General features: G+C 66.2%; 55 protein-coding genes, 2 tRNA genes and 1 pseudogene (2 of these 58 cut by a window edge). 52 read left to right on the top strand and 6 right to left on the bottom strand.

Annotation, left to right across the window (positions count from 1 at the left end):
- The 5 genes in view from ruvX to KF785_09580 are tightly spaced (at most 37 nt apart) and all read left to right on the top strand, a layout consistent with a single transcriptional unit that may run on beyond the window.
- On the top strand, positions 1-213 hold the end of the coding sequence (gene ruvX, locus KF785_09560) for a Holliday junction resolvase RuvX (protein ID MBX3147003.1). The gene continues 282 nt to the left of window position 1, outside the view; 213 of the gene's 495 nt are visible here — the last part of the coding sequence; its start codon lies off the left edge, out of view; it ends in the stop codon at positions 211-213.
- A complete protein-coding gene (gene mltG, locus KF785_09565; protein ID MBX3147004.1) occupies positions 210-1,211 on the top strand; it encodes an endolytic transglycosylase MltG in 1,002 nt (333 codons plus the stop codon). Before ruvX ends, mltG begins: the two co-directional genes overlap by 4 nt.
- Positions 1,208-2,038, top strand: a complete 831-nt coding sequence (locus KF785_09570) for a hydroxymethylglutaryl-CoA lyase (protein MBX3147005.1) — start codon at positions 1,208-1,210, stop codon at positions 2,036-2,038. The genes mltG and KF785_09570 overlap by 4 nt, the downstream gene beginning before the upstream one ends.
- A gap of 37 nt (positions 2,039-2,075) precedes the next feature.
- A complete protein-coding gene (locus tag KF785_09575) occupies positions 2,076-2,771 on the top strand; it encodes a CoA transferase subunit A (GenBank protein MBX3147006.1) in 696 nt (231 codons plus the stop codon).
- Positions 2,768-3,412, top strand: a complete 645-nt coding sequence (locus tag KF785_09580) for a CoA transferase subunit B (GenBank protein ID MBX3147007.1) — start codon at positions 2,768-2,770, stop codon at positions 3,410-3,412. The genes KF785_09575 and KF785_09580 overlap by 4 nt, the downstream gene beginning before the upstream one ends.
- On the opposite strand, the gene KF785_09585 is transcribed toward KF785_09580, so the two are convergent.
- The 4 genes and pseudogenes from KF785_09585 to KF785_09600 all read right to left on the bottom strand — a co-directional run bounded on the left by KF785_09585 (position 3,378) and on the right by KF785_09600 (position 6,327).
- Positions 3,378-3,746 (bottom strand): transposase, encoded by a 369-nt coding sequence (locus KF785_09585; protein MBX3147008.1) that lies wholly within the window; start codon positions 3,744-3,746, stop codon positions 3,378-3,380. The two genes, KF785_09580 and KF785_09585, sit on opposite strands and share 35 nt — an antisense overlap.
- Positions 3,743-4,096 (bottom strand): transposase, encoded by a 354-nt coding sequence (locus KF785_09590; GenBank protein ID MBX3147009.1) that lies wholly within the window; start codon positions 4,094-4,096, stop codon positions 3,743-3,745. Before KF785_09590 ends, KF785_09585 begins: the two co-directional genes overlap by 4 nt.
- A gap of 606 nt (positions 4,097-4,702) precedes the next feature.
- Positions 4,703-5,796, bottom strand: a pseudogene (locus KF785_09595) (IS3 family transposase).
- A 27-nt stretch (positions 5,797-5,823) separates the two neighbouring features.
- A complete protein-coding gene (locus KF785_09600) occupies positions 5,824-6,327 on the bottom strand; it encodes a hypothetical protein (GenBank protein ID MBX3147010.1) in 504 nt (167 codons plus the stop codon).
- A gap of 1,111 nt (positions 6,328-7,438) precedes the next feature.
- On the opposite strand from KF785_09600, the gene KF785_09605 reads away from it, so the two are divergent.
- From KF785_09605 to KF785_09770, 34 genes are all read left to right on the top strand, one after another.
- Positions 7,439-7,795: a hypothetical protein gene (locus tag KF785_09605; protein ID MBX3147011.1), complete on the top strand. Its 357-nt coding sequence runs from the start codon at positions 7,439-7,441 to the stop codon at positions 7,793-7,795.
- Positions 7,792-9,429: an arginine--tRNA ligase gene (locus KF785_09610; protein ID MBX3147012.1), complete on the top strand. Its 1,638-nt coding sequence runs from the start codon at positions 7,792-7,794 to the stop codon at positions 9,427-9,429. The genes KF785_09605 and KF785_09610 overlap by 4 nt, the downstream gene beginning before the upstream one ends.
- A gap of 6 nt (positions 9,430-9,435) precedes the next feature.
- Entirely contained in the window at positions 9,436-10,356 is a 921-nt protein-coding gene (locus KF785_09615) for a sugar kinase (GenBank protein ID MBX3147013.1), read from the top strand.
- Positions 10,353-11,375 (top strand): phosphoribosylformylglycinamidine cyclo-ligase, encoded by a 1,023-nt coding sequence (gene purM / locus KF785_09620; protein ID MBX3147014.1) that lies wholly within the window; start codon positions 10,353-10,355, stop codon positions 11,373-11,375. Before KF785_09615 ends, purM begins: the two co-directional genes overlap by 4 nt.
- 24 nt (positions 11,376-11,399) lie before the next feature.
- Positions 11,400-12,386: a hypothetical protein gene (locus KF785_09625; GenBank protein MBX3147015.1), complete on the top strand. Its 987-nt coding sequence runs from the start codon at positions 11,400-11,402 to the stop codon at positions 12,384-12,386.
- A gap of 20 nt (positions 12,387-12,406) precedes the next feature.
- Positions 12,407-13,459: a bifunctional diaminohydroxyphosphoribosylaminopyrimidine deaminase/5-amino-6-(5-phosphoribosylamino)uracil reductase RibD gene (ribD, locus tag KF785_09630; protein MBX3147016.1), complete on the top strand. Its 1,053-nt coding sequence runs from the start codon at positions 12,407-12,409 to the stop codon at positions 13,457-13,459.
- Positions 13,460-13,461: 2 nt separating this feature from the next.
- Complete coding sequence (locus KF785_09635) at positions 13,462-14,058, top strand: riboflavin synthase (protein ID MBX3147017.1); 597 nt, start codon at positions 13,462-13,464, stop codon at positions 14,056-14,058.
- Between the two features lie 16 nt (positions 14,059-14,074).
- Positions 14,075-15,280, top strand: a complete 1,206-nt coding sequence (locus tag KF785_09640) for a bifunctional 3,4-dihydroxy-2-butanone-4-phosphate synthase/GTP cyclohydrolase II (protein ID MBX3147018.1) — start codon at positions 14,075-14,077, stop codon at positions 15,278-15,280.
- A gap of 7 nt (positions 15,281-15,287) precedes the next feature.
- Entirely contained in the window at positions 15,288-15,755 is a 468-nt protein-coding gene (locus tag KF785_09645) for a 6,7-dimethyl-8-ribityllumazine synthase (protein ID MBX3147019.1), read from the top strand.
- Positions 15,752-16,165 (top strand): transcription antitermination factor NusB, encoded by a 414-nt coding sequence (nusB, locus tag KF785_09650; GenBank protein ID MBX3147020.1) that lies wholly within the window; start codon positions 15,752-15,754, stop codon positions 16,163-16,165. The genes KF785_09645 and nusB overlap by 4 nt, the downstream gene beginning before the upstream one ends.
- Entirely contained in the window at positions 16,162-17,292 is a 1,131-nt protein-coding gene (locus tag KF785_09655; GenBank protein ID MBX3147021.1) for a glycosyltransferase family 4 protein, read from the top strand. Before nusB ends, KF785_09655 begins: the two co-directional genes overlap by 4 nt.
- Positions 17,289-17,603: a ribosome-associated translation inhibitor RaiA gene (locus tag KF785_09660; GenBank protein ID MBX3147022.1), complete on the top strand. Its 315-nt coding sequence runs from the start codon at positions 17,289-17,291 to the stop codon at positions 17,601-17,603. The genes KF785_09655 and KF785_09660 overlap by 4 nt, the downstream gene beginning before the upstream one ends.
- On the top strand, positions 17,600-18,565 hold the full coding sequence (gene hprK / locus KF785_09665) for an HPr(Ser) kinase/phosphatase (protein ID MBX3147023.1): 966 nt from the start codon (positions 17,600-17,602) through the stop codon (positions 18,563-18,565). The genes KF785_09660 and hprK overlap by 4 nt, the downstream gene beginning before the upstream one ends.
- Entirely contained in the window at positions 18,562-18,936 is a 375-nt protein-coding gene (locus tag KF785_09670; protein MBX3147024.1) for a hypothetical protein, read from the top strand. The genes hprK and KF785_09670 overlap by 4 nt, the downstream gene beginning before the upstream one ends.
- Positions 18,937-19,413 carry a PTS sugar transporter subunit IIB gene (locus KF785_09675; GenBank protein ID MBX3147025.1) on the top strand — a complete coding sequence of 159 codons (477 nt, stop codon included), beginning with the start codon at positions 18,937-18,939 and terminating at the stop codon, positions 19,411-19,413.
- Entirely contained in the window at positions 19,410-20,075 is a 666-nt protein-coding gene (locus tag KF785_09680) for a PTS sugar transporter subunit IIC (protein MBX3147026.1), read from the top strand. Before KF785_09675 ends, KF785_09680 begins: the two co-directional genes overlap by 4 nt.
- The gene (locus tag KF785_09685) at positions 20,072-20,803 is read left to right on the top strand and encodes a PTS system mannose/fructose/sorbose family transporter subunit IID (protein MBX3147027.1); all 732 of its coding nucleotides are present in this window, start codon (positions 20,072-20,074) and stop codon (positions 20,801-20,803) included. Before KF785_09680 ends, KF785_09685 begins: the two co-directional genes overlap by 4 nt.
- A complete protein-coding gene (locus KF785_09690) occupies positions 20,800-21,063 on the top strand; it encodes an HPr family phosphocarrier protein (GenBank protein ID MBX3147028.1) in 264 nt (87 codons plus the stop codon). Before KF785_09685 ends, KF785_09690 begins: the two co-directional genes overlap by 4 nt.
- Complete coding sequence (ptsP, locus tag KF785_09695) at positions 21,060-22,823, top strand: phosphoenolpyruvate--protein phosphotransferase (protein ID MBX3147029.1); 1,764 nt, start codon at positions 21,060-21,062, stop codon at positions 22,821-22,823. The genes KF785_09690 and ptsP overlap by 4 nt, the downstream gene beginning before the upstream one ends.
- A gap of 87 nt (positions 22,824-22,910) precedes the next feature.
- A complete protein-coding gene (metK, locus tag KF785_09700) occupies positions 22,911-24,137 on the top strand; it encodes a methionine adenosyltransferase (GenBank protein MBX3147030.1) in 1,227 nt (408 codons plus the stop codon).
- 14 nt (positions 24,138-24,151) lie between these two features.
- Entirely contained in the window at positions 24,152-24,649 is a 498-nt protein-coding gene (locus KF785_09705; GenBank protein MBX3147031.1) for a bifunctional nuclease family protein, read from the top strand.
- Entirely contained in the window at positions 24,646-25,761 is a 1,116-nt protein-coding gene (locus KF785_09710; GenBank protein ID MBX3147032.1) for a hypothetical protein, read from the top strand. The genes KF785_09705 and KF785_09710 overlap by 4 nt, the downstream gene beginning before the upstream one ends.
- A complete protein-coding gene (locus tag KF785_09715; GenBank protein MBX3147033.1) occupies positions 25,727-26,638 on the top strand; it encodes an ABC transporter substrate-binding protein in 912 nt (303 codons plus the stop codon). Before KF785_09710 ends, KF785_09715 begins: the two co-directional genes overlap by 35 nt.
- A complete protein-coding gene (locus tag KF785_09720; protein ID MBX3147034.1) occupies positions 26,635-27,600 on the top strand; it encodes an iron ABC transporter permease in 966 nt (321 codons plus the stop codon). The genes KF785_09715 and KF785_09720 overlap by 4 nt, the downstream gene beginning before the upstream one ends.
- Positions 27,600-28,382, top strand: a complete 783-nt coding sequence (locus KF785_09725; protein ID MBX3147035.1) for an ABC transporter ATP-binding protein — start codon at positions 27,600-27,602, stop codon at positions 28,380-28,382. Before KF785_09720 ends, KF785_09725 begins: the two co-directional genes overlap by 1 nt.
- Before the next feature lie 48 nt (positions 28,383-28,430).
- Complete coding sequence (locus KF785_09730) at positions 28,431-29,510, top strand: hypothetical protein (protein MBX3147036.1); 1,080 nt, start codon at positions 28,431-28,433, stop codon at positions 29,508-29,510.
- A gap of 30 nt (positions 29,511-29,540) precedes the next feature.
- On the top strand, positions 29,541-30,311 hold the full coding sequence (recO, locus tag KF785_09735; GenBank protein ID MBX3147037.1) for a DNA repair protein RecO: 771 nt from the start codon (positions 29,541-29,543) through the stop codon (positions 30,309-30,311).
- 210 nt (positions 30,312-30,521) lie between these two features.
- Positions 30,522-33,122 carry an ATP-dependent chaperone ClpB gene (gene clpB, locus KF785_09740; GenBank protein ID MBX3147038.1) on the top strand — a complete coding sequence of 867 codons (2,601 nt, stop codon included), beginning with the start codon at positions 30,522-30,524 and terminating at the stop codon, positions 33,120-33,122.
- Positions 33,123-33,264: 142 nt separating this feature from the next.
- Positions 33,265-33,717: a tRNA adenosine(34) deaminase TadA gene (tadA, locus tag KF785_09745; GenBank protein MBX3147039.1), complete on the top strand. Its 453-nt coding sequence runs from the start codon at positions 33,265-33,267 to the stop codon at positions 33,715-33,717.
- A 53-nt stretch (positions 33,718-33,770) separates the two neighbouring features.
- Positions 33,771-35,114, top strand: a complete 1,344-nt coding sequence (locus tag KF785_09750; GenBank protein MBX3147040.1) for an MATE family efflux transporter — start codon at positions 33,771-33,773, stop codon at positions 35,112-35,114.
- A gap of 174 nt (positions 35,115-35,288) precedes the next feature.
- Complete coding sequence (locus KF785_09755; GenBank protein MBX3147041.1) at positions 35,289-38,360, top strand: SusC/RagA family TonB-linked outer membrane protein; 3,072 nt, start codon at positions 35,289-35,291, stop codon at positions 38,358-38,360.
- A gap of 11 nt (positions 38,361-38,371) precedes the next feature.
- A complete protein-coding gene (locus KF785_09760) occupies positions 38,372-39,745 on the top strand; it encodes a hypothetical protein (protein MBX3147042.1) in 1,374 nt (457 codons plus the stop codon).
- A gap of 292 nt (positions 39,746-40,037) precedes the next feature.
- Positions 40,038-40,124 (top strand) — tRNA-Ser (locus tag KF785_09765).
- A gap of 31 nt (positions 40,125-40,155) precedes the next feature.
- Positions 40,156-40,401, top strand: a complete 246-nt coding sequence (locus KF785_09770; GenBank protein ID MBX3147043.1) for a hypothetical protein — start codon at positions 40,156-40,158, stop codon at positions 40,399-40,401.
- A gap of 44 nt (positions 40,402-40,445) precedes the next feature.
- Here KF785_09770 and KF785_09775 read toward each other — a convergent pair whose 3' ends face one another.
- Positions 40,446-41,147, bottom strand: a complete 702-nt coding sequence (locus KF785_09775) for a site-2 protease family protein (GenBank protein MBX3147044.1) — start codon at positions 41,145-41,147, stop codon at positions 40,446-40,448.
- 297 nt (positions 41,148-41,444) lie between these two features.
- Between KF785_09775 and topA the strand changes: the two genes are divergently transcribed.
- The 10 genes from topA (at position 41,445) to KF785_09825 (ending at position 54,115) form a co-directional block, all read left to right on the top strand.
- Positions 41,445-44,261: a type I DNA topoisomerase gene (gene topA, locus KF785_09780; protein ID MBX3147045.1), complete on the top strand. Its 2,817-nt coding sequence runs from the start codon at positions 41,445-41,447 to the stop codon at positions 44,259-44,261.
- 71 nt (positions 44,262-44,332) lie between these two features.
- Positions 44,333-44,420 (top strand) — tRNA-Ser (locus KF785_09785).
- 108 nt (positions 44,421-44,528) lie between these two features.
- Positions 44,529-45,437 (top strand): protein-methionine-sulfoxide reductase catalytic subunit MsrP, encoded by a 909-nt coding sequence (gene msrP, locus KF785_09790; protein MBX3147046.1) that lies wholly within the window; start codon positions 44,529-44,531, stop codon positions 45,435-45,437.
- Between the two features lie 8 nt (positions 45,438-45,445).
- On the top strand, positions 45,446-46,069 hold the full coding sequence (locus KF785_09795) for a sulfoxide reductase heme-binding subunit YedZ (GenBank protein MBX3147047.1): 624 nt from the start codon (positions 45,446-45,448) through the stop codon (positions 46,067-46,069).
- 551 nt (positions 46,070-46,620) lie between these two features.
- Positions 46,621-48,972, top strand: coding sequence for a TonB-dependent receptor (locus KF785_09800; protein MBX3147048.1), 2,352 nt, complete (start codon positions 46,621-46,623; stop codon positions 48,970-48,972).
- Positions 48,972-50,279: an exo-alpha-sialidase gene (locus tag KF785_09805; protein MBX3147049.1), complete on the top strand. Its 1,308-nt coding sequence runs from the start codon at positions 48,972-48,974 to the stop codon at positions 50,277-50,279. The genes KF785_09800 and KF785_09805 overlap by 1 nt, the downstream gene beginning before the upstream one ends.
- A 14-nt stretch (positions 50,280-50,293) precedes the next feature.
- Positions 50,294-50,833: a bifunctional pyr operon transcriptional regulator/uracil phosphoribosyltransferase PyrR gene (gene pyrR, locus KF785_09810; GenBank protein ID MBX3147050.1), complete on the top strand. Its 540-nt coding sequence runs from the start codon at positions 50,294-50,296 to the stop codon at positions 50,831-50,833.
- Positions 50,830-51,786 carry an aspartate carbamoyltransferase catalytic subunit gene (locus tag KF785_09815; protein MBX3147051.1) on the top strand — a complete coding sequence of 319 codons (957 nt, stop codon included), beginning with the start codon at positions 50,830-50,832 and terminating at the stop codon, positions 51,784-51,786. Before pyrR ends, KF785_09815 begins: the two co-directional genes overlap by 4 nt.
- The gene (locus KF785_09820) at positions 51,783-53,084 is read left to right on the top strand and encodes a dihydroorotase (protein ID MBX3147052.1); all 1,302 of its coding nucleotides are present in this window, start codon (positions 51,783-51,785) and stop codon (positions 53,082-53,084) included. Before KF785_09815 ends, KF785_09820 begins: the two co-directional genes overlap by 4 nt.
- An 83-nt stretch (positions 53,085-53,167) precedes the next feature.
- A complete protein-coding gene (locus KF785_09825; protein MBX3147053.1) occupies positions 53,168-54,115 on the top strand; it encodes a hypothetical protein in 948 nt (315 codons plus the stop codon).
- A gap of 75 nt (positions 54,116-54,190) precedes the next feature.
- Here the strand turns inward: KF785_09825 and rpsT are convergent, their stop codons facing one another.
- On the bottom strand, positions 54,191-54,454 hold the full coding sequence (gene rpsT / locus KF785_09830) for a 30S ribosomal protein S20 (GenBank protein ID MBX3147054.1): 264 nt from the start codon (positions 54,452-54,454) through the stop codon (positions 54,191-54,193).
- Between the two features lie 168 nt (positions 54,455-54,622).
- Here rpsT and KF785_09835 point away from each other — a divergent pair, with 168 nt between their 5' ends.
- The 3 genes in view from KF785_09835 to KF785_09845 are tightly spaced (at most 31 nt apart) and all read left to right on the top strand, a layout consistent with a single transcriptional unit that may run on beyond the window.
- Complete coding sequence (locus KF785_09835) at positions 54,623-55,543, top strand: ABC transporter ATP-binding protein (GenBank protein ID MBX3147055.1); 921 nt, start codon at positions 54,623-54,625, stop codon at positions 55,541-55,543.
- On the top strand, positions 55,540-56,349 hold the full coding sequence (locus KF785_09840; GenBank protein ID MBX3147056.1) for an ABC transporter permease subunit: 810 nt from the start codon (positions 55,540-55,542) through the stop codon (positions 56,347-56,349). The genes KF785_09835 and KF785_09840 overlap by 4 nt, the downstream gene beginning before the upstream one ends.
- 31 nt (positions 56,350-56,380) lie before the next feature.
- Positions 56,381-57,671, top strand: the 5' portion of a protein-coding gene (locus KF785_09845; protein MBX3147057.1) for an amidohydrolase. Its footprint extends 140 nt past the window's final position; only the first 1,291 of its 1,431 coding nucleotides appear in the window; its start codon is at positions 56,381-56,383; the stop codon falls past the right edge of the window.

Below are 57,671 nucleotides of genomic sequence, written 5' to 3' on the forward strand. Positions count from 1 at the left end.
TCGGCCATCGAGGCCCGAGAGATGGCCGACCTGCTGGGCCGACGCACCGGCCTGCCGCTGCTGCTCTGGGACGAACGGATGTCGACTGCCCGCGCCCTCGCGGCAATTCGTGAGCAGGGCGGTTCGACCCGCGGCCGGAAGGAAGACGTCGATTCGCTTGCCGCAGCGATCTTTCTGCAGCACTTCCTCGATGCTCGCCGGTTGCAACGATGAAATACCGCGCTGCCCTGCTGGCCCTGGCCCTCGCCGGCTGCGGGGGAGCTCCCCCGGGCGCCCCGGTGGAGCCGGTCTTCATCCCGGTCGGTTCGTCGTTCCGGGCCGTGACCGATACGCTCGTCGCGCACGACCTGGTTCCCAACCCGGGCTGGTTCAAGACGCTGGCGCGCCTGGCGCGCTACGACCGGAAGATGCGCGCCGGCTACTATGAGATTCCCAAGGGCGAGAGTGCCTGGCGAATCCTTCGCACCCTGGCGCTGGGCAGCGAAAAGACCCAGCGGTTCACGGTACCCGAGGGATTCACGATCACTGATATCGCTCTTGCTGCGGAAGCGCGGCTCGGCATCCCGGCCGACTCGATCCGTGCCGCGACCCAGGATACCGCCCTGCTCCGCGAGTTCGGCGTCGACGGCGAGACCCTCGAAGGGCACCTGCTGCCCGAGACCTATTTCGTCTCCCGATTGATTACCGGGCGCAACCTGGTGCGCGAGATGGCAACCCATTTCCAGCGCGCCTGGCGTCCGGAGTGGGATGCTCGTGCGGCCGAGAAGGGCTTGTCACGCCGCGACCTGGTGACGATGGCGTCGATCGTGGAGGGTGAGGCGCGAGTCGACGAGGACCGCGCCCTGGTTGCCGCCGTCTACCTCAACCGGCTCCGGATCGGGATGCCGCTCCAGGCCGACCCGACGGTGCAGTATGCGATTCAGCTGGCAACCGGGCAGCGCAAGAACCGGCTTTTCGAACGTGACTACCAGTTTCCCTCGCCCTTCAACACCTACCTGATTCCCGGCATCCCGCCGAGTCCGGTTGGCGCACCAAGCGTCAAGAGCATCGAGGCGGTGCTCGACCCGGCCCCGGTACCGTACCTGTTCTTCGTGGCCGGAATGGACGGCAAGCACGTCTTTACCCGCACCTACGCCGAGCACCTCAACGCGATTGCCCGGATCCGCGCCGCCGAGCGCGAAGCTCGGCGCGCCGCCCGCAGCCAGCCATGAGCAAGGTTCGCCTGATCGAAATGGGGCCCCGGGATGGACTGCAGACCGAGGCCAAGACCATCCCGACCGAAGTGAAGGTCGCCTTCGTCGATGCGTTGTCGGCCGCAGGGTTCGACGAGATCGAGGTCAGCTCGTTCGTCTCACCGAAGTGGGTGCCGCAGCTGGCGGATGCAGCGGAGGTGTTTGCGCGGATCCAACGGAAGCCCGGGGTCCGCTATATGGCCCTGGTACCGAACGAGGCCGGGCTCGACCGGGCTCTGGCGGCAGCGGTCGACAAGGTAGCCGTCTTTACCGCAGCAAGCGAGAGTTTTACCCGCAAGAACATCAATGCGTCCATCGCCGAGTCGATCGAACGGTTCCGCCCGGTGGTGCAGCGCTCGCCAGTACCGGTTCGGGGCTACGTGTCGACCGCCTGGCACTGCCCTTACGAGGGTCCGATCAAACCTGAGGCCGTGCTGCCGGTGTGTGAGGCCCTGCTGGAGCTGGGCTGCACCGAGCTCTCGATCGGCGACACCATCGGGAAAGCGGTGCCCGACGAGGTGGCCCGACTGCTCGACGTGCTGCTGCCGGTCGTGGGAGCTGATCACCTCGCCATGCATTTCCACGATACCTTCGGCCACGCCGTCGCCAATTCGGCGCGGGCTCATGCGATGGGCATTACGGCATTCGACTCGAGTGCGGGCGGCATCGGCGGCTGCCCTTTCGCTCCGGGCGCAACCGGCAACGTGGCGACCCAGGCGTTGGTGGCTTTATTTGGGGAGTCTACCGGGATCGACTCGACCGCCCTGGAAGGGGCATCGGCCATCGTGCGACCCTGGATCAGCTAGTTACCATCGGCACAGGATTCACCTACCTTACCCACCCATGAACAAAGTCTACGCTGACGCCAGGACAGCCTGTGCCGACATCGGCAGCGGCTCGACGCTGCTGGTGGGCGGCTTCGGCCTCTGCGGCGTTCCCGAGGAGTGTATCGACGCCGTCCGCGAACTCGGCGTCGACGGGCTCACGGTGGTGAGCAACAACGCCGGGACCACCAATCACGGCCTGGTCCATCTGCTCAAGAACAAGCAAATCAAGAAGATGATGGCGAGCTACGTCGGCGAGAACGCCGTCTTCGAGCAGCAGATGCTTTCGGGCGAACTCGAGGTCGAGCTGATTCCGCAAGGTACGCTTGCTGAGCGGATTCGGGCCGGTGGCGCCGGGATTCCGGCATTCTTTACCCCCACCGGTGTTGGCACCCTGGTGGCGGAAGGCAAAGAGGTGCGGGAGTTCGACGGACGGCGCTACGTCATGGAGCGGGGCATTACCGGCGACTACGCCCTGGTGCGCGCCTGGAAGGGCGACCGCTTCGGCAACCTCGTGTTTCGAAAAACCTCACGGAACTTCAACCCGATGATCGCGACGGCGGGACGAGTCACCATCGCCGAGGTGGAGCAGCTGGTCGAACCGGGTGAAATCGACGGCGATGCGGTCCATACGCCGGCAATCTTCGTGCAGCGGATCTTCGTTCGCAAGGCGACCGAGAAGCTGATCGAACGACGGACGGTGAGGGCGCGATGAGCGAGGATATTCGACAGATCATCGTCAAGCGGGCTGCGCAGGAGTTGCTGGCGCTCGACGAAACGACCGGCTACTACGTCAATCTCGGCATTGGCATTCCAACCATGATTGCCGACAACGTGCCGCCCGGCGTCGAGGTCGTGCTGCAATCGGAAAACGGCATGCTGGGGGTCGGGCCCTACCCGCTCGACGGGGAGGAAGACGCCGACCTGATCAACGCCGGCAAAGAGACGGTCAGCGAAGTGCCCGGTACGAGCTACTTCGACAGCGCCACCTCGTTCGGAATGATTCGGGGCGGACACGTCGCGATGTGCTTCCTGGGCGCCATGCAGGTCGCGGCCAACGGCGACCTGGCCAACTGGATGATTCCGGGCAAGATGGTGAAGGGCATGGGCGGGGCGATGGACCTGGTAGCCGGTGCGCGGCGGGTCATCGTCGTAATGGAGCATACCGCCAAGGGCAGCCCGAAGATTCTCGAACGATGCACCCTGCCCCTCACCGGCGAAGGGTGCGTCGACCGGATCATCACGGAGCGGTGCGTGCTTGACGTGACGCCGAAGGGACTCAAGGTCGTGGAAGTCCGGCCCGGCTGGACCAAGGAGCAGATCACGGATTCGACGGCCGCGACCTTGATCTGGTGACGGCAACCGGAAGCGGGCGGGTATGGTTCAAAAGACATCGGCCCCAGCAATGGTTAGCGCCCTCCTCACGCTTGTGGGGCGTCCAGCCATGCAGCGCCATCACGCGCTGAATGCGCTTCACATTGTAGCCGGTCGCAAAGCGCTGATTGACGAGCGCGTGGACACGACGCGCGCCATACGACGCGCGGGTCCGAATGATCGTGCGCACCTGGGCGGTGACCACCCGATCGGTGGCCTTCGCATACCGCCTCGGGCGGCCCGCACTCGTGCGATAGGCGCAGGCACGACTGATCCCGAGCACGCGACAGATCACCGCCATCTTGCGCCCCGTCACCGCGTGGACCCGGTGTAAAAGCGCGGTCTTTTTTTTACCTCATCCCGGGCGGCCTGGAGGATCTCGATCTCCATGACCTTCTTCCCCAGCGCCCGCTCGAGCTCGCGGATGCGCTGCTCGGCGGCGCGTAACTCGCTCGCGGGCACGACCGCTTCGTTCGCCGCCACCGCGGCGGCACTCCCATCCGTGCTGAGACGCTGCCACTGCCGCAGCAGCTGCGGGGCCACCGCGAGCTCCCGTGCCAACTCCGCCACGGTGAGTTCCTGCCGACTGAGCCGGGCGATCTGTTCCTGCTTGAACTGCGGCGTGAAGACCCGACGTCCATCCGCCTTCCGACGATGCGTGACCATTCGACCGACCCTCCGTTAGGAAGTAAACTTACGCTTCCCAGAGTGCCTCGTCGAATTGGGGTACTAAGCAAGCGTCGACAACGGTTCCCGAAACAGACACGCTTGCATTGCGAGTTCCCGTGCTGTCACCGGGCGAGGCAACGGTCAGGACAGGGACTTCGCTATCTCGACGCACGTATCGAGTTACCGAACTCGAGTTGCCTGCCGCGTCGACCGTTAACACAGTAATCGTGTTCCACCCTTCGCTAAGCGCGATTCGCTGCTCCCAGAGTGAGCCGTTCTGATCGGAAGGCAACCCGTTGACCGTTGTCCGCGTGGACGCCTGGTCGGCTACGTCTCCAGACACGGTGATCGAGTCTGCTGCGGTTACGGAACTGTCTGCTGGAGCGGCGACTGTAAGGACGGGATTTGCAGTATCCCTGGCAGTGCTGAAAAACGTTATCCCCGAGCCGTTTGGGCCATGTAGCTCGATACGCACGGGGATTGTGTCAGGCAGCGAGTAAGTAGTGACAACCGCTGACTTCACGGACGCGTTGATTTCAGACGGGCCGGCAACCGTGTCGTTTCGTAAGCTTACCCGTCAAGGCTACAGTCGATAACTAGACTTCATGCCGCTTGTGTTCTCGGCAAAAAGGTCTGCGGCGGCACTCGGCCGAGACTACGGTGCGGCCGCTCAGTGTTGTAGCGCGTCAGCCAAGACGCCGTGACGTCTCGAACCTCCTGCAGGGACGTAAAGACCCAGGCATCGAGCACCTCCGTTCGGTAGGTGCGGTTGAAGCGCTCGATAAAGGCATTCTGATTCGGCTTCCCCGGTTGAATGTGGTGCACTTGGATGCCGGCCGCGGCGCACCACTGCGCGAGACCGGCCGCCAGAAACTCGGGCCCATTGTCACACCGCAACTGGGCCGGGGCCCCATGGACCGCCACGAGCTGCGTCAACACCCGCACCACCTGCGCACTGGGGAGTGAGGCCCCGATGTCGATCGCCAGGGCTTCGCGATTGCCTTCGTCGAGCACCGTCAGGAGCCGATACCGGCGCCCGTCGTAGAGCGTGTCCCCCATGAAATCGAGCGCCCACGTGCGATTCAAGACCGGCGGCGCCTCGAGCGGGACCCGATCCCGCGGCGGCACCCGCTTTTTGCCGCGCCGCGGCAGATTGAAGCGCAGGGCACAATAGACCCGATAGACGCGCTTCCAGTTCCATGGATAGCCCAGCGTGCGCAGCCGGTCAAAGCACAGCCACAAGCCCCAGCGATGATGGGTCTCCACGAGGTCCGTGAGGGCCGCGATCACCGGCGCATCCTGCGCCGCCCGATCCCGCGCGGGGCGGTACCAGACCGTCCGCGAGCAGCCGGCGATGCGACAGGCCTGGCCAACGGACAGGCGGTAGTCGTGGATCAGCATCGCGGCGACGCCCCGTCGCGCGGACGGTCCTACAGTTTTCGGTTGAGCACGTCCTTGATCGCGGCATTCTCCAGCGCAAGGTCGGCGTACATCCGTTTCAACTTGGCGTTCTCGTGCTCCAGCTCTTTCAGCCGGCGCAACTCGGAGGCTGAGGCCCCGCCGTACTTCGCCTTCCACTGGTAGTAGGTGGGCCGGCTGATCCCGTGCTTGCGCAGCACCTCCGCCACCGGGACCCCCGCCTCGCCTTCCTGCAGCACCGCCAGAATCTGCCCTTCCGTGAACCGCGACTTTCGCACAACCCCTCCTCGGGGCGACAGGAAAGTCTAATCTACCGTGTAGCCGCTTCGGGTAAGCTTACGGTTTGCCCACCGAATGAGGCGCCCGTTTACCGGATCGACGGGTTCTGAGTTGTACTGCCCGTTATAGATGTAGAGGCGGTAGGGCGGCGCAGCGATACCGCGGACGGTCGATACGTTGAGCGTCAGCAAAGTGTCTGTCAGGATCTTCAGTGAGGCCGCATCTACGATATAATCCGGACTGGCCCCTGATATAATGGAGACGGTAGCGTAAGAGCCTGATGATCCTGTAACGGTTACTTCAAGTGTGTCCGTTCCCATAGCGGCAAAGTCGAACACCTTTTCATAGTCGCCAGATGTCACTTCGCCGGAAGGAACGAGTTGGTGCCCGTTGATCGCCGCGACGACACTGGTCGCGCGATTGGCGCCACCAGACGTGCCATTGCGAATGACCAGCTGATGGAGACGGAACTCAGTCGTCGAGGTCTCGAACTCTTCGAGGTAGTTCGTTCCACCAGGCGACCCATCCATGACTTCGGGTCCGAAGTCGAGAACCGTATCACTGACGAAGGCCGAGTGTGCCGGTCGTTCCGAGCCTGATCGCAGGAGGAGCGGTGCCAGGCCAACAGAGGCTCCGAGTATAGCCAGCAGCACGTAGACGGCGGTAGCACCGACCCGGTTCCGGAATCCGCTTGCGGGACCCCTCTGTGTCGCGACGGACACCTTGCGAAAGCGGACTCGCATTTGGCCTCGTTTTTACGGGTATGACGAAAAGGCGGTGTGTCGAGCGATTGCTCGGATGATTAGGCAATAGTGGGTTGCGGACACTGGCGTACCAAGAGCCAGCGGATCGGTGGCCGGGATCGGTTCAGCGCCGATGTCGAATTGTTCTGTTGTTTTGTGCGGAGAGGACGACGCGGTGTGTTGCCTAGCGGAAGATTCCGCCTATTGACAGCGCTCTTGCTTGACGGGACGCATACACCGTGCGCGGCTACGTATGCTCGTGTCCCAGCGGTAATGCCAGACTGTGAGACCAGCCGTGCGAACACCATGCCAGCCCATGCCGGCCGCTCGACGTATGGAACGATAGCAAACGGATGGCTCCAAACCGCTGTCCCATGCCTGTCTTACCAGCGGCGACCCGTCCTCTTGCCATCGGCGGAGCGCCGCGATTAGTCGAGCCCAGTCGGTTAGGGTGCGGAAGGTGGGTAGACCATGCTTTCCGAGCCAACGGCTCAGTTGATGTCTGGTCTCAAAGCCCATCGCTACCGCGCAGTCCGCGCTGCTCGGTGCGCCTGGGGCAAAGCGATCCAGATACGACCACAGTCGTTGGCATCGGAAGCATGGTTCGCATGGACGATCACCTGGACTGATCCTGCTGGTGACTTCCTCGACGACGTGCATAACTGTCTCCGTAGGAACATGTCTAGATCGGGATGGATAGCTGCGTAAGGTGTTGCGTTTGCACGATAGCACTCGTGCGACAGGCGCGCTAGATGCGGCGTGGATGCTCAGGTAACGATGAGGGCCATTCGGCCCTATCCCGCTCCGGCCTCAAGGGCCCGCCCCAAGGGATTGGCGAGTGGCGTTGAGGTGGCTAACTTAAGCAACTGTACTTGTTTACGCGTTCTGACCAGGATCCATGCCGACCTACGAGTATCAGTGTGCCAAAGGGCACCGCTTCGAAGCGTTCCAGCGCATCTCCGATAAGCCCAAGTCCAAGTGCCCCGAATGCGGGGCTGCGGCCAAACGCGTAATCTCCGGGGGAGCCGGCCTGATCTTCAAAGGCAGCGGCTTCTACATCACCGACTACGGCAAAGACGGCAAAGGCCCCCGCCAGGGCGGCTCCGAAGGCAGTGAAGCGGCGCCGAAAGCGGAGAAGAGCGACGCTGCCCCCGCGGGATCCGGAGACAGCACCTCCAAGGGTGCTGCGGGCAAGTCTGATGCAAAGCCCGACGCGAAGCCGGCCAAGAAGGCCACCAAGAAGGCGGCGGAGTGACCGACCCCATTCGGGCTGAGCTGGCCCGCATTGCCGCGGCGCTCGGCGCTCCGGATGCGGCCTTCGTGGTCGAGCGGCCCCGCGATGCCGGCCACGGTGATCTCGCTACCAATCTTGCGATGACCCTGGCCAAGACGCTCAAGGCCAATCCACGCAAACTGGCCGAGACTGTCATTGCGCAGCTGGCCCTGCCGGCCGGCTTGATTGCCAAGACGGAGATCGCCGGCCCCGGCTTCATCAACTTCTGGCTGGCCGAGGATGCTCTGTCGAGCCAGTTGTCGGGTATCATCGCGGCCGATGCGGCGTACGGACGCTCGACGGCTGGGGCGGGGAAGCGGGTCAACGTCGAGTTCGTCTCCGCCAACCCGACCGGCCCGCTCCACGTCGGCCACGGCCGAGGCGCGGCGCTGGGCGACGCTCTCGCTGCGCTGCTCGAGTGGACCGGTCACGATGTGACGCGCGAGTTCTACATCAATGATGCGGGTGTCCAGATCGACAAGGTCGCCCTGAGCCTCTGGGCCCGGGTCCAGCAGGCGGCCGGTCGCGAGGCGTCGATTCCCGAGGGTGGCTACCACGGCGAGTATCTGATCGAATCCGCAGCAGCCCTCCTGGAGCGCGAGGGGCCGGCGTTTGCGGAGCTGTCGGAGACCCAGGCGCTGCCGGTCTGCCGCCAGTTTGCGCTCGAGAGCCAGCGACTCGAGCAGGACACGCTGCTGCGCGATTTCGGCGTGGTCTTCGATGTGCACACCTCCGAGCAGTCACTCTACGACTCGGGCAAGATCGAGGCGACCCTCGACCTGCTCCGCTCGCATGGCCTGATCTTCGAGCAGGATGGCGCCGTCTGGATGCGCACCACCTCGTTCGGCGACGACAAGGACCGGGTCCTCAAGAAGAGCGACGGCAGCTACACCTATCTGACCCCCGACATCGCCTACCACGTCGACAAGTTCTCGCGCGGCTTCGAGTATCTCATCGACGTCTGGGGCGCGGATCACCACGGCTACATCCCCCGCATGCGGGCCGTGCTCGTCGCACTCGGCCATCCGGCCTCGAGCTTCGAGGTGCCCATGGTGCAGCTCGTCAAGGTGGTCAAAGGCGGCGAAGAGCTGAAGATGTCGAAGCGGGCAGGGAACTTCGTGACCCTGCGCGACCTGCTCGACGAAGTCGGCACCGACGCGGCGCGCTACTTCTTCCTGATGCGGCGCGCCGATACGCCGTTCGTGTTCGACATCGACCTGGCGCAGAAGCGGACCGACGAGAATCCGATCTTCTACGTCCAGATGGCGCACGCCCGGATGAGCGGCATCTTCCGGACCGCCGGCAAGACCCCCGAAGAAGCGGGCAGTAGTGCGGACCTGGCAGGCTTGCCGGCGCCGCAGGATCAGGAGCTGCTCAAGGCCCTGACGATCTTTCCGGAGCAGGTGGCCAAGGCTGCCGCCGATCGGGAGCCACACCGCGTTACCGCGTACCTCGAAGAACTCGCCGGGATTGCGCACGGCTGGTACCACCACTGCCGCGTGCTTGGTGAAGCGCCCGAAGTGGAACGCGCCCGGCTGGTCCTGGCCCGCGCCACGCGCATCGTCCTTCGCAACGGACTCCAACTCTTGGGGCTCACGGCCCCGGAACGGATGTAAACCATCATGCCTTTGCTCGTGGTCGGGAGCGTGGCCCTCGATTCGATCTATACGCCCTTCGGCGAAACCGCCGATGCGCTGGGCGGATCGGCCGTCTATTTCAGTGTCGCGGCCTCGCTCCTGTCCAAGGTCAAGGTGGTCGGCGTCGTGGGCGACGACTATCCAGTCCACGAGCTCGACCGGCTGGCGCCGCGGGGCATCGACTGGACCGGCGTCGAGCGCGCCAAGGGCGAGAGCTTTCGCTGGAAGGGCAAATACAGCTACGATCTGCAGAGTCGTGAGACGCTCGATACTCGGCTCGGTGTCTTTGCCGCATTTCGTCCCAAGTTGCCGGCAGCGTGGGGCACCTCGGACTTTCTCTTCCTGGGCAACATCGACCCCGAGCTGCAGCTCGCGGTGCTGGAACAGCTCGACAAACCGAAGCTGGTGGCCTGCGATACCATGAACTACTGGATCCAGAGCAAGCGGCCGGAATTGATGACGCTGCTCAAGCGAGTCGACATGCTGCTCGTCAACGACAGCGAAGCTCGCGAACTCTCGGGTGAGTGGAACATCCACAAGGCCGGGCGCTGGATCCTCGAGCACGGCCCGACCCGGGTCGTGATCAAGCAGGGTGAGTTCGGTGCGCTGCTGCTGGAGCCGGGCCGGACCTTCTATGTCCCGGCCTATCCGCTCGAGGAAGTCTTCGACCCCACCGGCGCCGGCGATGCCTTTGCCGGCGGCTTCATGGGCTACCTGGCCCGAGCAGGCTCGGCGGCGCCCGAGCAGATGCGCCGCGCCATGGTCTATGGCTCGGCGATGGGCTCGTTTGCCGTGCAGGGCTTCGGCATCAAGGGCTTCGACACGGTCGACTTCGACACCGTACAGCAGCGGGTTCAGGCCTTCGTCGAACTGACCAAGGTGCCCTCCGCGGAGGAGTTGCCATGACCGGCCCCCAATACGCAGCTGCCGGCGTCGACCTCGACGCGCTTGCCTCGGCCAAACGGAGGATCGCTCGGGCGGTCGAGAGCACTCGCACGCCGCTCTCACGCGGGCTCGTCGGCGCGTTCGGCGGGATGGTCCGGATCCCGGAGGGGATGAAGCAGCCGATCCTGGTCACCAGCACCGACAGTGTCGGCACCAAGGTGCTCGTTGCCAAGCTGGCGGGACGGTACGACACCGTGGGCGAGGATATCGTCAACCACAGCGTCAACGACATCCTGGTGCACGGCGCCCGCGGCATCGCGTTCCAGGATTACATCGGCTCCAACGGTCTGACCGAAGTCCAGCTGGCCGACATCGTCGAAGGCGTCGCGCGCGGCTGCCGAGCCCATGGCATGGCGCTGACCGGCGGCGAAACCGCCTCGCTGCCCGACATCTACGCCCCCGGCGACTACGACCTGGCCGGCACGATTGTCGGGGTGGTGGAGGAATCTGCCGCCCTCCACGGTGACGCCATCGCGGCCGGAGACGTGCTGATCGGCTACCGCTCCTCCGGACTCCATACCAACGGCTACACCCTGGCCCGCAAGATCTGCTTCGATCGGCTCAAACTCCCTATCGATTCAGCACTTAGCGCCACCGGCACCAGCGTCGGCGAGGCCCTGCTGGCCGTCCATCAGAGCTACTTCCACGCGGTCTATCCGGTCCTCGATCTCGTCCACGGCATTGCCCACATTACCGGGGGCGGGCTCGAGGGTAATCTGGTCCGGGTATTGCCCTCCACCCTGGATGCGGTCATCGAGTCCCGCTCTTGGGAGTGGCCGCCGCTGTTCACTTTCCTGATGGAAGCCGGTCAGGTCTCGGTCGACGAGATGCGCCAGGTCTTCAACATCGGGGCCGGACTGGTCGTGGCCGTACCGCCCGACCGGGCCGAGCGGGTGCGCGATGCTGCGCGCAAGGTGGGCATCGAGACGTGGATCGCCGGAGAGGTCCGTGCCGGAACGGGCGGAGTGCGATTCACCTGACGTTCGCTCATCAGGGGGATCTGCGTGCAGAGGCGATACGCCACGCTGATCGGCCTCGCCGGCATGCTCGTATGCGCGGCGAAGGGAAGTGCCCAGACAGATCCGGAGCCGCCAGCTCCGCATCCGTGTGATACCCACTCCGGCGCGACCCTGGCTGTCTGCCGCGCCGGCTACGATGCCCTGACCACCACCACCCCGTTTGCCGCCCTGCTTGCGACCGGCGGCAATCCCGTGCTCGGCACCGCCGCCGGCGGTCGAGGGTTCGGCGATATCGGGGTCACCTTTCGGGTCAACGGCCTCCGTGCCGTGGTGCCCTCGACCGTCTACAACGGCAGTACGGACACCGTCCCGGCGCTCCGGCGCGCTTCGTTCGTAACGCCCCGGCTCGATCTCCGACTCGGTCTCTTTGCGAAAGCGCTGCCGGTCGGTGCCGCATCGGCCGATTTCCTGGCCTCGGTAACCGCGATGCCCGACAACCCGGGCGACTATTTCCGCTTCACGCCGGATGCGCGCCGAGTGGCCGGGATGAATCTTGGGTTCGGGTACGGCCTCCGACTCGCGTTCGTGCCGACCGCGGCCATGCCGACCGTGAGCCTCAACGTCGGCCGAAGTGACCTGCCCAAGTTCTCCGTCGGCAACCTCAACACCGGCAGCGATTACGCCTATACGCTTGCCGTTTCCGCGATCACGACCCGGCTGATGCTGGGCCACCAGTTTGGCGCCTTCGAGTTCACGGCGGGCGGCGGGGCGGATCTGATCAAGGGCAGCTATTCGGTCGTCTTCCGCGACCCCGCAACTGGCCTGGCCTCCGCCCGGGCCGATTCGACCGTGTCGACCATGCGGATCGTGACCGCCACCAATTTTGCGGTGCGTCTGGGCTCGGTGGCCCGACTGACCCTGGAGGGCGGTTTCCAGGTCGGCAAGGGCGACGGGCAGACCACGATTTTCGCGGCCAGCGACACCAAGTCGGGCCGGTTCTTCGGCGGGGCGGGGCTCGGGTTTAAACTGTAGGCGTGATCGAAGTACACGCCATGGACCGCGCCCTCGAGCTGGCCCGACGGGGCTGGGGCCGCGTCCATCCCAATCCTATGGTCGGGGCGGTCGTCCTCGCCGGCGATAGCATCGTCGGCGAGGGGTACCACGCCGAGTATGGGGGGCCTCACGCCGAGACGGTTGCACTGGCTGCGGCGGGTCCCCGTGCCCGGGGTGCCACGCTGGTTGTCACCCTCGAGCCCTGTGCCCATGCCGGCAAGCAGCCGCCCTGTGCCGAGGCCATCATTGCGGCAGGCATCCGGCGGGTCGTGATTGCCAGTCTCGACCCGAACCCGGTGGCTGCGGGCGGGCGCGCCCGGCTGGAGTCGGCCGGTATCGAGGTCGTCAGCGGGCCGGGGCGGGAGGCGGCTGATCGCCTCAACGCGGCATACCTGGCGGCAACCAGCGGGGGCGATCGCCCCTTCGTGACGGTCAAGCTGGCCACCTCGCTCGATCACTGCATTGCGGACAGCTCCGGCGTGTCGCGCTGGATTTCGGGCGAGGAGGCGCGCGACTGGGTTCACTGGTTTCGGGCCGGCTTCGCCGCCATCGGTGTTGGCGGCCGAACGGCCCAAGTCGACGATCCGTCGCTCACGGTGCGCGGTGCGCTCGAACCGCGTTCGGCGCCGGCCCGCGTGGTCTTTCTTGGTCGCCGCCGCCTCTCGCTCGACTCGGCGCTGGTGCGGACGGCCGCGGTGCGGCATACCGTGCTGATCGGCGACGGGCTGGTGCCTAACGAGCGGCATGCGCTGACGGAACGGGGCGTCGATATCATTCTCACCAGCGACCTGACCGAAGGCTTTTCGGAGCTCAAACAGCTCGGCATCGGCTCGATTCTGATCGAGGGCGGCGGGCGACTGAGCGGGAGCCTGCTCGCGGCGGGGCTGGTCGATCGGTTTGCCTGGATCGTCAGTCCGGTCTGGCTCGGCGATCACGGGGTCAAAGCGGTGCGCGGTTTCGACGTGCCCTCGCTGCTGCAGGCCGAGCGGTGGACCGTGGTCGAACGGCAGGCGCTCGGCCAGGATACGCTCCTCATGTTCGATCGCGCCTGATCATGTTCACCGGCCTCATTACCGCAATCGGTCGGATCGAGAGTGCCAAGGCGACCCGTAGTGGTGGTCTCGATCTGGTGATTCGGGCGCCCTACCGCGGGCTCGCCATCGGGGAAAGCATTGCGGTCGACGGGGCCTGCCTAACGGTCGAGCGCCGGGTTCGCGGCGGCTTTCGGGTCCACGCGATTGCGACGACCCTGGAGCGGACCCTGCTCGGCGAGCTGGTGCCGGGGAGCCGGGTCAACCTGGAGCGAGCGGCCCGGGTCGGCGACCGGCTGGGCGGCCATCTCGTCCAGGGCCACGTCGACGGGATTGCGACCGTGACAGGGACCCGCCGCGCCGGCGACGCCTGGCTGGTCGACCTCAAGGTGCCCCGGGCGGTGGCGGCGGTGTCGATTCCGCTCGGGTCGATCACCGTGGCGGGGGTCAGTCTTACCGTGAATGCGATCCCCAAAGTCGGTACTATTCAGATCTCGCTGATTCCCCACACCCTGGCGGTGACCACGCTCGGGGAGCTGGTGCGGGGCAGTCGGGTTCACGTCGAGGGCGACGTGATCGGGAAGTACGTCAAACATCTGGTCGGGAGTCGCCGCGGCTAGCGGCGGTGCAGGCAATATGGGTTTTGGAACGATCGAGCAGGCGATCAGTGACCTCCGCAACGGCAAGTGCATCATCGTGGCGGACGACGAGGATCGGGAAAACGAAGGCGATCTCGTTGCGGCGGCCGAACTGGTGACGCCCGACCTGATCAACTTCATGACGATTCACGGGCGTGGGCTGATTTGTCTCACGCTGACGCCTGAGCGATGCGATCAGCTCGGGCTGCCACAGATGACGCTGGAAAACTCGGAATCGATGGGTACGGCCTTTACCGTCAGTATCGATGCCGAGCGGCGCTTCGGGGTCACCACCGGGATCTCGGCCGCCGACCGCGCGCGCACCATCCAGGTGGCCATTCGTCCGGAAACCCAGCCGAACGATCTGCGCCGCCCGGGCCACATTTTTCCGCTTCGGGCTCGGCCCGGCGGTGTGCTGCAGCGGGTCGGTCAGACCGAGGCAGGGGTCGATCTTGCGCGCCTGGCAGGGCTCGCGCCCGCGGGCGTGATCTGCGAAATCCTCAATCCCGACGGCACCATGGCTCGCCGGACCGAGCTCTTCGAGTTTGCCGAACGGCACGGGCTGACCTTCGTGACGGTGGCGCAGCTGGTGGCGTACCGGTTGACCCAGGAGCGGCTGGTGCACCGGATTGCGGAGGCGCGCCTGCCGACGCCGCACGGGGTCTTCCGGATCGTCGGCTATCGAAATGATGTCGATGCAGCCGAGCATGTCGCCCTGGTCTATGGTGACGCGGAGGGGCAGCCCGACCTGCTCGTGCGGATGCACTCCAAGTGCCTGACCGGGGACGTGTTCCACTCGCTGCGCTGCGACTGCGGCGAGCAGCTCGATGCCGCGATGCGCCAAGTGGCCGAGGCGGGGCGGGGTGTGATCGTCTACCTCGACCAGGAAGGTCGCGGCATCGGCCTGCTCAACAAGCTGCGTGCCTACGAGCTGCAGGACAGCGGCGCCGATACGGTCCAGGCCAACCAGGACCTCGGCTTTGCGCCTGATCTGCGCAACTACGGCATTGGTGCGCAGATCCTGCGCGACCTCGGCCTCACGACCATTCGACTGATGACCAATAATCCGCGCAAAGTCGTCGGTGTCGATGCCTACGGCCTGTCGATCGTAGAACGGGTACCGCTGATCCTGCCCGCCACCGACGACAACCGCGCGTATCTCGCGACCAAGCGCGACAAGCTCGGTCATCTGATCGGTCACTGAGGCAGCGATGAACGAGTTACGCAGTCAGCTCCGCGCGACGGGCCGGATCGGTATCGTGGTGAGCAGCTATCATGAGCGGATTACCACCAAACTGCTCGAAGGAGCGTTGGCCTGCTGCCGCGACGCGGGCGTACCCGATTCGGCTGTCGATGTCGTCTGGGTCAGCGGCGCCTTCGAACTGGGCAGCGTCACCGCGGCGCTGGCCGAGCAGGGTCGGTACACCGCGCTCGTCGCGATCGGGGTCGTGATTCGGGGTGAAACCCCGCACTTCGAGTTCGTGGCGGGCGAAACGTCGCGCGCGCTTGGCACGGTGTCGACGGCGCGGGCCTTGCCGGTGGGCTTCGGCCTGCTCACGGTCGACACCATGGCGCAGGCACTCGAGCGCGCCGGCGGCTCCGCAGGCAACAAGGGATACGAAGCGGCCGAGGCCGCGATTCGGGCGGCCGACGTGATCCGCCAGGTGAGGGCATCGTGAGGCTCCGGACCGAAACCCGCGGTCGGGCCCGCGCACTGCAGCTCCTCTATGCCGCCGAGACGCTGGATCGCCCGCTGGCGAGTGTGGTGCCCGGGCTGGCCAAGCTGACCGGCCCCGAGCCCACTGTGCTGGACTTGGCGGAGCGTTTGGCGCAGGAGGTCTGGGACGCGCGGAAGGAACTCGATGCGCTGCTCCAGGACGCCACCGACAACTGGCGGATCGAGCGGCTCGCCGCGATCGACCGCAACATCCTCCGGATCGGCGCCTACGAGTTGCGCAGCGGCCAGGTGCCGCCCCGCGTGGCCATCGATGAGGCGCTCTGGGTGGCCCACCGGTTCGGAACGCCCCAGTCGCCGCCGTTTGTCAATGGCGTGCTCGACCGCGTAGCCCGGAGCCTCGGCCTCTTGTGAGGATCCTGCTGTTCAACTGGCAGGACCTCGACAATCCGCACGCCGGTGGCGCTGAGATCCACCTGTTCGAACTCTTCAGCCGCCTGGTTGCCCGCGGACATCAGGTTCATCTCGTCTGCGCCGGCTGGCCCGGCGCCCCGCCGACCGCGGTTCGCGATGGCATCACGATCGAGCGTCATGGGGGCCGGCACAGCTTTGCGCTCCGCGGACGTCGGGCGGTGCGGCGGGCGCTGCGGAGCGGCTCGTACGACGTGCTGGTCGAGGACGTCAACAAGCTGCCGCTCTACTGCGCAGCTGGCGTTGATGTGCCGTCCTGCGTCCTCGTGCCCCACCTCTTCGGTACCACGGCGTACCACGAGGCCTCGTGGCCCATGGCCACGGCGGTGGTCCTGGCTGAGCGGCTGATGCCGATCGCGTATCGCCGATCCTGGTTTCATGTTATCAGTGAGAGCACCCGGGACGACCTGGTCGCCCGGGGCATTCCGAGTGACCGGATTACGGTCATTCACCCGGGCATTGACCCGGTTGCCTTTGCGCCGGACCCGGCCCTTGACCGGTCCGACCCTCCCTCCTTCTTATATGTAGGGCGGTTGAAGCGGTACAAGGGCGTCGACCTGGCCATTCGGGCCTTGGAGCTGGTGCATCGCGACCGCCCGGAGGTTCGGCTGGACATTGCCGGCTCCGGCGACGACCGCCCCCGTCTGGAGGCGCTGGTCGCCACACTCGGCCTCGGGAAATCGGTCCGATTTCACGGGTTCGTCGATGACGCGGTCAAGCTCAGGCTCCTGCGCACGACCTGGGCCAATCTGTTTCCTTCACCCAAGGAGGGATGGGGCATCACCGTAATGGAGGCGGCGGCATCTGGAACCCCCTCCATTGCTTCGGACAGTCCCGGCCTGCGGGATTCCGTGCGGGCAGGCGAGACTGGCCTTCTGGTGCCACACGGCGACCCGGTCGCCCTGGCCCGGCAAATGCTGGCGTTGGTGTCTGAGCCTGCCACGGTGGCCCGCCTGGGCGCCGCAGCTCGACAGCACGCGGAGCGCTGGACCTGGGACGACGCGGCGGCTCGAACCGAACGGCACCTGCAGGAAATCATCAATCGGGTAACCCGAGGAGAAGCCACATGATGACGACCGTCACTGCCCGCCACTGTGAAATCACGGATCTGCTTCGTGAGCGAGCCATCTCCATTATGGATCGCCTCGAGCATTTCTCACCACATACGCTGGAGAGCCAGGTAGTCTTCGACCTCGTTCCCGAGGGCCATCAGGCTGAAGTCCGATTGCATGTCCGGCGTGGTCAGGTGCTGGTCGGCAGTGCGGTAGGTCCGGATCACCGGACCGCGCTCGATCGAGCGGAGGACAAGGTTCGTCGACAGCTCGAACGGTCGACCACGCAGGCCCGACGCGATCGTCGGGTGGCGAGTATCCGTCAGTGAGCCTGCGGCTTCGGGAGCTTCTGGTTCGTCACGGCAATCCGCTGCAGCTCGAATCGCTGACGGGGGAGGTTGGGCTCGACCGGACGCTCCAGGAAGCCGACATCTCGAGCCCGGGACTGGTGCTGGCCGGGTACACGGGTCGATTCGTACCCGAACGGCTCCATGTCCTGGGTGAGACGGAAATCAGCTATCTCTCCTCGCTGCCCGACGACTTTCGGCGCGAGGTCCTGACCAAGTTCTTCAGTTACGACCTGCCCGGGGTCTTCATCACCAAGGGGCAAAGCCCGCCCGAGCCGATGATCACCGCAGCGCGCGACCGGGGCATTGCGGTGCTTCGAACCGCGCTCAAGACGGCCGAGTTCTACCGAGCGGCCAAACCGATCATCGAGGCGGCGTTTGCCCCGACCACCACGTTGCATGGCTCGCTGGCCGACGTCTACGGCGTCGGTCTCCTCTTTACCGGCCGGAGCGGCATCGGCAAGAGCGAGTGCGTCCTCGACCTGGTCGAGCGCGGCCACCGGCTGGTGGCTGATGACGTCGTGATTGCAACCTTGCGCGGCGCCGATGTGCTGATCGGGCGGGGCCACGACCTTGCGGCGCATCACATGGAGATACGCGGAGTCGGCCTGATCGACATTCCCGCGCTGTTCGGGATCCGGGCGGTGCGACAGCAGAAGCGGATCGAGGTGATCGTTCACCTCGAAGACTGGAACACCGCCGGCGAAGTCGATCGTACCGGACTCTCGCGGCTCGAGACGACGGTGCTGGGCATCAAGGTGCCCAAGGTCGTGGTGCCGCTCAATCCCGGTAAGAATCTCACGGTCATTTCGGAGGTCGTCGCGATGACGCATCTATTGCGACTGACCGGAGTCGATTCGGCCACGGCATTCAATGATCGCCTGATCAAGCGGATGAAAGAGCAACGCGGCTTGCGGGAGTATCTCCAAGAGGACTACGAATGAGCGAGCTCTTGCGCGGCGCGGTCGTCTGCCACGGCGACCTCGCGGCGGCGCTGGTGGCGGCGGTGGAGTCGGTCAGCGGAGTTCGTGACGCGCTGGTACCGATCTCGAACGAGGGTTGCGACAAGGGGCTCCTCCAGCGGCGCGTCGCCGCCGCGCTGCCGCCCGGGCCTGGCATCCTCTTCGTCGATATGCCGGCCGGATCGTGTCTCCTCGCCGCACGTCGAGAACTCGCCGGGCGCGAGGATGTCCGGGTTATTACCGGCGTCAATCTGGCCATGCTGGTCGAGTTCGTCTTTCGGCGCGATCTTCCGCTCGACGAAGCGGTGCGTCGGATCGTCGAGAGCGGCTCCCGTGCCGTCGGAGTCCGCTAGGTGGGCATTGTCGTGGCGCGGATCGACGACCGGCTGGTCCACGGCCAGGTCGTGATCGGGTGGGGCAGGCCCTACGAGATCGGCCGGATCGTGCTGGTCGACGCCGAGGTCGCGGCGAGTGACTTCGAGCAGGATCTCTATCGCATGGCCGTGCCCGAGGGCATCGCCGTCGAGTTTCTCGCGCCTGACGAGGCGCCGCTGCGGTTGACGGCATTGGCCACCGGCCCGGAGCGCGTCCTGGTGCTGACCGGAACCGTGGCAGCCATGGCCGATCTGGTGCGCGGCTTCGATGGGATTCGGGCCGTCAACGTCGGCGGGGTGCACGCCGGGCCGGGACGTCGTGAGTACCTCCGCTTCATTTATCTCACCGATGCCGAGCTGGCGGACCTCAAAGCCATCGCGGCGTCGGGCGTGGCGGTGTCGGCGCAGGATCTGCCGACCTCGCCCCCGGTCGATGTCGGAGACCTTCGCGCGTGACGCTGGTGCTGCTCTGGCTCTGGGCCACGCTGGCGGGGCTCGATCTCGTGAGCGTGCTGCAGACACTGCTGTCGCGCCCGCTCATCGTCGGGGCGGCGGCCGGGGCGCTGGCAGGCGACGTCGAGGCAGGACTCCGAGTCGGGGCCCTGCTCGAGTTGTTTGCGCTGGATGTGGTGCCGGTGGGTAGCTCCCGCTATCCCGATTTCGGCGCGGCAACCGTCGCGGCCACGCTGATTGCGGCGGGCCACGACTGGCCCGTGGTGCTTGGCGTGGCGGCCGGAGCTGGCATCGTACTCGGCATTGCCGCGGGAACGACCCTGCCGATGACGCGACGGCTTTCCGCGGTAACGGTGCAGCGATTCAGCGACCGGCTCGGTCGCGGCGATGCCGCAGCGGTGGCGCGGGTACATTGGACCTGCCTGGGCTATGATGTCGGCCGGAGTGCTCTGGTCGGTGCAATCGCAGTGGGGATCGGCGCGCTGGTGGCCGCAACCCGCTGGTCGCCGCCCGCTGCGCTTGGCATGGCGCTCACCACGGTGGCCCTCGCCGGCGGCGCCTGGTCGGTGGCGCACGGCGCGGTGGCCAGCGCGCGCTCCGGACCCCGCTGGCGCTGGGTCGCGGCCGGCACGGCGGTCGGCGTGCTCGGAGCGAGCCTGCTGTGAAGCCGCTTGGACGGGTGGTTGCGCGGCTCCTGATTCTGCAGAGCTCATGGACCTACGAGCGGATGCAGGGCGTGGGCACCGGTTACGCCAGTCTGCCGCTGCTGGACGAGTTGCGCGCCGATCCCGAGCGTCACGCCGCGGCGGTGTCTCGTTCGACCGAGCTCTTCAACGCGCATCCGTACCTGGCGGGCATTGCCGTCGGTGCCGCCGCCCGCGCCGAGCTCGACGGCAAGCCGGGGACCACCGTGCAGCGGCTCAAGACCGCGCTGGCTGGTCCGCTCGGCGCGCTGGGCGACCAACTCTTCTGGATCGGGGTGGTGCCGGCCGCCATGGCCGTGCTGTTGCTGGCCGTGATGGCCTTCGGGGCCGGTGCGGTGGTGATCGGTGTCTTGGGCTACGCGCTGCTGCGCCTTTATGTCACCTATTGGGGCGTCAAGCTCGGCTACGGTGCCGGCGTGGACGTCGCGGCCGCTCTCAAACGGTCCCGGCTGGCTGAGCGGGTAGGGCAGGTGGGGCTGGCGGCGGGCTTCATGGTGGCTCTGGCGGTGCCATTGGTGATCCGCTGGCTGTTGGTGCCCGAGACCGCAGGGCCCGGCGTGGCGGCGGCGAGCGTCGGCGCGGTCGGGGGCACGGTTGCAGCGCTGGTCCGGGTTCGGGTGCCGAGCGCCCGACAGATTACCCTGGCAACGATGGCTGTCGTCCTTCTCTGGTACTGGAGTGTTCTGTGACCGAACGCACCGCGACGATCGTCAATCCGCTTGGCCTGCACGCCCGTCCGGCTGCGCAGCTGGTCAAGCTGGCCGCCGGCTTTGCCTGCAGCATCGAGCTCGAGAAAGACGGGCAGGCCACTAACGGCAAGAGCATCATGGGCGTGATGATGCTTGCGGCGGAGCAGGGCAGCGCCCTGGTGATCCGCACCGACGGCGTCGATGAGTCGGCCGCGATGGACGCGCTGGTGGCGCTGATTGCCTCCGGGTTCGGCGAATGAGCGAAGCACGGACTCTGCGCGCGGTCGGCGTGTCGCCCGGAATCGCCTATGGGCCGGCGGCGGTGCTTGAGCGCAGGTTCCCGGATGTGCCTGATCGTTCGGTCACACCCGAGGAGGTCGATCAGGAAGTCGAACGTCTCCGCCTGGCAGTCGAGGCCGTGGTCCAGCACCTCGACCATCTCCGCGAGCGGGTGCTGCATTCCGCCGGACTCGAAGAGTCTCAGATATTCGAGGCTCAGATCCTGATGGCCCAGGATCCGGATTTTCTGGCGTCCGTCGAGCATTTGATTCGCAAGAACAAGCTGAGCGCGGAGACAGCCTATGAGTTCAAGGCACTCGAACTGCGCGTGGCCTTTGCGGAAGCCGCCAATCTGCGGATGCGCGAACGCCTGACCGACCTGACCGCGGTTCAGATCCATACGCTGCGACATTTGATGGGGCGTCCCGACGACGAACTCGCCGCGGTGCGCAGGCAGGAGCATGTCATTATCGTGGCCCGAGAACTGTCACCCGGACTCACGGTCCAGCTCGATCGTGACCAGTTGCTGGGTCTCGTCAGCGAAGAGGGAACCCGGACGTCTCACGCGGCGATCCTGGCGCATTCGCTCGGTATCCCGGCCGTGATGGGCGCCTCAGGGGCGCTGGCCCGGATTCAGGCCGATACCATGGTCCTGATCGACGGTTACACCGGTACCGTGGTGATCGATCCGACGCCCGATGAGCTCGAGTTCGCGCGGGCGCGGGCCAACCGGCGCCTCAAGCTCGGCCTGGCGCTCGAAGGCGCCGCGAGCCAGCCGGCCGTCACGCCGGATGGGGTCGAGGTCACCTTGATGGGCAACGTCGACCTGCCGGAGGAAATCGACGTGGCAGTCCGGCACGGCGCCCAGGGCGTCGGTCTGCTGCGCACCGAGTTGCTGGTGGCCGGGCGGGCCCATGTGCCGACCGAGCTGGAACAGCTCGAGTACTTTCGCCGAGTCTGTGCTGCCTTTCCGAATCACCCGGTGGTGATTCGCACCTACGACCTCGGCGGCGACAAGTTCCCGGCTGCCTTCGAGACTCACGCCGAGGCGAATCCGTTCCTGGGTTGGCGCTCGATCCGGGTCTGTCTCGATCGGCCGGAGATCTTTCGGCCCCAGCTGCGCGCGTTGCTGCGGATTGCGGCGGAGCGGCAGGTCAAGGTCATGCTGCCCCTGGTAACTCGGGTCGACGAGGTCTTGGCCACGCGCGACCTGGTACACCAGGAGGCGGCGCAGCTGGCGTCGACCGGTGTTCGTGCCTCGGACTCGCTCGAACTCGGTGTCATGATCGAGACCCCCGCCGCGGTCGTGATTGCCGACCGGCTGGCGGCCGTGTCGCAGTTCTTCAGTGTCGGCACCAACGACCTGACCCAGTATACCCTGGCGGTCGATCGCGGAAGTGCGCACCTGGCGTCTCGTTTCACCCCGCTCGATCCGGCCGTGCTGCGCCAGCTCGAGGCCGTGCGCGTCGCGGCCCAGAACGCCTCCATTCCGGTCAGCATCTGCGGCGAAATGGCCTCGGATCCGCTCAGCGCGGTTCTGCTGGTCGGTATGGGGTTTACCATCCTGAGCGTGGCGCCGCCAACCCTGCCGCTGGTCAAATGGATGGTTCGCAACGTCCCCGCGTCGGTCAGTCAGGAGGCAGCACGCCAGGCCCTCCTTGCCCCCGATGTCGCGAGCATCACGCGCATCCTGCAACAAGCCGTGCAAGGCTATGTCGACCAACGACTTCTAGCCCCCTGATTCGGTTGCCGCCCGGTCGCGGGGCGACTAGGTTTCCGCCCGAGTTTGCAGCCTCATTTTTTTATCACTTTTCCCGGATCGATGCCCATGGCTCGCGCGCCGCGCCACGTCTTCACTTCCGAATCGGTCACCGAAGGCCATCCCGACAAGGTGGCCGATCAGATTTCCGACGCCGTCCTGGATGCCATCCTCGTCAAGGATCCGGTTGCGCGGGTGGCGTGTGAGACGCTGGTCACGACCGGGATGGCCGTTGTGGCCGGCGAGATTTCGACGACGACCTACGTTCACATTCCCGACATCGTTCGCGATACCATCGCTTCGATCGGCTACACCGACGCCTCGTTCGGCTTCGACAGCCGCACCTGCGCCGTGTTGTCGTCGATCGATCGGCAGTCGCCCGACATTGCGATGGGCGTCGACGTCAAGAAGGATCGGGAGCAGGGCGCGGGCGACCAGGGCATGATGTTCGGCTATGCCACTCGCGAAACTCGCGAGCGGATGCCACTGCCGATCATTCTGTCGCACCGCATTGCGGAGCGGCTGGCTGCCGTGCGCAAAGGCCTCCATGGCCTGGAGCAGATCGACTGGCTCCGGCCCGACGGCAAGAGCCAAGTGTCGGTCGAGTACGAGGGCGATCGTCCGGTCGCGGTCAAAACCGTGGTCGTCTCGACCCAGCACGCCGAGCGGGTGGGCAACCGTCAGCTTTCCCACAACACCATTCGCGACACCGTGATCAGTGAAGTGATTCGTCCGGTGCTGGAGAAGGCCGGCTTCGAGTCGCGGGGCATCAAGTTCCTGATCAATCCGACGGGTCGTTTCGTGATCGGCGGACCGCACGGTGATGCCGGTTTGACTGGTCGGAAGATCATCGTCGATACCTACGGCGGCATGGCCCGCCACGGGGGCGGGGCTTTCAGCGGCAAGGATCCCTCGAAGGTCGACCGTTCGGCCGCCTATGCGGTGCGCTGGGTGGCGAAGAACATCGTCGAAGCCAAGCTGGCGGCGCGTTGTGAAGTGCAGGTGGCCTACGCCATCGGGGTGGCGCAGCCGGTTTCGGTCATGGTCAACACCTTCGGCACCGGCGAGCTGCCCGATGCCAGGCTCGAGCGGATCGTCAGCGAGGTGTTCGACCTGACGCCGGCCGGGATTACCGCGGCGCTCAAGCTCCGCCGGCCGATTTACCGCCCCACGGCGGCCTACGGTCATTTCGGCCGCCGGCCTGTGTCGGCCAAGGTCGGCGGCAAGCAAGTCACCCTGTTTCCCTGGGAAGAGACGAGCAAAGTCCGGGATCTCTTGACCGCTGCCAAGAGGTAGGCCACCCTTCCGGCATGGTTCGGATGACGGTGGCCCATCTTGGCGTCGAGCGGAGCACCAACACCCCGGTGGTGGTGCTGCATGAGGTTGGCGGCAGCCGCAGTCTTCAGATCTGGATCGGTGCCTCGGAAGCCAACGCCATTGCCGTGGAACTCCGGGGCGAGCATCCGTCCCGCCCGATGACGCACGACTTGCTCAAACAATTGTTGCGGGGGCTCGGTGGCGAGTTGCGCCGGGTCTCGGTAACGGCCCTCCGTGACAACACCTACTACGCCGAGCTGCTGGTGGCACGTGGCGATCACTTGTTCGTGATCGATGCCCGACCCTCGGACAGCATTGCGCTGGCGCTTCGCTTCGACGCGCCGATTTTCGTCAGTGAGGATCTGCTGCGGGACGAGGGCGATGGCGGCCCGTCCGGCCCGGCCGCCGACGACCCCACGGCAGGCGCCGAGGCGCTCAAGCGGTTTCTCTCGAAGCTCGACCCGGAAGATCTGGGACGGTTCCAGCCATGACCGTCCGCTGGGCCCTCGCACTGCTGGCGGTGGGGGCGCTGCCCCTCGCTGCCCAGCGACCGACTCGCGCCGAGGGCACGGTCATTCGTCCGCAGCTGGCTGACACGACGCCGGTCGGCGGGGTGCGCGTGGTGCTGCATCAGGTCGGCCGCGCCACTCAGGGGCCGCTCGACACCGTGCAGACCGATCGGCGTGGTCGTTTTGCCTTCCGGTTCCCGGCCGATTCCACGGCCAACTACCTGGTGAGCGTCCGCTACGCCGGAATCGAGTACTTCTCCACGCCGCTCGCGACCAATCCCGCACGGCCGGACACGATGGTGCAGCTCTTCGTGTTCGACACGGCCTCGACCACGACCATCTCCGCGCGCAGCCGCACCCTGGTCGTGGGTGCGGCTGACGCGATCGGTGCGCGTACGGTGGTCGACTGGCTGGTCATCGATAATCGGGGCGTCACAACCCGGGTCGGAGCCGATTCGCTGGCGCCGACCTGGGCGGCGCCGTTGCCCGCCGGCGTGCGGAACCAGCAGGTGGGCGGCGGGGCGCTGTCGCAGCTCTCGCCCGACGCCGTCGAGTTCCGCGACGACAGCGTGTTCGTCTTTGCGCCGCTGTCGCCTGGTGAAAAGGAGCTGCTGCTCCAGTATGAAGTGCCGGCCGGGCAGCGACGCCTCGAGCTGGCGACGGTCGGGATCGACTCGGTCGACGTCTTCGTCGAAGAGGAAACGGTCCGAGTCGAAGGTGGGCGTTGGATCCAGGGACCGCCCCAGATGTTCGAGGGCCGCTCCTTCCGTCGCTTTGTTGCGCCAGGTGGCGAGGTTGGCCTCGCATTGGTGTTTCCCAGAACCTCGTTTGGTATAGCGGTGCTGCCCGTGGCCGTCGCGGGCACCGCTTTGGGCCTGCTGCTGCTCAGCTGGGTCGTGCTGAGGCGGCAGCGCCCAGAGACCCGGCGTTCGACGCCTTCGTCGGTCGAGCTCGCCGACCGGATCGCGGCGCTCGATCGAACTCTGGAAGAGCCGGGAACGTTGCCGGAGTTGCGCTCGCAACTCGAGCGCGACCGGGGTGCCCTGGCGGAGCAGCTTCGTGCGGCCCTCGCGTCGCGTCCTCGGCGAACCTGATCGCCGGGTTCGATCCCTGCAGGCCGCGCTGCTGGCTGCGTGGCTGGTCGGGTGCGCGCCGAGCCGCGACGCGGTACCTGCCATCACCCTCACCGATGATAGTGGGCACACCACGACGCTGGCCGCACCGGCCAGCCGCGTGGTCTCTCTGGTTCCCGCCGCCACGGAGTTGGTCTACGCGCTCGGCGCCGGCAGCACACTGGTGGGAAGAACCCGCTGGTGTGATTACCCCGCGGAAGCTCTCGAGGTGCCGTCGGTCGGCGATGGAATCATGCCGAACGTCGAAGCGGTGGTCGGCCAGCGCCCCGACCTCGTGCTGGCCTACCGTTCCCCCGGCAACGTCTCCGCCGTGACCAGACTGCGCGGGCTGGGCATTCCTGTGCTGGAAATCGCCATCGATCAGCTCAGTGACTTCGAACGCGATGCCCGGCTGCTCGCCGCCGCGCTCGGTCGGTCGGCAGCCGGTGACAGCCTGGTCGAGCAGACCCGCGCGGATCTCGAGGCCGCCTCCGCCGTGCGCGCTAAGCCACCGACCGTGCTGATCGTCAGCTGGAGCGACCCGCCCATCGTGATCGGGGCGGGGAGCTTCCTCAACGAAATTCTCCACCGTGCCGGCGCGGTCAACCTGTACGGCGACAGCGATCGTCCCTCGTTTGTCGTCTCGATCGAATCAGTCGTCGATCGCGATCCGGATTGGATCCTCGTCGTCGGTGACAGCGAGCCTGCATTCCTGGGCAAGCCGGAATGGCAGGTCGTACCCGCGGTTCGGGAACGACGCCTGCTGCGGGTTTCGGGGTCGATGTTCAGCCGGCCGAGTCCGCGGATCGGGCAGGCGGTCCGACAGTTGCGCAGCGCGCTCGAGACCGCCGGTCGATGAAGTTCCTGCTGCTCTGTCTAGCGACCGTGGCGGCGGTGCTGGTGGCGCTGGCCATCGGTGCGGTGCCGCTGCCGCTGTCGCAAGTGGTCGACGGGGTGTTCAACCCCGACGGACCGGCCGGAACCATCGTCTGGCAACTGCGGATGCCGCGCATCCTCCTTGCCTTTGCGGTCGGCGGAGCGCTCGGGGTATCCGGGGCGGCGCTGCAGGCGCTGGTGCGGAATCCGCTGGCGGAACCGTATCTGCTGGGCATCTCCGGTGGGGCCGGGCTCGGCGCCGTCGCGGCCATCGCGCTCGGATTTGCGGGGCTCTTTGCCGTGCCGACCGCGGCTTTTCTCGGCGCGTTGGCAGCGTCCGCCGCTGTGTACGGTGTGGCGGTGGTGCAGGGGACCCGACTCGAGCCACGCGTTCTGGTGCTGGTGGGCGTGGTGATTGCCGCGCTCTGCGGAGCGCTCACGTCGGCGCTGCTGGCCCTCTCGGAGGCTGCGCAGCTTCGCAACGCGTTTCTCTGGTTGCTCGGCGGCTTTGCGGCGGCCAGCTGGCCGGCCGTCGGGGCGTTTACGGTCTATGCGCTGCTCCCGCTGGTCTATCTCTTCGGAGCTTCGAGGTCGCTCGATCTCCTCTCCCTCGGTGACGAGCCGGCTCACGCGCTCGGCCTTCGCACCGAGCTCACCAAGCGAACGGTGTTCCTCGCGACGGCCCTCCTGACGGCGGCCAGCGTGGCGGTCAGCGGCATGATCGGCTTCGTCGGTCTGCTGGCGCCCCACGCAATGCGCGGCTGGGTCGGACCGCGACATGGCGCCCTGCTGCCGGCCGTCTTCGTGGCCAGCGGCGGCCTGCTGATTCTTGCGGATGCCGTTGCTCGCACCGTTCTCCGTCCAGCGGAACTGCCGATCGGCGCCATCACGGCCCTGATCGGTGTACCACTCTTTGCCGCCTTGGTGCGGCGGTCACTGACCTGATGCTTGCCGCGCACGACGTCACCATCCGTTATCCGGGTGCTGCGCACCCGGCGGTGCACGGCGTCACCCTGGCCGTCGAGCCCGGACGGCTGGTTGCGGTGGTCGGCCCCAACGGCAGCGGCAAGACCAGCCTGCTGCGAGCGCTCCTGGGCTCGCTCCGACCCGACGCTGGGCGGGTCGAACTGGATGGCCGCCCGATCGAGGCCTGGAGCGCCAGGGATCGTGCCCGGCGGATTGCCGCCGTCGCGCAGCGTGAGGATTACCCCTTTTCCTGGCGAGTCGAAGAGCTGGTCGGGTTTGGCCGCTACGCCTGGCTCGGTGCCCTGGAGCCGCTCGGCGCGCGCGATCGGGCTGCCATTGCTGACGCGATGGCGCGGGCCGACGTCGCCGGACTGACCGGGCGTCGGATCGATACCCTGTCTGGGGGCGAGTGGCAGCGAGTTCGGATTGCGCGCGCCTTGGCGCAGGAGCCCGCCATTCTGCTGCTCGACGAGCCCACTGCATCGCTCGATCTCGGCCACGAGATGGAGATCTTCGAGTTGCTTCGCCGGCTCACCGACGGTGGAATCGCCAGCCTCGTCGTGACCCACCATCTCAACCTGGCGGCACGGTTCGCCGATGCGATGGTGCTGATGAACGAGGGTCGGGCGGTTGCGAGCGGGCCACCGGCCCAGGTGCTCGAAGCCGGCCTGGTCGAACGCGTCTTTGCCTGGCCGGTCGCCATTCGTGACGAGGATGGGGTGCCCCAGATCGTGCCGAGGCGCCGGCCCGACGGGGTTTGACCGGGCGCCATTTGCCCCGGGCCCGTTGCTCCCGGTATCGTTACCTGAATGGCTGTGCTCGATCGTGTCCTGCCGCTTCTGTTGGTCAGTGGTCTGGCGAGTTGCGCCGCGACCACCGAACCACTGCCACCGCCCGAAGAGCGACTCCTCGTCGTCAACGCCGGCGAGAATTCGCTGTCGCTGATCCCGACCGAAGTCGGGCGTCCGTCGCGGAAGATCCTGGCACCCGGGCTTCGCGGCGGTGCTTCCGACATCTCGGCAGTGGGTCGGGTGGCCATCGTTTCGAGTCAGAGCAACGACTCGCTCGCGGTGTTCGATCTTCGCCTGGAGGAGGTCCGGAACTGGTACGCCTTTCCGGCGGGGTCCAAGCCCTCAGCCGTCGTGTTGCTCAGTGAACAGGTCGCCTACGTTGCCAATGCCGGAACCAATACGGTCACCCGGCTCAACCTCCTGACCGGTGATACGGCAAGCGTGGCTGTCGGGCAGTACCCGCGCGATCTGGTACTGACTCGCGGGCGGCTGTTCGTCGTCAACGCCAACGTGGAGCCGTGTCCCGAAGGCACTTGCTCATTGGGGGAAAGCTGGATCACGGTAGTCGATCCGCAAACCAACGCGCGGGCCGCCGGGCGGGATTCGATTCCGCTGCCCACCCCAGGCAACGCGCGGTCGGCCACGCTCGGTGGGGACGGGCTGATTTACATCGTCAGCACCGGCGACACGACAAGTGAAGTGTCCGGACGGCTCAGCATCGTCGACCCCATCCAACGCCAGGAGGTCGGCAGCTTTGCCGGCTTCGGTTTCGTGCCCTGGGGCGTGGCCTCCGATGGCGCCGAGCGTTTGTTCGTGACCTCGATCAAGGATGGCTTGATGGAGTTCAATACCCGGACCCGACGGGTGGTACGGGGCGCTGGCCAGGGGATCTTCGTTCTCAACAACGTGGCCGCGGCGGTCGACCCTGCGGGCAGGATCTACGCCATCGAGGCCACCGGATGCGATGCCGGGCAGGCAGGCAGGCTTCGGGTTTTCAGGCCGGATCTGACCCAGGCCCGCGACCTGGCCCTTGGCGTCTGTCCGGTGGCCGTGACCCTGGTCCTCCTGCCGGGCCTGGGCGGCCTGGCGGCTCCGTGATCCGGCCGCATCGGCCGAGTTAGCGGGTCTATGGCCCCGATCGAGACGCCGGCCACCATCCTGTCGACCATTCCGTACGGCGAAACGTCCAAGATTGCCCGACTGGCAACGCGAGAGCTCGGCGTTGTCAGCGTGATTGCCAAGGGTGCCCGGCGGCCTCGCAGTGCGTTCGGCGCCTCGCTGCAGATCCTGAGCGACGGAATCGCGACCGTTCACCTTGCCCGTCATTCCGATCTTCACACCTTGAGCGCCTTTGATGTGGGTCGTGTCCCAGAGGCGATGGCCACTAACATCGAACGCTATGCCGTTGCCACGGTGCTGGGCGAGCTGATGCTCCGGTTTGCCCCGGGCGACCGCCAGGCGGCAACCTATGACTTCTTCCGCCACGGTCTCGACGTCCTGGAGGGGGTCCCCGCCGAGGTCGTGGCGATCGTCGGGCTCCGCTCGATCTGGGGACTCGTCGCTCATCTCGGCTTTGCGCCCGCACTGGGCGTGTGCGCCCGTGACGGCCTGCCGGTGGGCCGGGATCAGGGGCCGGTCGCCTTCTCGCCGGCCCATGGCGGGGTACTGTGCGCGGCCTGTGCCCGTGCGGTCGAAACCAGCCGTCTGACGCCCAAAGACCTTCGCGACCTCGAGGCGTTGATCGAAGGGCGGGGAGACCTGCCGGCCTTAGACAGTCGCTACCTGGCCGCCCACCGGCGTTTGCTCGATCGCTACGTTCGTTACCATCTGGGGGACGGAGCGGCGCTGCCCGCGTTGGGCTTCTGGTCTGAGCCGGGCTGGGTTCAGGCTCCGGGGTAGCTGCCATTTCGGCGCGCTTGAGACGGGTTATGACGTCATTGCGCTTAACGCCTTGCTGCTTATGTCTTTCCGTCGCGTGTACAGTGCTGCCAGACCGGCGGTTATTCGGGGTATGGCGGTTGCTTCTCGTTTCGGAGAGGAAATGTTACATCGCAAAAGGTGTCCGGGCAGGCTAGCCGTCGCGGCATCAGGAACCGACTCGAGGAGCAGATGATTCGACCGGAACGTTTGACGATCAAGGGGCAGGAAGCCTTTCGAGATGCCATCGAGCTGGCGCGCGGCCGGGGCAATCCGGTTGCCAATGACGCTCATCTCTTTGCTGCTCTACTGGAGCAGGAGGAGGGCGTCGTCCGACCGCTGCTTCAGAAGGCCGGTCTCAATGTGACGGCGCTGGTTGGCGCCGCGGAGCGGGAGCTCACCAAACTGCCAACCCAGTCGGGCGGCGTCGAGCCGACCCTGAGCCGGGAAATGCATGCGGTCTTCGATCGGGCCGAGAAGGACGCCAAGGATCTGGGCGACAGCTACGTCTCGACCGAGCACCTGCTGGTGGCGTTGGTCGACGAGAAGGGTACGGCCGCCCGGGCGATCATCACCGGGCTCGGTGTCAGCGCCGACGACCTGCGAGACGCGTTGGCCGGGGTTCGTGGCAGCCATCGGGTGACGGACCAGTCGCCGGAGGAGAAGTACCAGGCGCTGGAGCGGTTTACCCGGAACCTGACGGATCAGGCTCGGGCCGGTAAACTCGATCCGGTCATCGGACGCGACGAAGAAGTCCGTCGGGTCATGCAGGTTCTCTCTCGCCGTACCAAGAACAATCCGGTCCTGATCGGTGAACCAGGCGTCGGCAAGACTGCCATCGTCGAGGGTCTGGCCCAGCGCATCGTGGCGGGTGACGTACCCGAGAGCCTTCGGGACAAGGACATCGTCGCGCTCGACATCGGGCAGCTGCTGGCCGGCGCCAAATACCGCGGTGAGTTCGAAGAGCGCCTCAAGTCGGTCGTCAAGGAACTGACCGAGGCCGAGGGTCGCTTCATCGTCTTCATCGACGAGTTGCACACGCTGGTGGGCGCCGGGGCCGCGGAAGGCGCGGTCGATGCGAGCAACATGCTCAAGCCTGCTCTGGCGCGAGGCGAACTCCATGTGGTTGGCGCAACCACGCTGGATGAGTATCGGAAGCATGTCGAGAAGGATGCGGCGCTCGAACGGCGCTTTCAGCCGGTCGTGGTTGGCGCACCGAGCGTCGAGGACACCATCGCGATCCTGCGGGGCCTCAAGGAAAAGTATGAAGTGCATCATGGGGTGCGGATCACCGACAACGCGCTGGTCGCCGCTGCGACCCTGAGCGACCGTTACATCGGCGATCGCTTCCTTCCGGACAAAGCCATCGACCTGGTCGACGAAGCTGCCAGCAAGCTGCGGATCGAGATCGACAGCATGCCCTTGGAGATCGACGAAGTCGAGCGGCGGGTGCTGCAGCTCGAGATCCAGCGGCAGGCGCTGCTCAAGGAAAAGGACAAGGCCGGCGTGGAGCGTCGCGAAGCGGTCGAACGGGAAATCGCCGAGCTCAAGGAAACCTCGGCTGGCATGAAGGCACAGTGGCAGGCGGAGAAGGCGGCGATTCACCTGCTGCAGAGCAAGAAGGCCGAAGCCGAGCAGCTCAAGACGGAGGTCGAGCAGGTCACCCGCCGTGGCGATCTGCAGAAGGCAGCCGAGCTGCGTTACGGTCGGATCCCGGCATTGGAGCAGGAGGTTGCCCGGGAGGAGGAACGGCTGGCCTCGATTCAGGCGAATGCCAAGTATCTCAAGGAAGAAGTCGACTACGAGGATATCGCCGAGATCGTCGCTCGATGGACCGGAATCCCGGTAACCCGGATGCTCGAGTCGGAGCGCGAACGACTCTCGAAGCTCGAGGATGAGTTGGGCCATCGGGTCGTGGGGCAGGGCGAGGCGCTTGCTGCGGTCGCGAACGCGGTGCGGAGGAGTCGGGCCGGTCTGCAGGACCCGAACCGGCCTACCGGGTCGTTCATCTTCCTGGGCCCCACCGGCGTCGGCAAGACTGAGACCGCGCGTGCACTGGCCGAGTTTCTCTTCGATGATGAACGGGCCATGGTGCGTCTCGACATGTCCGAGTACATGGAGAAGCACTCGGTTGCCCGGATGATCGGTGCGCCGCCCGGCTACATCGGTTATGAAGAGGGCGGACAGCTGACCGAAGCGGTTCGGCGCCGTCCCTACAGTGTGGTGCTGTTCGACGAAATCGAAAAGGCGCACCCGGACGTGTTCAACGTCCTGTTGCAGTTGCTCGATGACGGTCGGCTTACCGACAGCCAGGGTCGACAGATCGATTTTCGGAACACGGTGGTCATCATGACCTCGAACATCGGAAGTCATCTGATCGTCGATGCGGCGGCCGTGGTCGGGACGGAACAGTGGTCGGCTGTGGAAGATCGGGTCCGCGCCGAGCTCCGCAGCCACTTCCGGCCGGAGTTCCTCAACCGAGTCGACGATATCGTCGTGTTTCATCCGCTCTCGGAGGCGCATATCGGCCGGATCGTCGAGCTGCAGGTGGAGAAGCTTGCTGCGCTGGTGCAGGCCAAGGGGCTGACGCTGGAGGTGACGCCTTCTGCCCGTGCGCTCCTGGCGGAGCGAGGCTACGACCCGGTCTACGGCGCCCGTCCGCTCAAGCGCGCCATCCAGCGGATGCTCCAGAACCCGATTGCCTCGTCCCTGCTGGCGGGGAGCTTTGAGGAGGGCGATACGGTGCTGGTCGACCGGAGCGGAAGCGAGTTGACGATCGAGCGCCGCGGCTAGGTCTGCCGGGCGCCGGCACCCCGACGGTGGCGGGCGGCACGATTACACTTCCCTGATGGCCATGACCACCGGACGTGCCAGATCGGCCGGGCCCGGCGCGCCCCAGCCGGCCCCGGCGCCTCGGATCGAGGACGTGCTCGCGATGCGCTGGGCTCTGGCCCAGGCCGAGCGGGCGCGCGAGGCCGGCGAGGTTCCGGTTGGCGCGGTCGTCGTTCAGGATGGTCAGGTCCTGGCAGAGCACCATAACCTGACCGTCGCGGGGCGCGACCCGACTGCCCATGCTGAGCTCCTGGCGGTGCAGGCCGCACTCCGAGCGCTCGGTACCGATCGCCTGCCGGAGGCAACCCTCTACGTCACCCTCGAACCGTGCGCTCAGTGCGCTGGCGCGATCGTGCTGGCCAAGGTCGGCCGCGTCGTCTTTGGGGCCTATGATCCGAAGGCCGGCATGGCGGGGTCCGTCGGTGACCTGCTTCGTCACCCTGCGCTCAACCACCGGGTCGAGGTCGTTGGCGGGCTGCTGGCGGAACCGTGCGGCGCGGTGCTGCAGGAGTTTTTCGCCGTGCGGCGGAGTGGATCCGACCGGGCTCCCGGCTGAGAACGCACACCTCCACGACCCTCTCTCTTCCTTCTTCAACTTCGACCTTACCTGTGCACGATCTCACCGTCGGCTCCATTCCGAAGCACATCGTTCGTCTCGCAATCCCGCTGGCCATCGGCATGGTGTTCCAGACCCTCTACCTGATGGTCGACCTCTACTTCGTGGCGCGTCTCGGCGATGCGGCGATTGCCGGTGTCAGCGCAGCAGGCAACGTCCAGTTCATCGTGATGGCGCTGACCCAGGTGCTGGGGATCGGTACCATGGTCCTGATTGCCCATGCGGCAGGGCGGAAGGACCGGCACGACGCCAACTTGGTGTTCAACCAGAGTCTGGTGCTTGCCGCTGGCGCCGGTCTGCTGGTGCTGGGCGTCGGGGCCGTGTTGGCGCGGCCCTACCTCGAGTTCGTGGCAGCGGACGCCGCGACCGTGGCGGCAGGGGTGACCTATCTGTACTGGTTTCTGCCGGCGCTTGCTCTGCAATTTGCGCTGATCTCGATGGGGTCGGCCCTGCGCGGCCACGGCATCACCAAGCCGACCATGGTGCTGCAGATGTTCACCGTGCTGCTCAACGCCGTCCTGGCACCGGTCCTGATTGCGGGGTGGGGCACCGGTCGGCCGCTGGGCGTGGCGGGCGCCGCGCTGGCCAGCACGATCTCCGTTGCGGTCGGCGTGTTCTTTCTGTACGGCTACTTCCGCCGCTTCGACCGATTCGTCGAGGTCGATCGTGCCCTGATTCGCCCCGACCTGGGCACCTGGAAGCGGCTCTTCCGGATCGGGGTGCCTGCGGGTGGCGAGTTCGCCCTGATGTTTCTGTCGATGGGAGTCGTCTACTGGATCATTCGCGATTTCGGCGCGGCTGCGCAGGCAGGCTACGGCGTGGGCTCGCGGGTCATGCAGGCGATCTTCCTGCCCGCGATGGCGGTGGCCTTTGCCGCCGCACCGGTGGCCGGGCAGAATATGGCGGCGCGAAACTATCCTCGGGTGCGCGAGACCTTCTGGGCGGCGGCCCGGATCGGAACCGGGGTCATGGTGGCTATGACGCTTTTCGCGCACTGGCGCCCGGATTGGCTGGTACGTCCATTTGCGGGCGACGAGGCCGTGCTGGTGGTCGCCGTGGACTTCCTGCGCACGATCTCGTGGAATTTCGCGGCCTCGGGGCTGGTATTTACCTGTTCCGGTCTCTTCCAAGCCATGGGCAACACCTTGCCCTCGATGGTCAGCAGCACGGTGCGCCTGGCGGTATTCGTCGGGCCGGCCCTCTGGGTCTCGCGCCTGCCCGGCTTTCAGCTGCACTGGACCTGGCGCGTTTCGGTCGTGGCAACCACCCTCCACGCGATCTTTGCTCTCTGGCTGCTTAACCTCGAGGCGAAGCGGCGCCTGCCGGTGGCCGGCTAACGCAGCCGGTCCGCACCGGGGCGTCCTCCGACCAGATGCGCGACTGGTCCGGCGCTCTTGACGGCTCGCTCCGTAGCTGTCACTTTGCCATGAGGCGTCCTTGCGCGCCAGTCACCCGGACAGGCCTCTGTCGGGCTCTGTACGGGGCTTCCCACCACAACTCGAGGTACTTCCATGGTGAGTCGTAAGATCCCAGGCGCATCGGTGCTGGGGCTACTTGCCGCCGTGTTGTTTGCGGGGCAGGCCCAGGCGCAGTCCACGGGCTCGATTGCTGGCACAGTGGTTGACGCGCTCACCCGGCGGCCGATCGGTGCTGCGCAGGTCAGCGTGGTCGGTACCAACCTGGCCACCACGACCAACAGCAACGGCAACTACACCCTCACTGGCGTCGCGGCGGGCACAGTCACCTTGCGGATCCTTGGGATCGGGTATGCCGAGGTATCGCGAGAGATCAGCGTCACGGCCGGGCAGCGGGTCACCGTCGACATCCAGATGCAGGCGCGGGCCATGGAGCTCAGCCCCCTGGTCGTGACGGCAACGGGTGAACAGCGGCGCATCGAAGTCGGTAACGCGATTGCCTACGTCAATGCGGCCGAGGTCGTCGAACGCCAGTCGATCTCCAACATGACGGACATGCTGACCGCTCGTGCGGCCGGCGTGCTGGTCACGCCGCCGATTCAGACGGGCGGCGGCGGTCGGATTCGGATTCGCGGCAACAGCTCGATGTCGCTGACGAATAACCCAATCTTTGTGATCGACGGCGTTCGCGTCGAAGGTACCACGGGATCGTCATCGATCGGCGTCGGCGGGACCACGGTGTCGCGGATGAACGATTTCAATCCCGAAGAGATCGAGTCGATCGAGGTGGTGCGCGGTCCCTCGGCGGCGACCCTGTATGGAACGGACGCAGCCAACGGCGTGATCGTGATCCGGACCAAGCGAGGTGTGGCTGGCCGGACCGATTGGAGCTACTACACCGAGCAGGCGGCGCTGTCGGATCGCAACAAGTATCCTGACGCGTACTGGGGTTGGACGGCCGGTTCCACCCGGACCAACTTCACCCAGTGTATCCTGTCCCAGGTCATCTCCGGAGCCTGCGTTCAGGACAGCGTCACCATGTACAACCTCCACAAGGATCCCGAAGCCACCCCGTACGGCACCGGCTACCGCCAGCAGCACGGCTTGCAGGTTCGCGGTGGCTCCGACGCGGTCCGGTACTTCATGCACGGCGAGTTCGAGACGGAGGACGGCGTCACCAAGATCCCGACCTTCGATCAGCGCTGGCTTGACAACCGAGGTATCACGCTTCGGCCCGAGCAGCGCAATCCGAACGGGCTCAAGCGGTTTTCGGCGCGATCGAACCTCGACGTTGCCCTCAACGCCAATACCGACGTTTCTGTGAGTCTGGGCTACATCCAGCAGGAAACGCGGCTGACCCGAAGCGATGACTCAGGTGTTCCCGGTCTCGCCACCAACACCTTCGGTGGTCACGGCTACAAGTACATGACCAACCTTGCCGGCGACACCCTGCACGGGTATCGGACCGTGACACCCCGCGAGATTTACCGGACCTCGACTGCTCAGGACGTGAACCGCTTCATCGGGTCGATCACGGCTCAGTGGCGGCCGCGCTCGTGGCTGAGCGGCCGGGGTACCTACGGTATCGACTTCGTCGGGCGCAAGGAAACCCAGCTCTGCCGTTTCACCGAGTGCCCGGTGTCCGGTACGGACGCCCTTGGTTTCAAGCGCGACAACCGTACCAACATGTTCGCGCACACGCTCGACGCCGCGCTGACCGCAACGCGGTTGATCTCCTCGTCAATCGAATCCAAGACCACGGTTGGCGTTCAGTACAATCGCAACACATTCGATCGAAACGGCGCCTTCGGTCAGGAACTGCCTCCCGGCGCCACCACGGTAACCTCGGCCGCGATCAAAACCTCGGACGAATCGAACAGCGAAACCCGGACGATCGGCGCGTACATCGAGCAGCATATCGCCCTCAACGACCGTCTCTTCCTGACGGGTGCGCTGCGCTCAGATCGCAACAGTGCCTTCGGCGCGGACTTCAAGACGGTGCTCTATCCGAAGTTCTCGGCGTCCTGGGTAGTTGCCCAGGGGCGGGGCGGGCTGGTCGACCAGCTCAGGCTCCGTACCGCGTACGGCGCGTCTGGCGTGCAGCCCAGCACCACGGCAGCCGTGCAGTTCTACTCCCCGCTCACCTATGTGGGCGAGTCGGGCGAGGCCCCCGGCCTGGTGGCCGATGCACTCGGAAACCGCGACCTCAAGCCGGAACGGTCGGCCGAGCTCGAGGTCGGGTTCGATGCGACGCTCTTCAATAACCGGGTGACCGCTGAAGTGACCTGGTACAACAAGAAGTCGACCGACGCGCTGATCAGTCGGGTGCTGCCACCGTCGCTCGGCACCGGTGCGACCACCCGGTTCGAGAATCTCGGTGAAGTCAAGAACACCGGCTGGGAAATCATGCTGATGGCGCAGGTCATCGATGGCCGGTCGTTCGGATGGGATCTTGCCCTCAACGGGTCGCTCAACAGCAACGAACTGATCAGCCTGGGTGGCGTGCCACCGGGGGCTGGCGCCACGTCTCGGAATGTCGAAGGCTACCCGCTCTTTGGCTGGTGGAACCATCGTTTCCTCGGCTTCGAGGACAAGAACGGCGACGGCCTGATCCGCTACAGCGCCGACCCCAATCTGAATGAGGTCTTCCTCGGCACCGAGCCCGAGTACCTCGGTCCGTCGCTTCCGACGCGCGAGTTTGCCCTGACCTCGGGCATCGATCTCTTCCGTCGCAGCTTGCGGCTCTCGGGTCAGCTCGACTACAAAGGCGGGCACCTGCTGTACAACAACACCGAGCGGATCCGCTGCCAGAGCCGTAACAACTGCCGCGGTCTGATCGATCCGAACGCGCCGCTCTTCGAGCAGGCCCGGACCATCGCGGTCCGCCAGTTCGGCACCGCCATCGGCGGCGGCGCCTTCATGGAGAAGGCCGACTTCCTCCGGCTCCGTGAGCTGTCGCTTTCGCTGCGTGCACCGGATCGGTGGGCCGGTCTGATCGGTGGTCGCAGCCTGACCACGTCGCTCTCGGTGCGCAATGTCGCGATGCTCTGGACCGAGTACACCGGCGTCGATCCCGAGGCGATGGCCTCGACGATCAACAACCCGTCGGAGTTCCAGGCCTTCGGACCGCCGACCTACGTCTCGTTCCGTCTCACGCTCGGCTTCTAAGGGGTGATGCCATGATTGTTTCTCAGCGTCATACGCAGCCGCGGCGTCTTCGGATCGCGGGGATAGCCGCCGCGATGATCATCGCGGCGGGCAGTACCGGGTGTTCGCCGGGGGATCTCCTCGAGGTGGAAACGCCGGATATCATCGATCCGCGGGCGGTGCAGTCGGCGGCGGGCGCCAACGCGGTGCGGCTCGGCGCCTTGGCGCAGTTCACGACCGCAACCTCCGGGGGTGAGAGTCTGTTGCTTTTGAGCGGACTCTTTGCCGATGAGTGGATCAACGGCGATACGTTCGTCGATCGTCATCAGTTCGACCGGCGCGACATGCTGCCGGCCAACACCTTCATGGCGACGGCATCGCGAAACCTCCACCGGGCGCGCCAGTCGGCGTCGCAGGCCGTCTCGCTGATGGGTACGTATCTGCCGGCGGCGCCGCCCTCCCAAGTAGGTGAGCTGCATTTCGTGCAGGCGTTTCTCGTCAATCAGGCGGCTGAGAACTTCTGCAACGGCTTGGTCTTCAGCGACGTCGCCGTTGACGGAACCATCACCTACGGCAATCAGATCACCGGGGTTCAGGCGTTTGAACGCGCCCTCGGCCATGCGACCGACGGGCTCGCGGTCATTACCGGAGCAACTGCGGCCGATGTGCGGATCCGTCACGCGCTCAACCTGACCCGGGGGCGGATTCTCTTCAATCTGAACCGTCCGGCGGAAGCGGCAGCCGCCGTGGCAGGCGTTCCCACGAACTATGCGTACACCATCAATCACGGTGTCAGCACGGCCAACAACAACATCTGGACCTGGAACAACAACGCCCGGCGCTACAGTGTGGCGAACAATGAAGGCGGCAATGGCCTCAACTTCGCGTCGGCTGCCGACCCGAGAGTGCCGGTATGTCGTGCGCCGTGTCCGCAGGGTGGGGTCACCCAGGCCAGTCGCGAAGACGGCCAGCAGCCGCTCGATGTGCAGCAGCTCTGGCCGACGCGCGAGACGGGCGTTGCCTTGCTCCGGGGCGTCGATGCGCGGATGATCGAGGCTGAAGCGGCACTCCGAGCAGGAAATGCCGGCGCGGCGCTGGACATTCTCAACGCCGCCCGGGCGACCGTGTCACTGGCCCCCTTGACCGACGCTGGAACGGCGGCCGCTCGCCTGGATCAGATGATGCGCGAAAAGGCTTTCTGGTCCTTTGGACGCGGCCAGCGGATGGGCGACCTCCGCCGGCTGGTGCGGCAGTACAGCCGGCCCCAGAATACCGTCTTTCCCACCGGCACCTGGCACAAGGCGGGCGGTACCTACGGAAGCGATGTCAACATGCCGATTCCTCAGGAGGAGTCGAACAATCCCAACCTGAACGGAACTGCGGCGTGCCTCGATCGCAATCCGTGACGACAGGTCGATAGCTGCGAGAAGCACCGCGATCTTCGGATCGTCGATGACCTGGAGGCGCTGGGGACACGGGAGCAACCGTGTCCCCAGCGCCTGCTTGTTCCATCCTCAGCTTGGACACCATGGCTTCGTCGGTAGTGGGTCAGTGACCACTGCCGTTTCGTGGGTACTGGTAGGTACCAGTACCGTTTCGTGCCGCGCCTTGGCGATGCGGGAAGCCGTTGTTAGCTTACCGCGGCTCTTCCGGTTTCCGTTTGGTTCGATCGTTGCGTGGGGAAACGGAAGACTCAAAGGACAGGTGTCCGAGTGGCTGAAGGAACCGGTCTCGAAAACCGGCATACCGGCAACGGTATCGAGGGTTCGAATCCCTCCCTGTCCGTGGTTTCGGTGAGAGACTCATTGATGAGCGGGTGCCGAGTCGAATTCGGCCCCGCTCGTCGCGTATTCGGGGTCGCAATGCGATGCTGATGTTCCTGCTGCTGCAGATCCCGGGTCCACCCGACTGTGCGCTGATGGGTACCTGCGGTGCTGTCGTGCCGCCGCCAGGTCCGCCGTCAGGGCTGATGTACCTGGCCGTTGGGCTCGTCGGGGTCGGGATCTTTGGTCTGTGGCGCTATCGTCGGGCGCGCCTGCAGGCACCCGAATCCGACCCCTGAGGGGGTTGCAATATGCGGCGCCGCCAACAGAGCGTCAGAGCACGCTAGCCGTACCTCGTGCCTGGATGCAGCAGGTGAACGGCTTCGATGAAGAGTGGCTGGAAGACCGGCCCAAAGATCCGCCACGCGATCAGCATCCCGATGATGGCAAGGAATGGCTGGCTCCAGAGAAACTGCTGATACCTGGCGCTTGCTGCGGGCGGCAGCAGCAGTGGAACTGCGGCACTGCCGTCGAGCGGGGGAAGGGGAATCAGGTTGAGCACTGCCAGCGCCAGGTTCATCGAAAAGAGCGCCCCGATCATGAAGGCAATGCTGGGCCACCAGCCGCCAGCGGTTGCCGCCACCACATGACCGAACCGCACACTCGACGGCGCTTCGAAGAAGCCAGCGCCGATTCCAAGCTTGAGCACGGCAAACGCAATCACGACGAGCAGCAGATTGGACGCCGGCCCCGCCAGCGCCATCCAGGCCGCTCGGCGCGGATACCGCATTGCCCATTGCGGGTCGTAGGGTGCGCTGGCAAAACCGAACGGCCATCCGGCAATCGCCACCGAGAGCAGCGGCAATACGACCATGCCGAATGGCTCGCGCCGGATATGCGGTCGTGGGTCGAGAGACACCTGTCCGCCGAGATAGGCGGTCAGATCCCCGCCGCGCTTGGCGGCCCAAGCGTGGGCCGCTTCGTGCAGGGTGACCGAAAAGAGGAAGACGATGTAATAGACGAGGCCGGATGCAAGATCGGGCATGGCGCAGTCGTGAAAGGAGTCGAAAACTATGCAGGCGTGCGCTCTACCGCGAAACCGGCGTCGCGGGTCGATCGGGTTTTTCGCCGTTTCCGGGCATCTAACATGTTGTGCCGTAAACTGTTAGCTGCGAATCGAGCGGTCGAGGCTGGTCGGGGGCCAATTGACAGACCCGACTCTGGGCGTCATTCTGTTCCCGCAATTTCCTGTCCTCCCCGCCTCGCGACCCGGTCGCTGGCGGGGGTGGGAGGCGTCGCCCGCGGTCGGGCGCTACGCATGAACTGCAACATTTAGGACGGCATGTCCACTCTCGTCATCGTCGAGTCACCCACCAAGGCGCGGACCATCCGCGAGTTCCTCCCCCGCGGATATAAGGTGGTCGCGTCGATGGGGCATGTGCGCGACCTGCCGGATCGGGCGTCGGACATCCCCGCCAAGGTCAAAGGCGAGGAGTGGAGCCGGCTCGGCGTCAACGTCGATCAGGACTTCGAGCCCCTGTATGTCGTGCCGTCGGACAAGAAACACATCGTCAAGGAGCTCAAGTCCGCGCTGTCCGATGCGGACGAACTGATCCTCGCGACGGACGAAGACCGCGAAGGTGAGAGCATTTCGTGGCACCTCGCCGAGCTGCTCAAACCGCGGGTGCCCGTTAAGCGGATGGTGTTCCACGAAATCACCCGCGAGGCGATCCGGGAGGCGCTCGCACAGACTCGTGCCGTCGATGATCGGCTGGTGCGTGCGCAGGAAACCCGTCGGATTCTCGACCGGTTGTTCGGCTACACTTTGTCGCCGCTGCTCTGGAAGAAGATTGCCTACGGCCTCTCCGCCGGACGGGTCCAGTCGGTGGCGGTGCGCCTGCTGGTGATGCGCGAACGCGAACGGCGCGCCTTCGTGCCCGGCATCTACTGGGATCTGGCCGCCACGCTGGAGCACCGCGATCAAACCTTCGATGCCCAGCTGGTGTCCCTGGCCGGAAAGCGCCTGGCCACCGGCAAGGACTTCGACGAGCGGACCGGCAAGCTCGCTGCCGGCAAGGATGTGGTGCTGCTGGACGGACCGGCGGCGGAATCGCTGGCTGATCGGCTGCGGGCTGCGCCCTGGACCGTGGGGTCGGCGGAGGAAAAGCCGTTTACCCGTCGGCCGGCGCCGCCGTTCATCACCTCGACGCTCCAGCAGGAGGCCAACCGCAAGTTGCGTCTGTCGGCGCGGGAGGCGATGCGGACCGCGCAGAAGCTCTACGAAGAGGGCTTCATCACCTACATGCGTACCGACTCGGTGCACCTGTCGCAGCAGGCACTCGGCGCGGCGCGCGAATGCGTCTCGCGTCTCTACGGCGACCAGTACCTGCCCAAGGCGCCGCGTCAGTACGTCAGCAAGAGCGCGTCGGCGCAGGAAGCTCACGAGGCCATTCGTCCGGCTGGGTCGCACTTCCGCACCCCGGAAGAGACCCGATTGAGCGGACGGGAACTGGCCCTCTACGACCTGATCTGGAAGCGGACCGTAGCGTCGCAGATGCTCGATGCGCGACTGACGAGCGTTGTCGTTACCATCGAGGTCGAAGAAGCGGTCTTCCGCGCGGCGGGAAAGCGGATCGATTTTCCCGGCTTCCTGCGCGCCTACGTCGAAGGCAGCGATGACCCGGAAGCGGCGCTCGAAGATCAGGAAGTGCTGCTGCCCGACCTGGCCGTCGGCGACCGCCCGGCCTGTCGGGATCTCGCGGCCGTGTCGCACGAGACCCAGCCGCCCGCCCGGTACACGGAAGCGAGCCTGGTCAAGGAACTCGAGGCGGACGGAATCGGTCGCCCCAGTACCTACGCATCGATCATCGACACCATCATCGACCGCGGCTACGTCCAGAAGCAGGGTCAGGCCCTGGTCCCGACCTTCACGGCGTTCGGGGTGACCAGCCTGCTCGAGCATCACTTCCCGTCGCTCGTGGATCTCAAGTTCACGGCGGGGATGGAGCAGACCCTCGACGACATTTCCGAGGGCAACGCGGAGTGGTTGCCCTATCTCCGCGAGTTCTACCTGGGCCGCACCGGTCTCCGGCAGCAGGTTGCCTCGCGAGAAAAGGGCATCGATCCGGTTGAGGCGCGAACCATCGAGATCGATGGTCTGGACGGTGCCAGCGTCAAGATCGGTCGCTTCGGGCCCTACGTCGAGGTGGTTTCGGAAGACGGCGAGATCCTCAAGGCGTCGCTGCCTCGCGATGCCGCGCCGGCCGACCTGTCTCGCAGCCAGGTCGACGAAGTGCTGCGCCAGAAGGCCGAAGGCCCGGAAATCGTCGGCAACCATCCGGACACCGGTGAGCCGATCCTGCTGCTCACCGGGCAGTACGGCCCCTATGTCCAACTCGGCGTGGTAACCGATGACAGTCCCAAGCCGAAGCGTGCCTCGCTACCTAAAGGTGTTACCACCGATCAGGTCACGCTCGACATGGCCGTAGGGTTGCTGGCGCTGCCGCGCACGCTTGGCGCGCATCCAGAGACCGGTGCCCGGGTGCTGGCAGGGCAGGGGCGGTTCGGTCCTTATATCGTGCATGATCAGGGCAAGGTCAAGGACTACCGCTCCCTCAAAGGCGAGGACCACGTCCTGACCGTGACGCTCGACCGGGCCCTCGAGCTGCTGGCGCAGCCCAAGCTGGGTCGCGGGCGACGGATGGCGGCGACGCCAATCCGCGAGGTTGGTCCGCACCCTGCCGACCAGGCGCCGATCGGGCTCTACGAAGGCAAGTACGGGCCCTACGTCAAACACGGCGACGTCAGCGCCTCGATCCCGAAAGACGTCGACCCCGCAACCGTGACGGTCGAGCAGGCCGTCGAATGGATTGCCGCTCGCGGCGGCGGCAAGGCAAAGCCGAAAGGCAGAGGTGCAGGCGCGTCGTCGTCCGCGGGTGCGAAGCGGTCGGTCAAAGGTCGCTCGGCCCCAGACCCCCTGACCGCGAAGGTCAAACGCGCCGGCAGCGCCAAGCGCGCGGCCAAGGCCAAGTCGGGAACGGCAGCCAAAGCGGCGGCCAAGCCGAAGCCGAAGGCCAAGCCCAAATCCGGGGCCAAGGCTGCGGCAAAAGCCAAGGGGCCGGCTCGAGCCACGCGTCGCCCGGCCAAAGCCGCCCGATAGCGCACCGCGTTGACCCTCTTCGGCTGGCGGGCTAAGTTGCCGCCGGCCCGAGAGGGGCGTCAGTGGCTCGAGGTGCGATGGCCGAGTGGTTGAAGGCACCACCCTGGAAAGGTGGCAGACCTCCTAAGGGTCTCGTGAGTTCGAATCTCACTCGCACCGCTGCAGTTTCGTGAAGTCGGGTCGCCCGGTCGGGTTGCCCGACTTTTTCGTCTCGGGGTATCGGGGTCGTGGTAGATTGGAAGTGTCGAGAGAGACGGAGAAACCGCCATGCTGATTCGTCGGGCGCCAGAGATCGCCAGTTCGGAAGTAACCGATGAGGGGCTCTATCACTCCCGGCGGGAGTGGCTTCGAGCTGCCGGGGTGGCCATGGCGGCCCTGGCAACACCGGGCGTGGCACGAGCCGCTCAGGGCCGTCAGCCCGAGGACAAGCCGACCCCGTACGACGTCATTACCACGTACAACAATTTCTATGAGTTCGGCACCGCGAAGGAGGATCCCGCTCGGAACGGGGGAACGCTCCGGACCAGGCCGTGGGTGGTCAAGGTGTCGGGCGAGGTCAAGCGCCCCGCCAGCTACGATCTGGACGATCTGCTCAAAGGATTGCCCGTGGTCGAGCGTACCTATCGGATGCGATGTGTCGAGGCCTGGTCGATGGTGATTCCGTGGCAGGGCGTCCGGATGGTCGATCTGATCCGGAAGCTCGACCCCGGCAGCAACGCGAAGTACGTGGAATTCGTCACGCTCTATGACCCGAAGCAGATGCCCGGGCAGCGCAGCCGGACGCTCGACTGGCCCTACGTCGAAGCCCTCCGCCTCGACGAGGCAACGCATCCGCTCACACTGATGGCCACCGGCATCTACGGCAAGCCGCTGCTCAATCAGAACGGCGCGCCGCTTCGGCTCACGGTCCCGTGGAAGTACGGCTTCAAGAGCGGCAAGAGCATCGTGGAAATCCGGTTCTCCGAGTCTCAGCCGGCCACCACCTGGAACGTGGCAGCTCCGCAGGAGTACGGTTTCTATGCCAACGTCAACCCGGACGTGTCGCATCCGCGCTGGAGCCAGAAGTCGGAGCGGCGCCTGGGCGAGTTCTTCCGTCGGCCGACGCTCCCGTTCAACGGGTACGGCGATCAGGTGGCTTCGCTCTACAGCGGTCTCGATCTGCGAGTGAACTATTGAGCGGTGGTGTGCCTGAGCCGGGGGCGGCGGCGCTGGTGCGACGGGTGCTCAAGCCGATCCTTTGGATTGCCTGCCTGGCACCTGCGGGATGGCTGGTTCACGGACTGATCCGACAGGACCTTGGAGCCGATCCGGTCAAGACGCTGACCCACACCACCGGCCTCTCGGCGCTGGTCATACTGCTGGTGACCCTGGCCGTGACGCCGGTTCGTCGGCTGCTCGACCAGCCGGCGCTGATCCGGCTCCGCCGGCCGCTCGGGCTCTTTGCCTTTTTCTACGCGACACTACACCTCGCGATCTATGCGGTCTTCGATCACCGCCTGTCGGTAGCCGAAATCGGTGCCGACATCATCGAGCACCCCTGGGTTCTCGTCGGTTTCCTGGCCTTTCTGATCCTGGCCCTGCTTGCGGCGACCTCGCCGGTGGCCATGGTGCGCCGACTGGGGCGGCGCTGGCAGCGGCTCCACCGGCTGGTCTACCTGGCGGCCGGGCTCGCGGTGCTCCACTTCTTTTGGCTGGTGAAATGGGATGCGAGCGAGCCGCTCGTCTATGCCGCCGTGCTGGCAGTCCTGCTGATCAGCCGGCTGATTGTGCGCCCTCGTCACAAGCGGTCGGCGTCCCCGGGTTCGTAGGCGCCTGCGGTCGTGGCTGGTTGGCCGGGGGCGTTGGATTCGTTAATATGAAAGGATGCTCGGGCGACTTCGGCGGTGGCGGTGGCTGGCCGGCCTCCTGGTGGTGCTCTCACCCCCGGTGGCGGGAACCGTCATTCCGCTCATCGATCCTTGCCCGATCGACACACCCTGGCTGCTCGCCGAGAGCACTGGGGATCAGCACGGCCACGACGCTCACGCAGGTCACGGTGAGCCGTCCCAATCGGACGATGCCCATTCCGGGCACACCAACTGCCATTGTATCGGTGCCTGCACCGGTGCCGCCTCGGTTGGGCTCAGTCCAGGTGCTGGATCCACACTGGCAGTTCTTCCGGCGGTCGCGCTGGCGCCTCGCGTTCCTGCGGACGCGCCGGTTCTGGTTACCCGCCCTCGCTTTCTCCTGCCTCCGTCCCACGCTCCTCCTGTCGGCTGAACTGCAGTTCCAGCGCAAATGACAGAGTTGGCTGTCCCGTAGCAGGGGCGGCCCATCATTGACAGCCCTGTCGTGGACGGGGCGGCCGTGGAGCGTGGACATGTTCGGACTTGGGAAGAACCGGTCGAGTGCCGGTCGACTCGCGCGTGCCGCGGGTCTGGCGGGTTTCATCGCAATCGCGTCGGTCGGTTCCGCCGATGCGCAGCAGACAGGTGGAGTCGAGGGCCGGGTGACCGGCGCGGCCAAGGAGCCGATCCACGCCGCCTTGGTGCAGGTCATCGGGACCGGCAAGTCGGTCCAGACCTCACCCGACGGACGCTATCGGATCGAGGGAATTCCTGCCGGCCAGTACACCGTGGCGGTTCGGGCCATCGGGTGGAAGACCGCCCGGATCCCGGTGGCCGTCACTGCCGGGTCGGTAGTCGTTGTCGACGCTTCGCTCACCAACGATGCCGTGGTGCTCTCTGATGTCGTGGTGAGCGTCTCTCGCGAGGCGCAGTCGCGGTCCGAGGCGACGACCAGCGTTGGTGTGGTCGATCGGACGGTTCTGGAGCAGGCCAGGCCGCACCATCCGGCCGAGATCGTGGCCCGCGTGCCGGGCGCCTGGGTGGCGAACTTGAGCGGTGAGGGCCACTTCACCGCGATTCGTCAACCGATCACGACCAAGCCGATGTATGCCTATCTCGAGGACGGGGTACCCACCCGCTCGACCGGCTTCTTCAATCACAACGCGCTCTACGAAGTGAACCTGCCGGGTGCCGAGCGGGTCGAGGTCATCAAGGGACCTGGCTCCGCGTTGTATGGCAGCGACGCCATCGGCGGTGTGGTCAACTCGTACACGCGCGCACCGAGCGATCGCCCGAGTGGCGAGCTCTTCGTCGAAGGCGGGCGTTTCGGCTATGCCCGGGTACTCGGTACGGCGAGCAACGCCTGGGGATCCAACGGACTCCGAGCCGATCTCAACCTGACTCGCTCCGACAGCTACCGGGACGGCGCACCGTACGCTCGGCAGAGCGGCACCGTGCGCTGGGATCACCGCCTCAGCGACGCTGCGTCGCTCAAGACGGTGGTGGCCTTTTCGCACATCGATCAGCCGGGGGACGGTGGCAGTGATGTGACGCAAGCCGACTTCGATGCGCGTCCAACCGCGAACTACACTCCGATTGCGTACCGCCGGGTGCTCGCGGTACGGGCGTCGTCGTCCCTCGAGCGGCAGAGCGGCTTGTCTCACTTTACCGCCACGGTTTATGGGCGACACAACCGGCTCGAGCTGATGCCCTCCTGGCAGCTCAGCTTCGACCCGCAGATCTGGGACAGCAAGAACCAGTCGGTCGGCCTGATGGGACGCTACCGGCAGACGGTGCTGCCGCTGCGCGCCAACCTGAGCGCCGGCGTCGATCTCGAGGTCAGCCCGGGCAGCAGGATGGAACAGGCGATTCTGCCCGTGCGCGATGGCGCGTTCTTTCGCGATTACACGCCGGGCGTCGTGCAGTACGACTACGACGTCACCTTCTGGCAGACCTCACCCTACGTACAGGCCGAGGTCAATCCCGCAGCCGGCTTGCGGCTCGATCTGGGGCTCCGCTTCGACAACGTTGGTTTCGACTACGATACCCGGCTCGATCCGATCGCGACCGGACCACACCGGCGCCCGGCCTCGACCGGAGTGTCCTACCAGCGCCTGAGTCCCAAGCTCGGCGCCTCGTTCGAAGTGACGCGCGGGCTCAACCTGTTTGCGTCCTACCGTGCGGCCTTCCGGGCGCCCTCCGAGAGCCAGTTGTTCCGGCAGGGATCGGCGCTCAATACGATCGACCTCGCGCCGGTCAAGGCGGACAATTACGAAGCGGGGACGCGCGTGGCGCTCGGCAGCCGGGTCAGCTTCGAGGCGACCGTCTACCAGCTCGATATCGAGGACGACATTCTGACGCTCACCGATCCGGTCACCGGGCTGCGCAGCGCCAGCAACGCCGGCGCGACCCGTCACCGCGGCGTCGAACTGGGTGCCGCGGTCGAGCCGGTGCGCGGCTTGCGGATCGACGGCAGCTGGACCGTTACCAAGCAGGAATACCTCGAGTGGCGCCCCAGTGCCGCGCTCGACTACAGCGGCAACGAGATCGAGATCGCTCCGCGCGACATGGGACGGGTCGGCGCCACCTTGACGCCGCGGGCGTTCGGGCGCGGCCACCTCGCGGCCGAGTGGCTCCACATGGGTTCCTACTGGATGGACCCGCAGAACACCGAGAAGTACGCGGGGCATGACGTCTTCTCGGTGTCGGGGTCGTTGCCGGTAACTGCGCAGTTCGACGTAGTCGGCCGGGTCCACAATATCGGCGACACCCGTTTTGCCGAGACCTCGTCGTACACGGCGTTGCAGGGTCGCCGCTACCGGCCCGGGCCGCCCCGCACGTTCTACCTCGGCCTGCAGTACCGCTTCGGCGCCCAAGGAGGCTGATGATGCAGTGGATCCGGGTGGTCGGCGCGCTGGCGCTGACGGCAATGGCAGGTTGCAGACCTGGCACCGTGCCGATGACGCCGATCGAGCTGGCGTCGGGGGCGACGGCCACCGGTGCCACGCCGATGATGTTGGTCACCTCGGCAGGCGATCGCGTTCTGTCGTGGGTCGCGGTCGATTCCGTCAGCGGTCGCGAAGCGCTCTTCGTCGAGGTCACTCGCGACGGCGCCACCAGCGGCGATCCGGTCGTCGTCGTGCGCGACTCCCTGGGCGGTATCAATCCGCACGGGGAGGCGCCTCCGCGCCTGGCGGAGTCGTCCGACGGCGCGATCTACGTGATGTACACCGTCGGCAAGGAAGTGCCTGGTTCGCGCTTTCCGCGAAGCGCGCTCCGACTGATCCGGTCGGACGACGGCGGCCGCAGCTGGAGCGAGCCGGTCAGCGTCAACGAGGGTGAACGCTTCGGTTCGCACAACTTCCACGCGGTGCTGGGCGGGCCGGGCGGAGCGGTGCACGCGGCCTGGTTGAGTTCCCATCACGGTCGGTCGATGGTCTGGATCCGGCAGTCGAAAGACGGCGGCCGGAACTGGGACACGGCCCGCGCCATCGACAGCGCGGCGGCGTGCCCCTGTTGCCGAACGGGCTTGGCGCTTGGTCCGGATGGCAGCCTCTACGTGGCCTGGCGGCGGATCTTCGACGGCGAGGTTCGGGATGTTGTCGTGATGCGGTCGCCGGACGGGGGTACCACCTGGGACGAGCCTGTCCGACCCCGTCAGGACGGCTGGGTCTTCCACGGGTGTCCCCACGCCGGTCCGTCGCTTGAAGTTGACCAGGCGGGTGCGGTGCACGTTGCCTGGTGGACCGGCAAGCCCGGCGAGGCAGGTGTGTACTACGCCCGGTCGGCCGACGCCGGCAAATCCTTCGAGGCGGTCCCGATTGCGGTGGGCGAGAAGGCCGCGCCGGCCCATGTGCAGCTGGCGGTCGGCAGCTTCGGAACCGTGGTCGGCTGGGATGACGGTCTCACCGCGTCGCCCCGGATCCTGATCCGGGCCGCAGCGCCGGGCGGCCGGTTCGGTCCTGAAATCCAGCTGAGTCAGGGCGGGGCGGCAACCTACCCCGTCTTTGCGGTGCTCCGGGACACCCTGCAGGTGGCCTGGAGCCAGAAGGCTGCCGACGTCTACCGGGCCGATGAGGCGGCTCGCCCGGACATGGACGACCCCAAAGCGGTCATGCCGCTGCCGCGGGTGGGCCAGTCTGAGATCTTCACCCGGCGCGCCAAGGTTGCGGACCTCATGATCGCCAACTAGCTTGGGCTCCCGGCATGACATCTACGAGCCGGGTTCTCGATGCACGCGCAATGAGTCGCGCACTGTCCCGCATGGCGAGTGAAATCGTCGAGCGGTGCCAGGGAGTCGAGGGGGTCATTCTGGTGGGAATTCAGCGGCGGGGCGTTGAGCTGGCTCAACGTCTCGCCGTTTTGCTCGAGCGGAACGAAGGGCATCCGATTCCCCAGGGCAAACTCGATATCACCCTCTATCGCGACGATCTCCAGTCGATCGGGCCTCGTCCACTCGTTGGCGAGACCAGCCTGCCCAAGGGTCTCGACGGAAACACGGTCGTGATCGTCGACGACGTGCTCTACACCGGACGAACCATCCGGGCCGCCCTGGACGAACTGGCCGACTTCGGACGGCCTCGCCGGATCCTCCTCTGCGTCCTGGTCGATCGGGGCGGGCGGGAACTGCCGATCCAGGCCGACATCGTGGGTCTCACCATCGGAACCGTTCCCGGCGATCGGGTCGACGTCCTGGTCCACGAGCACGATGGCGAGGACGCCGTCATGCTGGTTCGGGCCCAATGAGCGGCGCCCTCGGCAAGGACCTGGTCGGGCTGGAGCACCTGACGGCCGAGCAGATCGTGGCAATTCTGGATACCGCCGAGCCGTTCAAAGAGGTCAGCGAGCGGTCGATCAAGAAGGTACCGGCCCTCCGCGGCAAGACGATCGTCAATCTCTTCTTCGAAGCCTCGACCCGAACCCGGATTTCCTTCGAGTTTGCCGAAAAACGCCTCTCGGCCGACACCGTCAATGTCGCCACCCAAGCGAGCTCGGTATCCAAGGGCGAGACCCTCGTCGATACCGCGCGCAATCTCGAGGCGATGCGGATCGACATGGTGGTGATTCGCCACCCGTCGAGCGGCGCCGCCCGGTTCCTGGGTGAACGGATCCGGTCCAACGTGATCAACGCCGGCGACGGCAAGCACGAGCACCCCACCCAGGCGCTGCTCGATCTGCTCACCTTGCGAGACCGGTTCGGTCGGATCGAAGGCCTCAAGGTCGCCATCTGTGGCGATGTGCTGCACAGTCGGGTGGCCCGGAGCAATATCTGGGGTCTGACCAAGCTTGGTGCGCAAGTCGCGGCGTGCGGACCGCCCACGCTGCTGCCCAAAGGACTCGAGTCGCTCGGTGTGACCGTGATGCATCGCATCGAGGAAGCGATCGGCTGGGCCGACGCCTTGAACGTGCTCCGGCTGCAGCTCGAACGGATGGAGGGAGGCTTTGTGCCGTCGCTCCGCGAGTACAACCGGATTTACGGGGTGACCACCGAGCGGCTCGAACGAGCCCCCAAGGATCTCATCATCATGCACCCGGGGCCGATCAACCGCGGCGTGGAAATCGACAGCGACGTGGCTGACGGTCCGCACAGCGTGATCCTTCCTCAGGTGACCAACGGCGTGGCCGTTCGAATGGCCGTGCTCTATCTCCTCGCCGGCGGGTCGCCCGACTGGCGGAGTCAGGCAGCAGACGACCGATGAATGCTCTTTTGATTGCCGGGGGTCGTGTCATCGATCCCTCTCGCGGCACCGATGGCGTGGCCGACGTGTACATCCAGGACGGCCGGATCGAAGCGGTCGGCCGCAACATTGCCGTCGAAGAGGGAACCCCTCGGATCGACGCAACCGGCAAAGTCGTGGCGCCCGGGTTCATTGACGTGCACGTGCACCTGCGCGAACCGGGGCAGGAGCACATGGAGACCATCGCCACCGGCACCACCTCGGCGGTTGCCGGCGGGTTTACCGGCGTCTGCGCCATGCCGAACACCGATCCGGTCATCGACAACCAGGCCGCGGTGGGTTTCGTGGTCCGCCAGGCAATCCGGGCCGGCAAGGCGCGGGTCTATCCGATCGGCTGCGTCTCGCTCGGGCAGAACGGCCAGCAGCTGGCCGAGTTTGGCGAGATGATCGCGGCCGGCGCGGTGGCGGTCAGTGACGACGGCAAGCCGGTGGTTTCGAGCCAGCTGATGCGGACGGCGCTCGAGTACGCCAAGGTCTTCGGGATTCCCGTGGCGGATCATTGCGAGGACCACACCCTGGCCCAGGGCGGCGCGATGCACGAGGGCGAGGTTGCCACTCGCCTTGGCCTCAAGGGTATTCCTTCGGCAGCCGAAGAGATCATGGTGGCGCGGGACATCATTCTTGCGGAGCTGACGGGTGGGCATGTCCACCTCTGCCACATGTCGACTCGCGGCTCGGTCGAACTGATTCGGCGCGCCAAGGAGAAGGGCCTCAATGTCACGGCCGAGGCCACCCCGCATCATTTCAGCCTGACCCACCGCTGCTGTGAGGCGTACAACACCAACGCCAAGATGAACCCGCCGTTGCGCGAGGATCCGGACGTCGAGGCGATCCGTCAGGGGCTTCGCGACGGGACCATCGACTGCATCGCCACCGATCACGCCCCGCACCATTACGATGCCAAGCAGCGGGAGTTCGACCAGGCGCCCAACGGAATCGTCGGGCTCGAAACTGCCCTGGCGGTCGGGCTCCGCGAGCTGGTAGCGCCCGGCCTCCTGAGCCTGCCGGATCTCGTCGCCCGGATGAGTACGGTGCCGGCCCGAGTCTTTAAACTTCCTGGGGGCACGCTGGCCATTGGGGCCCCGGCCGACGTCGTCGTTTTCGATCCGGGACGGCAGTGGATCGTTCGGGCAGAGGATTTGCACTCCAAGAGCACCAACAGCCCCTATCTTGGTGAGACGTTCACGGGGCAGGCCGAGGTGACCGTAGTGGGGGGCCGGGTGGTCTTTGACCGGGACCGGAAATTCGCTGCGACGTAACCCTCGTAAGACGTTGCCCTGACGGGACTTAATCCGACCGTCAGCGGTGCAGGGAACCGGGGATACGCTGGGAGAGACTCTGGATGACCGATTTTGAGCGGCAGGACTTGAGCGAGGTCGAGTCGCTCCTCGCGTCACGGCAGCAGCTGGCGGGCTGGCTCGAAAAGATCGACGCTGCAGGAAGCAAGACTCCGCCGGCTGTGCGAAAGCGGGTCCGGACCGACTACGAGGCCCGGCTGGCTCAGGTGGTCGAGAGCCTCCGGGGGCATTCCGACGTCATCAGCAGTACCCTCGAAGGCCTCCGAAGCCAGACTCGCGAGTACCAGGCGTTTCGCGCCGAAGAGGAGGAGACCCTCGCGGAAGCCGAGTTGCGGCACAGCGTGGGTGAGTACAGCGACGCCGAATGGCAGCGAGTCGCGGACGATTGCGGTGGCAAGATCGCGGGCCTCAACGAGGAACTCGACCGACTGGCCGGAGAAACCGAGCGGCTGGAGGAGGTCCTCAGTCAGATTGCGCCCCCGCCGGCCCCGGAGCCGGAACCCGAAGTCGAGCCGTTCGTAGCGGCGGCGGAACCCGAGCCTGATCCCGTCCCCGAACTCGAGGCGCCTGTCGTCCTGAGCCTCGAAGAGGACCCGGTCGAGCCGGCCCCGGCTCAGACCCAGGCACCGGCAGCCCAGGCGCCTGCGCCGGTCGAACTGCCTGAGGCCCCCCGGTTCGTCCCTCGTGGCGGCCTCAAGCCCCGCGAATCGGGCCCGGCTCGTACGATCCCGTTTCCGTCGACGGCGGCCTCAAAGGAGCCCCTGGCGCCCCCGCCGGCCTCTGCGGTAGACGAGTTGACCTTCCTCAAGTCGATGACGCTCGATCCGCGCAACGCCGCGGGGCAGGCGACCACGACCGTTCCGGAAGTCCGCGGGCCCGACCGGCCGGCCCCGACGTCGGCCAAGACGCTCAAGTGCGGCGAGTGCGGCTCGCTCAACCGGCCGACGGAGTGGTACTGCGAGCGCTGTGGAGCCGAGCTCGCGGCTGTCTGAGGTAACTCAGGGGTAGAACGAGAAAGGGGCCGGCGATTGCCGGCCCCTTTTGTCATCTGCACCCAGCGACCCGTATCAGGCGCTGGCGGCCGCAGCGTTCTTGGCCTTGGCCAACCGGCTCTTCTGACGGGCAGCCGTGTTGGGATGGATCAGGCGCTTCTGACCGGCCCGGTCGAGCAGCTTTTCAGCCGAGGCGAAAGTCGTCGCGCGGGTGGCGGCGTCGGTGGCCTTCCGAGCATTCTTCAGCGCGGTCCGGAGCTGGCTCCGCTTCTGGCGATTGGCGGCGGTGCGGGTCTTGGTCTGACGCAACCGCTTCTTGGCGGACTTGATCCTCGGCATCGTTTCCTCGATGATTCGGCAATTCGGCCCCGACGACAGTCGGGTGACAGCCTTGCAAGCTAGTCTGGTCGAGCTGGCTTGGGCAAGGGTGGGGGGCAGCCGGTATTGGCAAGGCGCCGCCAGGGCCCAATTCGTCCCTCTGCTACCCGCACGAATGGTGATTCAGGTATGGTCGAACTCAACGGCTTGACCCGCACCTTCGGCGACCGGATCGTGGTCGATCGAGTGAGCTTCGCGCTCCGTGAGGGCGAGCTGTGTGCGCTGCTCGGTCCGAACGGGGCGGGCAAGACCACGACCGTGCGCATGCTGCTGGGCCTGATCGGGGTCTCGGCGGGTTCGGCGCGGGTGGCCGGGGTCAACCTTCCGGGAGCCAGGCCCGATCTGGCCCGGCTCCGTGCTGCCACCGGCGTGCTCACGGAGACGCCCGGTCTCTACGACCGGCTGACCGCCTATGAGAACCTGGCGCTCTTCGGCCGCCTCTACGGTCTCGAGGGGCCTCGCCTGGCGGACACCATCGAGCGCCAGCTGAGAGGCATGCAGCTCTGGGACCGGCGCGACGATCTCGTGGCGACCTACAGCAAGGGCATGAAACAGCGGCTCGCGATCGTCCGCGCTGTCTTCCACGACCCCTCGGTCATCTTCTTCGACGAGCCGACCTCCGGGCTCGACCCGCAGTCGGCCCGTGAGGTGCGGCTGCTGATTCGATCGCTCAAGCAGGCAGGACGGACCATCCTGGTCTGCACCCACAACTTGGCTGAAGCCGCGGAGCTGGCCGATGTGGTGGCCATCGTGCAGCGCCGCCTGCTTGCGTTCGGGCCGCCCTCATCGCTTGGCGGGCAGGGCGGTGCCGAGCAGGTTGCTATCGAGGTGGCTGGCGATCCGCGCCCCGCGGCCGCGGTGCTGACCGCGCTGCCATTCGGCCTGGAACTGGAGCTGCAGGGCGAGACGGTGCTGGTCCGTCCGGCCGGTGAGCGCATCCCGGCGATGGTGGAGGCGCTGGTTGGAGCCGGTATCGGGGTTCGCGCCGTGGTGCCGATTCGTCGCACCCTCGAGGACGTCTACCTGGCCACGATTGCGAGCGCCGAATGAAGCCGGTGCTGTCACTCTTCCTCCGCAAGGAGCTCCGCGATATTCGCGGCAATGCCCAGGTCTGGGTCGGGTACCTGCTCCTGCCCCTCATTGGCGTCGGTATTCCGATCGTGCTGCTGTCGCTGCTGCCGCTCGATCCGGCGTTGCCGGGTATCGATCCGGACTTCGCGGCCCTGTTCCGGTTTGCGGCGCTCGATCCGATCCTCGCAGGCTATCCGGAAGGGGAACGGGTCATGCGGCTGCTGGTTCGCGAAGTTGGCGCCTTCTTCCTGTTCATGCCGGTGCTCCTGTCGAGCATGGGGGCGGCCATGTCGATCGCGGCGGAGAAGCAGCAGCGAACCCTCGAGCCGATCCTCGCGACGCCGGTGGAGGATCGGGAGTTTCTGCTCGCCAAGCTGCTGGCGGCGGCCGTGCCAGGTACCCTGGTGACCTGGGGCGCCGGCATTCTGTACGCGCTTGGTACGGTAGTCGTCTCGGTGGTGCGGCTCGGGTATCCGGTATTCCCGGGTCTGCCGTTTGCCGTGGCGCTGCTGCTGCTGGTGCCGTTTGCCGGGGGCATTGCCGCGCTGATCGGGATGCGAGCCTCGATGCGGGCCGCCGACGTCCAGGCCGCTGCCCAGATGGCGGGCCTCTGGGTCATCCCTGCGGCTCTGGTACTGATCGGTTTGCTCGGTCGTCCCGCGATGCGGAGCGTGCCGCTCGCGCTGCTGGCGCTCGTGCTGTTCGGGTTCTTGTTCTGGTGGCTCTTCGTCGGTACGCTCAAGCGATTCGATCGCGAAGAGATCCTGGTCCGCTGGCGACGGTAGCGCCTTTTCACCTTCTTCACCGAGCTTCCTGATGCGCGCTTTCACGCTCTCGGCGCTGTTCATGGCCGCCATCACGACCGTTCTCGATGCGCAGCAGCCGGGCATCGACGCACTCCTCCGGCAGATCGATGCCGGCCACGCCCGCTCCAGCGAGATCGCCCGTCGGATCTGGGGCTTGGCGGAAGTCGGCTATCAGGAGACGAAGAGCAGCGCTCTTTTGCAGGAGCAGCTGCGCGCCGCCGGATTCCGGATCGAGGCGGGCGTCGCGGGCATCCCCACCGCCTTCGTGGCGAGTTGGGGCAGCGGCCAGCCGGTGATCGGGATCCTGGGCGAGTACGACGCACTGCCCGGGCTGTCCCAGGATTCCGTGCCGGAGCGCAAGATCCTGCTCGAGGGCGGGTCGGGGCACGGCTGCGGGCACCATCTCTTCGGCGTGGCGTCGGCGGCCGCGGCCATCGCGGTCAAGGACTGGTTGCAGCAGCACGGCAAAGGCGGCACGATCCGCTTCTATGGCACCCCAGCGGAGGAAGGCGGGGGCGCCAAGGTCTACATGGTGCGCGCCGGGCTGTTCCGTGACGTCGACGCGGTGGTGGCCTGGCACCCGAGCGACGCCAACCGCGTGATGCGTTCCACCACGCTCGCCAATATCTCGGCCAAGTTTCGTTTCCGGGGTGTCAGCGCACACGCGGCCATTGCACCCCATCAGGGGCGTTCGGCGCTCGACGGGGTCGAGGCGATGAACGCGATGGTCAACCTGCTCCGCGAGCACGTGCCGAGCGAAGCGCGGATCCACTACGTCATCACCGCCGGTGGCCGCGCACCGAACGTCGTGCCCGACTACGCCGAGTCGTACTACTATGCCCGACACAGCGATATGCGGGTGCTGGAGGGGATCTGGGAGCGGATCCTCGCCACCGCCAACGGCGCGGCGCTGGGCACCGGGACCAAGGTGGAAGTCGAACTGATGAACTCGGTGTACAACGTACTGCCCAACCAGTACCTGTCCGATATTGCCGAGCAGGCGCTCCAGCGGGTGGGCGGCTACCGGTACTCGCCGGAGGAGGGCGCCTTTGCCGCTTCGATCCGGGGAACGCTCACGGGCGCGCCGGCCGATTCGGATCGGATTGCGGCGGCGATCCTGCCCGCCGATTCCGGGGTTTCGAATGGCTCCACGGACGTGGGCGATGTCAGCTGGGTCGTGCCGACCGTTCAGGTCTCGACGGCAACTTGGGTTCCAGGAACTCCGGCGCACACCTGGCAGGCGGTGGCCGCGGGCGGGATGTCGATCGGAATGAAGGGTATGAACGTCGCGGCCAAGGCGA

Source organism: Gemmatimonadales bacterium (genome assembly GCA_019637315.1).
GTDB lineage: Bacteria > Gemmatimonadota > Gemmatimonadetes > Gemmatimonadales > GWC2-71-9 > SHZU01.

Coding starts and splice junctions, on each gene's coding strand:
- mltG (MBX3147004.1), top strand. CDS start 210: ATGAAATACCGCGCTGCCCTGCTGGCCCTGGCCCTCGCCGGCTGCGGG.
- KF785_09570 (MBX3147005.1), top strand. CDS start 1,208: ATGAGCAAGGTTCGCCTGATCGAAATGGGGCCCCGGGATGGACTGCAG.
- KF785_09575 (MBX3147006.1), top strand. CDS start 2,076: ATGAACAAAGTCTACGCTGACGCCAGGACAGCCTGTGCCGACATCGGC.
- KF785_09580 (MBX3147007.1), top strand. CDS start 2,768: ATGAGCGAGGATATTCGACAGATCATCGTCAAGCGGGCTGCGCAGGAG.
- KF785_09590 (MBX3147009.1), bottom strand. CDS start 4,096: ATGGTCACGCATCGTCGGAAGGCGGATGGACGTCGGGTCTTCACGCCG.
- KF785_09600 (MBX3147010.1), bottom strand. CDS start 6,327: ATGGATGGGTCGCCTGGTGGAACGAACTACCTCGAAGAGTTCGAGACC.
- KF785_09605 (MBX3147011.1), top strand. CDS start 7,439: ATGCCGACCTACGAGTATCAGTGTGCCAAAGGGCACCGCTTCGAAGCG.
- KF785_09615 (MBX3147013.1), top strand. CDS start 9,436: ATGCCTTTGCTCGTGGTCGGGAGCGTGGCCCTCGATTCGATCTATACG.
- purM (MBX3147014.1), top strand. CDS start 10,353: ATGACCGGCCCCCAATACGCAGCTGCCGGCGTCGACCTCGACGCGCTT.
- ribD (MBX3147016.1), top strand. CDS start 12,407: ATGGACCGCGCCCTCGAGCTGGCCCGACGGGGCTGGGGCCGCGTCCAT.
- KF785_09635 (MBX3147017.1), top strand. CDS start 13,462: ATGTTCACCGGCCTCATTACCGCAATCGGTCGGATCGAGAGTGCCAAG.
- KF785_09640 (MBX3147018.1), top strand. CDS start 14,075: ATGGGTTTTGGAACGATCGAGCAGGCGATCAGTGACCTCCGCAACGGC.
- KF785_09645 (MBX3147019.1), top strand. CDS start 15,288: ATGAACGAGTTACGCAGTCAGCTCCGCGCGACGGGCCGGATCGGTATC.
- KF785_09660 (MBX3147022.1), top strand. CDS start 17,289: ATGATGACGACCGTCACTGCCCGCCACTGTGAAATCACGGATCTGCTT.
- KF785_09670 (MBX3147024.1), top strand. CDS start 18,562: ATGAGCGAGCTCTTGCGCGGCGCGGTCGTCTGCCACGGCGACCTCGCG.
- ptsP (MBX3147029.1), top strand. CDS start 21,060: ATGAGCGAAGCACGGACTCTGCGCGCGGTCGGCGTGTCGCCCGGAATC.
- metK (MBX3147030.1), top strand. CDS start 22,911: ATGGCTCGCGCGCCGCGCCACGTCTTCACTTCCGAATCGGTCACCGAA.
- KF785_09705 (MBX3147031.1), top strand. CDS start 24,152: ATGGTTCGGATGACGGTGGCCCATCTTGGCGTCGAGCGGAGCACCAAC.
- KF785_09710 (MBX3147032.1), top strand. CDS start 24,646: ATGACCGTCCGCTGGGCCCTCGCACTGCTGGCGGTGGGGGCGCTGCCC.
- KF785_09720 (MBX3147034.1), top strand. CDS start 26,635: ATGAAGTTCCTGCTGCTCTGTCTAGCGACCGTGGCGGCGGTGCTGGTG.
- KF785_09725 (MBX3147035.1), top strand. CDS start 27,600: ATGCTTGCCGCGCACGACGTCACCATCCGTTATCCGGGTGCTGCGCAC.
- KF785_09730 (MBX3147036.1), top strand. CDS start 28,431: ATGGCTGTGCTCGATCGTGTCCTGCCGCTTCTGTTGGTCAGTGGTCTG.
- recO (MBX3147037.1), top strand. CDS start 29,541: ATGGCCCCGATCGAGACGCCGGCCACCATCCTGTCGACCATTCCGTAC.
- clpB (MBX3147038.1), top strand. CDS start 30,522: ATGATTCGACCGGAACGTTTGACGATCAAGGGGCAGGAAGCCTTTCGA.
- tadA (MBX3147039.1), top strand. CDS start 33,265: ATGCGCTGGGCTCTGGCCCAGGCCGAGCGGGCGCGCGAGGCCGGCGAG.
- KF785_09755 (MBX3147041.1), top strand. CDS start 35,289: ATGGTGAGTCGTAAGATCCCAGGCGCATCGGTGCTGGGGCTACTTGCC.
- KF785_09760 (MBX3147042.1), top strand. CDS start 38,372: ATGATTGTTTCTCAGCGTCATACGCAGCCGCGGCGTCTTCGGATCGCG.
- KF785_09775 (MBX3147044.1), bottom strand. CDS start 41,147: ATGCCCGATCTTGCATCCGGCCTCGTCTATTACATCGTCTTCCTCTTT.
- topA (MBX3147045.1), top strand. CDS start 41,445: ATGTCCACTCTCGTCATCGTCGAGTCACCCACCAAGGCGCGGACCATC.
- msrP (MBX3147046.1), top strand. CDS start 44,529: ATGCTGATTCGTCGGGCGCCAGAGATCGCCAGTTCGGAAGTAACCGAT.
- KF785_09800 (MBX3147048.1), top strand. CDS start 46,621: ATGTTCGGACTTGGGAAGAACCGGTCGAGTGCCGGTCGACTCGCGCGT.
- KF785_09805 (MBX3147049.1), top strand. CDS start 48,972: ATGATGCAGTGGATCCGGGTGGTCGGCGCGCTGGCGCTGACGGCAATG.
- pyrR (MBX3147050.1), top strand. CDS start 50,294: ATGACATCTACGAGCCGGGTTCTCGATGCACGCGCAATGAGTCGCGCA.
- KF785_09815 (MBX3147051.1), top strand. CDS start 50,830: ATGAGCGGCGCCCTCGGCAAGGACCTGGTCGGGCTGGAGCACCTGACG.
- KF785_09820 (MBX3147052.1), top strand. CDS start 51,783: ATGAATGCTCTTTTGATTGCCGGGGGTCGTGTCATCGATCCCTCTCGC.
- KF785_09825 (MBX3147053.1), top strand. CDS start 53,168: ATGACCGATTTTGAGCGGCAGGACTTGAGCGAGGTCGAGTCGCTCCTC.
- rpsT (MBX3147054.1), bottom strand. CDS start 54,454: ATGCCGAGGATCAAGTCCGCCAAGAAGCGGTTGCGTCAGACCAAGACC.
- KF785_09835 (MBX3147055.1), top strand. CDS start 54,623: ATGGTCGAACTCAACGGCTTGACCCGCACCTTCGGCGACCGGATCGTG.
- KF785_09840 (MBX3147056.1), top strand. CDS start 55,540: ATGAAGCCGGTGCTGTCACTCTTCCTCCGCAAGGAGCTCCGCGATATT.